Annotated in this window: 48 protein-coding genes and 1 other RNA gene (1 of these 49 only partly in view); 9 read left to right on the plus strand and 40 right to left on the minus strand. The window is 46.5% G+C overall.

What is annotated here, in order from left to right; all coding sequences use genetic code 11:
• The 13 genes from NST70_RS11940 to NST70_RS12000 all read right to left on the minus strand — a co-directional run.
• Positions 1-206, minus strand: the beginning of a protein-coding gene (locus tag NST70_RS11940; protein ID WP_026104669.1) for a bifunctional UDP-sugar hydrolase/5'-nucleotidase. Its footprint begins 1,165 nt before the window's first position; 206 of the gene's 1,371 nt are visible here — the first part of the coding sequence; its start codon is at positions 204-206; its stop codon lies off the left edge, out of view.
• Between the two features lie 264 nt (positions 207-470).
• On the minus strand, positions 471-1,868 hold the full coding sequence (sufB, locus tag NST70_RS11945; protein WP_342475165.1) for a Fe-S cluster assembly protein SufB: 1,398 nt from the start codon (positions 1,866-1,868) through the stop codon (positions 471-473).
• 6 nt (positions 1,869-1,874) lie between these two features.
• Entirely contained in the window at positions 1,875-2,318 is a 444-nt protein-coding gene (sufU, locus tag NST70_RS11950; protein WP_014097529.1) for a Fe-S cluster assembly sulfur transfer protein SufU, read from the minus strand.
• Positions 2,308-3,537 carry a cysteine desulfurase gene (locus NST70_RS11955; RefSeq protein WP_026683851.1) on the minus strand — a complete coding sequence of 410 codons (1,230 nt, stop codon included), beginning with the start codon at positions 3,535-3,537 and terminating at the stop codon, positions 2,308-2,310. Before NST70_RS11955 ends, sufU begins: the two co-directional genes overlap by 11 nt.
• Entirely contained in the window at positions 3,537-4,847 is a 1,311-nt protein-coding gene (gene sufD / locus NST70_RS11960; protein ID WP_017552017.1) for a Fe-S cluster assembly protein SufD, read from the minus strand. Before sufD ends, NST70_RS11955 begins: the two co-directional genes overlap by 1 nt.
• 16 nt (positions 4,848-4,863) lie before the next feature.
• Entirely contained in the window at positions 4,864-5,649 is a 786-nt protein-coding gene (sufC, locus tag NST70_RS11965) for a Fe-S cluster assembly ATPase SufC (RefSeq protein ID WP_014097526.1), read from the minus strand.
• A gap of 335 nt (positions 5,650-5,984) precedes the next feature.
• Positions 5,985-6,341 (minus strand): hypothetical protein, encoded by a 357-nt coding sequence (locus tag NST70_RS11970; RefSeq protein WP_026683850.1) that lies wholly within the window; start codon positions 6,339-6,341, stop codon positions 5,985-5,987.
• A gap of 248 nt (positions 6,342-6,589) precedes the next feature.
• On the minus strand, positions 6,590-6,898 hold the full coding sequence (locus NST70_RS11975; RefSeq protein WP_014097524.1) for a thioredoxin family protein: 309 nt from the start codon (positions 6,896-6,898) through the stop codon (positions 6,590-6,592).
• 58 nt (positions 6,899-6,956) lie between these two features.
• On the minus strand, positions 6,957-7,340 hold the full coding sequence (gene gcvH / locus NST70_RS11980) for a glycine cleavage system protein GcvH (RefSeq protein ID WP_014097523.1): 384 nt from the start codon (positions 7,338-7,340) through the stop codon (positions 6,957-6,959).
• A gap of 70 nt (positions 7,341-7,410) precedes the next feature.
• Positions 7,411-7,770, minus strand: coding sequence for an arsenate reductase family protein (locus NST70_RS11985; protein ID WP_014097522.1), 360 nt, complete (start codon positions 7,768-7,770; stop codon positions 7,411-7,413).
• 103 nt (positions 7,771-7,873) lie between these two features.
• Complete coding sequence (locus NST70_RS11990) at positions 7,874-9,658, minus strand: acyl-CoA dehydrogenase family protein (protein ID WP_014097521.1); 1,785 nt, start codon at positions 9,656-9,658, stop codon at positions 7,874-7,876.
• A 264-nt stretch (positions 9,659-9,922) separates the two neighbouring features.
• The gene (locus NST70_RS11995; protein WP_014097520.1) at positions 9,923-11,101 is read right to left on the minus strand and encodes an acetyl-CoA C-acetyltransferase; all 1,179 of its coding nucleotides are present in this window, start codon (positions 11,099-11,101) and stop codon (positions 9,923-9,925) included.
• Between the two features lie 178 nt (positions 11,102-11,279).
• On the minus strand, positions 11,280-13,664 hold the full coding sequence (locus NST70_RS12000; RefSeq protein ID WP_342475167.1) for a 3-hydroxyacyl-CoA dehydrogenase NAD-binding domain-containing protein: 2,385 nt from the start codon (positions 13,662-13,664) through the stop codon (positions 11,280-11,282).
• Between the two features lie 198 nt (positions 13,665-13,862).
• Here NST70_RS12000 and NST70_RS12005 point away from each other — a divergent pair, with 198 nt between their 5' ends.
• From NST70_RS12005 to NST70_RS12015, 3 genes are all read left to right on the plus strand, one after another.
• The gene (locus NST70_RS12005; RefSeq protein WP_013860151.1) at positions 13,863-13,994 is read left to right on the plus strand and encodes a YuzL family protein; all 132 of its coding nucleotides are present in this window, start codon (positions 13,863-13,865) and stop codon (positions 13,992-13,994) included.
• A gap of 70 nt (positions 13,995-14,064) precedes the next feature.
• A complete protein-coding gene (locus tag NST70_RS12010) occupies positions 14,065-14,319 on the plus strand; it encodes a hypothetical protein (RefSeq protein WP_014097518.1) in 255 nt (84 codons plus the stop codon).
• 318 nt (positions 14,320-14,637) lie between these two features.
• Positions 14,638-14,985, plus strand: coding sequence for a spore coat protein (locus NST70_RS12015; RefSeq protein ID WP_014097517.1), 348 nt, complete (start codon positions 14,638-14,640; stop codon positions 14,983-14,985).
• Between the two features lie 35 nt (positions 14,986-15,020).
• On the opposite strand, the gene NST70_RS12020 is transcribed toward NST70_RS12015, so the two are convergent.
• Positions 15,021-16,175, minus strand: a complete 1,155-nt coding sequence (locus NST70_RS12020; protein ID WP_014097516.1) for an FtsW/RodA/SpoVE family cell cycle protein — start codon at positions 16,173-16,175, stop codon at positions 15,021-15,023.
• Positions 16,176-16,411: 236 nt separating this feature from the next.
• Here NST70_RS12020 and NST70_RS12025 point away from each other — a divergent pair, with 236 nt between their 5' ends.
• A complete protein-coding gene (locus tag NST70_RS12025; RefSeq protein WP_026683849.1) occupies positions 16,412-16,732 on the plus strand; it encodes a thioredoxin family protein in 321 nt (106 codons plus the stop codon).
• 38 nt (positions 16,733-16,770) lie between these two features.
• On the opposite strand, the gene NST70_RS12030 is transcribed toward NST70_RS12025, so the two are convergent.
• On the minus strand, positions 16,771-18,210 hold the full coding sequence (locus NST70_RS12030) for a phospholipase D family protein (RefSeq protein WP_104851529.1): 1,440 nt from the start codon (positions 18,208-18,210) through the stop codon (positions 16,771-16,773).
• A gap of 124 nt (positions 18,211-18,334) precedes the next feature.
• On the opposite strand from NST70_RS12030, the gene NST70_RS12035 reads away from it, so the two are divergent.
• Together NST70_RS12035 and NST70_RS12040 are read left to right on the plus strand one after the other, a co-directional pair.
• A complete protein-coding gene (locus tag NST70_RS12035) occupies positions 18,335-18,490 on the plus strand; it encodes a lmo0937 family membrane protein (protein ID WP_014097513.1) in 156 nt (51 codons plus the stop codon).
• 382 nt (positions 18,491-18,872) lie between these two features.
• The gene (locus tag NST70_RS12040; RefSeq protein ID WP_342475169.1) at positions 18,873-22,070 is read left to right on the plus strand and encodes an efflux RND transporter permease subunit; all 3,198 of its coding nucleotides are present in this window, start codon (positions 18,873-18,875) and stop codon (positions 22,068-22,070) included.
• Between the two features lie 1,634 nt (positions 22,071-23,704).
• Here NST70_RS12040 and NST70_RS12045 read toward each other — a convergent pair.
• The gene (locus tag NST70_RS12045) at positions 23,705-24,736 is read right to left on the minus strand and encodes an EAL domain-containing protein (RefSeq protein ID WP_342475171.1); all 1,032 of its coding nucleotides are present in this window, start codon (positions 24,734-24,736) and stop codon (positions 23,705-23,707) included.
• 313 nt (positions 24,737-25,049) lie between these two features.
• On the opposite strand from NST70_RS12045, the gene NST70_RS12050 reads away from it, so the two are divergent.
• Positions 25,050-26,567: a catalase gene (locus NST70_RS12050; RefSeq protein ID WP_342475172.1), complete on the plus strand. Its 1,518-nt coding sequence runs from the start codon at positions 25,050-25,052 to the stop codon at positions 26,565-26,567.
• Positions 26,568-26,814: 247 nt separating this feature from the next.
• Here NST70_RS12050 and NST70_RS12055 read toward each other — a convergent pair whose 3' ends face one another.
• The 7 genes from NST70_RS12055 to NST70_RS12085 all read right to left on the minus strand — a co-directional run bounded on the left by NST70_RS12055 (position 26,815) and on the right by NST70_RS12085 (position 33,142).
• Positions 26,815-27,393, minus strand: a complete 579-nt coding sequence (locus NST70_RS12055; protein WP_035184119.1) for an undecaprenyl-diphosphatase — start codon at positions 27,391-27,393, stop codon at positions 26,815-26,817.
• Positions 27,390-28,133 (minus strand): polysaccharide deacetylase family protein, encoded by a 744-nt coding sequence (locus NST70_RS12060; RefSeq protein WP_014097507.1) that lies wholly within the window; start codon positions 28,131-28,133, stop codon positions 27,390-27,392. Before NST70_RS12060 ends, NST70_RS12055 begins: the two co-directional genes overlap by 4 nt.
• A complete protein-coding gene (locus tag NST70_RS12065) occupies positions 28,109-29,392 on the minus strand; it encodes a glycosyltransferase (RefSeq protein WP_035190398.1) in 1,284 nt (427 codons plus the stop codon). The genes NST70_RS12060 and NST70_RS12065 overlap by 25 nt, the downstream gene beginning before the upstream one ends.
• Positions 29,393-29,706: 314 nt before the next feature.
• Positions 29,707-30,585 carry a hypothetical protein gene (locus tag NST70_RS12070; RefSeq protein ID WP_035190395.1) on the minus strand — a complete coding sequence of 293 codons (879 nt, stop codon included), beginning with the start codon at positions 30,583-30,585 and terminating at the stop codon, positions 29,707-29,709.
• A 3-nt stretch (positions 30,586-30,588) separates the two neighbouring features.
• A complete protein-coding gene (locus NST70_RS12075) occupies positions 30,589-31,095 on the minus strand; it encodes a zf-HC2 domain-containing protein (RefSeq protein WP_035190393.1) in 507 nt (168 codons plus the stop codon).
• A 4-nt stretch (positions 31,096-31,099) separates the two neighbouring features.
• On the minus strand, positions 31,100-31,633 hold the full coding sequence (locus NST70_RS12080; protein ID WP_014097504.1) for a sigma-70 family RNA polymerase sigma factor: 534 nt from the start codon (positions 31,631-31,633) through the stop codon (positions 31,100-31,102).
• 339 nt (positions 31,634-31,972) lie between these two features.
• Positions 31,973-33,142, minus strand: coding sequence for a glycosyltransferase (locus NST70_RS12085; RefSeq protein ID WP_104851532.1), 1,170 nt, complete (start codon positions 33,140-33,142; stop codon positions 31,973-31,975).
• A gap of 656 nt (positions 33,143-33,798) precedes the next feature.
• Between NST70_RS12085 and NST70_RS12090 the strand changes: the two genes are divergently transcribed.
• The gene (locus NST70_RS12090; protein WP_179234554.1) at positions 33,799-36,030 is read left to right on the plus strand and encodes a glycosyltransferase family 39 protein; all 2,232 of its coding nucleotides are present in this window, start codon (positions 33,799-33,801) and stop codon (positions 36,028-36,030) included.
• 235 nt (positions 36,031-36,265) lie between these two features.
• Here the strand turns inward: NST70_RS12090 and NST70_RS12095 are convergent, their stop codons facing one another.
• The 13 genes from NST70_RS12095 to NST70_RS12155 form a co-directional block, all read right to left on the minus strand.
• Positions 36,266-38,026 (minus strand): glycoside hydrolase family 25 protein, encoded by a 1,761-nt coding sequence (locus NST70_RS12095; protein ID WP_342475176.1) that lies wholly within the window; start codon positions 38,024-38,026, stop codon positions 36,266-36,268.
• A gap of 444 nt (positions 38,027-38,470) precedes the next feature.
• Complete coding sequence (gene bioB, locus NST70_RS12100; RefSeq protein ID WP_342475177.1) at positions 38,471-39,487, minus strand: biotin synthase BioB; 1,017 nt, start codon at positions 39,485-39,487, stop codon at positions 38,471-38,473.
• A 197-nt stretch (positions 39,488-39,684) separates the two neighbouring features.
• Positions 39,685-40,656, minus strand: a complete 972-nt coding sequence (locus NST70_RS12105; RefSeq protein ID WP_110134126.1) for a sugar kinase — start codon at positions 40,654-40,656, stop codon at positions 39,685-39,687.
• A gap of 161 nt (positions 40,657-40,817) precedes the next feature.
• Entirely contained in the window at positions 40,818-41,648 is an 831-nt protein-coding gene (gene kduI / locus NST70_RS12110) for a 5-dehydro-4-deoxy-D-glucuronate isomerase (RefSeq protein WP_026104668.1), read from the minus strand.
• Positions 41,649-41,701: 53 nt separating this feature from the next.
• Entirely contained in the window at positions 41,702-42,478 is a 777-nt protein-coding gene (gene kduD, locus NST70_RS12115) for a 2-dehydro-3-deoxy-D-gluconate 5-dehydrogenase KduD (protein ID WP_014097497.1), read from the minus strand.
• Positions 42,479-42,892: 414 nt separating this feature from the next.
• Complete coding sequence (locus NST70_RS12120) at positions 42,893-44,317, minus strand: glycoside-pentoside-hexuronide (GPH):cation symporter (protein ID WP_014097496.1); 1,425 nt, start codon at positions 44,315-44,317, stop codon at positions 42,893-42,895.
• Positions 44,318-44,385: 68 nt separating this feature from the next.
• Positions 44,386-45,798, minus strand: coding sequence for a glucuronate isomerase (gene uxaC / locus NST70_RS12125; protein WP_342475179.1), 1,413 nt, complete (start codon positions 45,796-45,798; stop codon positions 44,386-44,388).
• A gap of 34 nt (positions 45,799-45,832) precedes the next feature.
• A complete protein-coding gene (locus tag NST70_RS12130) occupies positions 45,833-47,323 on the minus strand; it encodes an altronate dehydratase family protein (RefSeq protein ID WP_061565092.1) in 1,491 nt (496 codons plus the stop codon).
• A complete protein-coding gene (locus tag NST70_RS12135) occupies positions 47,313-48,749 on the minus strand; it encodes a tagaturonate reductase (protein WP_342475180.1) in 1,437 nt (478 codons plus the stop codon). The genes NST70_RS12130 and NST70_RS12135 overlap by 11 nt, the downstream gene beginning before the upstream one ends.
• Positions 48,750-48,867: 118 nt before the next feature.
• Positions 48,868-49,872: a sugar kinase gene (locus NST70_RS12140; protein WP_014097492.1), complete on the minus strand. Its 1,005-nt coding sequence runs from the start codon at positions 49,870-49,872 to the stop codon at positions 48,868-48,870.
• Entirely contained in the window at positions 49,865-50,542 is a 678-nt protein-coding gene (locus NST70_RS12145) for a bifunctional 2-keto-4-hydroxyglutarate aldolase/2-keto-3-deoxy-6-phosphogluconate aldolase (RefSeq protein WP_168985496.1), read from the minus strand. The genes NST70_RS12140 and NST70_RS12145 overlap by 8 nt, the downstream gene beginning before the upstream one ends.
• A gap of 150 nt (positions 50,543-50,692) precedes the next feature.
• Positions 50,693-51,463, minus strand: coding sequence for an IclR family transcriptional regulator (locus NST70_RS12150; protein ID WP_061565096.1), 771 nt, complete (start codon positions 51,461-51,463; stop codon positions 50,693-50,695).
• A gap of 467 nt (positions 51,464-51,930) precedes the next feature.
• Positions 51,931-53,166 carry an IS256 family transposase gene (locus NST70_RS12155; RefSeq protein ID WP_026684065.1) on the minus strand — a complete coding sequence of 412 codons (1,236 nt, stop codon included), beginning with the start codon at positions 53,164-53,166 and terminating at the stop codon, positions 51,931-51,933.
• A 1,207-nt stretch (positions 53,167-54,373) separates the two neighbouring features.
• Between NST70_RS12155 and NST70_RS12160 the strand changes: the two genes are divergently transcribed.
• Complete coding sequence (locus tag NST70_RS12160; RefSeq protein ID WP_342475183.1) at positions 54,374-55,573, plus strand: S53 family peptidase; 1,200 nt, start codon at positions 54,374-54,376, stop codon at positions 55,571-55,573.
• Positions 55,574-55,663: 90 nt separating this feature from the next.
• Here the strand turns inward: NST70_RS12160 and NST70_RS12165 are convergent, their stop codons facing one another.
• The 4 genes from NST70_RS12165 to NST70_RS12180 all read right to left on the minus strand — a co-directional run bounded on the left by NST70_RS12165 (position 55,664) and on the right by NST70_RS12180 (position 57,412).
• On the minus strand, positions 55,664-55,885 hold the full coding sequence (locus tag NST70_RS12165; RefSeq protein WP_014097487.1) for a YdbC family protein: 222 nt from the start codon (positions 55,883-55,885) through the stop codon (positions 55,664-55,666).
• A gap of 110 nt (positions 55,886-55,995) precedes the next feature.
• On the minus strand, positions 55,996-56,283 hold the full coding sequence (locus tag NST70_RS12170) for a hypothetical protein (RefSeq protein ID WP_035184093.1): 288 nt from the start codon (positions 56,281-56,283) through the stop codon (positions 55,996-55,998).
• Between the two features lie 70 nt (positions 56,284-56,353).
• Positions 56,354-56,716, minus strand: a transfer-messenger RNA (tmRNA) gene (gene ssrA, locus NST70_RS12175).
• A 345-nt stretch (positions 56,717-57,061) separates the two neighbouring features.
• Positions 57,062-57,412: a hypothetical protein gene (locus tag NST70_RS12180; protein WP_014097486.1), complete on the minus strand. Its 351-nt coding sequence runs from the start codon at positions 57,410-57,412 to the stop codon at positions 57,062-57,064.
• Positions 57,413-57,671: the final 259 nt, after the last annotated feature.

The following is a 57,671-nucleotide window of genomic DNA, read 5'->3' on the forward strand; positions in this document are numbered from 1 at the left end:
AAAAGCCGGACATTTGCCTTGCCCATGGTCCCTTCTGTATACGGATGCCATCTGTCGACGTGGTCGCCGAGGTCAAACAGCAGCATCTCTTCATTTTGCCGGGCATGCTGCGCCTGTTTCCGCTCAAGAAAATGCCGGATTTTCGGCCAGTTTTCAAAATGGCTGTGGATATCATTTGTATGGTATATATGTAAAATTTCGTTCATATTTGGTCCCCTTATCATCATGAGGGTAATCTCGTCATGCCGTTTCATACGGCCGCTTTTTATCCTTTATGCTTATGCAGTTTATTTTACCACGATTTTCAAATTGGCGCCCCATGAAAAAACAGCCGTGCGGAATCCGCAAGCGGCTGTTTTTTCTGCCATCACCGTCTAAAACTAGGCTTTACAGCAATATATGAGGGGTGATTTGTGGGTAAATCGCACCCCTACGTTCAAAAACTCTCTATAACCGTTGATATATCAAGGTTATCCAATCGAACCTTCCATTTCAAACTTAATCAAACGGTTCATTTCGACGGCGTATTCCATCGGGAGTTCTTTTGTGAACGGTTCGATGAAGCCCATAACGATCATTTCCGTTGCTTCCTGTTCGGAAATGCCGCGGCTCATCAAGTAAAAGAGCTGTTCTTCCGACACTTTTGATACTTTTGCTTCGTGTTCCAAAGAAATATTGTTGTTTAAAATTTCGTTATAAGGCACGGTATCTGATGTGGACAGGTGATCCATAATCAGCGTGTCGCATTCGACATTGGAACGCGCGCCGTCCGCTTTCCGGCTGAAATGCACCATGCCGCGGTATGTGACTTTTCCGCCGTGTTTTGAAATCGATTTGGATACGATCGTGGACGACGTATTCGGCGCAAGATGGTACATTTTCGCGCCGGCATCCTGGTGCTGGCCTTTTCCGGCGATCGCGATCGACAGCGTCATACCGCGCGCCCCTTCGCCTTTCAGCAGCACGGAAGGATACTTCATCGTCAGTTTTGAACCGATGTTGCCGTCAATCCATTCCATTGTCGCATTCTCTTCACATACGGCGCGTTTCGTTACAAGATTATAAACGTTGTTCGCCCAGTTTTGGATCGTCGTATAACGGCAATACGCATTTTTCTTAACGATGATTTCAACGACTGCGCTGTGGAGCGAGTTTGTCGAGTAAACCGGCGCCGTGCAACCTTCGACATAGTGGACGGAGGCACCTTCGTCAACGATGATAAGGGTCCGTTCAAACTGCCCCATATTTTCCGAATTGATCCGGAAATAAGCTTGCAGCGGGGTATCCACTTTTACACCCGGCGGAACGTAAATGAAAGATCCTCCCGACCAGACAGCCGAGTTTAAAGCCGCAAATTTATTGTCCGTCGGCGGAATGACGGTTGCCCAGTATTTGCGGAAAATATCTTCATTTTCTTTTAAAGCGGAGTCCGTGTCTTTGAACACAATCCCGAGTTTTTCGAGATCCTGCTTCATGTTATGATAAACGACTTCCGATTCATACTGTGCGGAAACGCCGGCCAGGTATTTTTGTTCCGCTTCCGGAATGCCAAGTTTATCAAATGTATTTTTGATTTCCTGTGGTACTTCATCCCACGAACGGCCGGCATGTTCCGTCGGTTTGACGTAATACGTAATGTCGTCGAAATTTAACGCGGAGAGATCGCCGCCCCATTGCGGCATCGGTTTATTGTAAAAGTGTTCAAGAGACTTCAGACGAAAATCAAGCATCCATTGCGGTTCTTCTTTCATTTTTGAAATTTCTTCCACAATTTCTTTCGTCAATCCGCGTTTTGCACGGAAAATGGAAACATCTTTATCATGAAAGCCGTACTTGTAATCACCGATTTCCGGCATTTTTTTAGCCATCAGCCATCATTCCTCCAATCCTTTTTCGCTTCTTACCCCTTTTTCCATTGCTTTCCATGCCAAAGTTGCACATTTGATCCGGGCAGGGAATTTGGATACGCCGTGTAACGCTTCAATATCGCCAAGATCTTCAGCCTCTTCATAGTCTTTTCCCTGCACCATTTCCGAGAAAATGTGGGAAAGTTTCAGCGCTTCGTCTACTGTTTTTCCCTTTACGGCCTGCGTCATCATGGAGGCCGATGCCATCGAGATGGAACAACCTTCACCAGTAAATTTCGCATCTTGGATGAGGCCGCCCTCCACTTTCAATGTCAAATGAATCCGGTCGCCGCAAGTTGGGTTATTCATATCGACTGTCAGGCTTCCATCTTCCAAACTGCCCCTATTCCGCGGATTTTTATAATGGTCCATAATCACACTGCGGTAAAGCGCATCAAGATTAGAAGACATTTGTAAAATACTCCTTTGCTTTCACGATACCGGCAACAAGTTTGTCAATATCTTCTTTCGTATTGTATAAATAAAAGCTTGCACGTGCGGTCGCTGTCACGTCCAGCCATTTCATCAACGGCTGTGCGCAATGGTGGCCCGCGCGGATCGCAATGCCTTCCGCATCGAGGATGGTCGCGGCATCATGCGGATGCACGTTTTCTAAATTAAACGTCACAAGGCCGGCGCGTTCGTCTGCGCTTTCCGGGCCGTACACCGTAATCCCTTCTATTTCAGAAAACTGACTGAGGCAATAGGCACTTAAATCCTGTTCATGCGCCGTAATTTCATCAAGCCCGATTTCTTCGAGAAAATCGATGGCTTCCCCGAGCCCGATTGCACCGGCAATCACCGGAGTGCCGCCTTCAAACTTCCACGGAAGTTCTTTCCAGGTGGAATCGTACAGGCCGACAAAATCAATCATTTCGCCGCCGTATTCGAGCGGTTCCATCTCTTCAAGCAGCGCCTTTTTGCCGTACAGGACGCCGATGCCGGTCGGACCGCACATTTTGTGACCGGAGAAAGCAAGAAAGTCGCAGTCAAGATCCCTTACGTCCACTTGCATATGCGGCGCACCTTGGGCGGCATCGACGACCATGTAAGCACCATGGCTGTGTGCGATTTTCGCTATGTCTTTTACCGGGTTAATGGTGCCAAGCACGTTTGAGACAAGCGCTGCAGCCACGATTTTCGTCCGCTCCGTAACCGTTTTTTCCACATCTTCAAGTCGCAGCGTACCGTTTTTTTGCATCGGCACATATTTCAAAACGGCGCCTTTTCTTTTGGCGAGCTGCTGCCACGGGATGAGGTTGCTGTGATGCTCCATGTAGGTAATGACGATCTCATCGCCTTCCTGCACTTGTGCATCGCCGAAACTGTGGGCAACAAGGTTCAGCCCGGCTGTCGTCCCTTTTGTAAAAATGATTTCTTCCGTTGATTCGGCACCGATAAATTTGCGGACTTTTTCGCGCGCGCCTTCGTAATGGTCAGTCGCTTTTGTCCCAAGCGTATGGACGCCGCGGTGAACGTTCGAATTATATTCACGGTAGTATTGGTTGACGGCTTCAATGACACGGAGCGGCTTTTGTGAAGTCGCAGCACTGTCTAAATAAACAAGCGGGTGGCCGTTTACTTCCTGGTCCAATATGGGAAACTGCCGGCGAACTTCATTGATATCCATTATCTGACTTTCCTTTCAATGACTTCCGTCAATTGTTTTTTTACACTTTCGATCGGGAGCTGTGTGACAACCGGTGCAAGAAAGCCGTGGATGATCAGCCTTTCCGCTTCATTTTTCGAAATCCCGCGGCTCATCAAATAGTAAAGCTGAACCGGATCGACACGGCCGACAGATGCGGCGTGACCGGCCATCACATCATCTTCATCAATGAGCAACATCGGGTTTGCATCGCCGCGCGCTTTTTCGCTTAGCATGAGCACGCGCGATTCCTGCTCAGCGTCCGATTTGCTCGCGCCGTGCTCGATTTTGCCGATCCCGTTAAAAATCATCGTCGACGCGTCTTTGACAACGCCGTGTTTTAAAATAAAGCTTTCTGTATTTTTCCCGAAGTGGGTAATGCGCGTCGTAAAGTTTTGCGTCTGCTTGCCGCGGCTGACCACAACCGTTTTGGAATGGGAAACGGATCCGTCGCCCACAAGGTTGGTCGTATTATCTGAAATCGTATTGCCGTCGTTCATCATGCCGAGCGCCCATTCAATTTGGGCATCGCGCCCGGTGTAACCGCGGCGGTTCACATATGTGGTGACCCCTTTTGCAAGCGTATCAACCGCGCCGTATTCGATCTTTGCATTGGCGCCGGCAATGACTTCCGTTATGATGTTCACAATGCCTTTCGCGCCATCGTTTGCCGAAATATAGTTCTCCACATAGGTGACGGCACTGTTTTCTTCGGCAACCACCAGCACATGGTTGAAAAGCGGTGCCGTTTCATGGTCGTGCACATAAATGGCCTGAACCGGTTCTTCAAGCACAACATTTTTTGGCACATATAAGAATGTCCCGCCGTTCATGAGTGCAGCATGTAGTGCCGTCAAACGGTGTTCATCGACTTTAACCGCCTCTGTCATGAAAAATTTTTGGACAAGCTCCGGATGTACTTTGACCGCTGTCAATATATCGGTCAAAATGACGCCTTGTGCTTTTGCGCTTTCCGACAAGGACAGATAAGCCGGTGTCTGGTTATGCTGGATATACAAATTTTGCTTCGCGTTTTCGAGATCCACGAGCGCCTTCACTTTTTCCGGCAATTCGTTCAAAGCGCTGTAGGTTGTGCTTTCCACGCTAAAATCGGTAAATTGCGTAAAGTTCCACTTGTTCAGTTTTGTCTTGTCCACTTCCGGAAGCGGCAGGACCTGGGCCCGGGCGAATGCCTGGAGGCGGAACTCCTTCAGCCATTCCGGTTCACCGTTTTGTTCGGAAAAGGTGCGGACATCTTGCTCGTTCATTGCTAATTTCGTTTCTGTCATCAAGTCTCTCGCCCCCTGCTTAAGCTTCCTGGCCGACCGTTTCGTCTTCGATGCCAAGTTCCTGTTTAATCCATTCGTAGCCTTCCGCTTCAAGGCGGTTTGCCAGTTCAGGACCGCCCGATTTGACGATGCGCCCCTGCATCATGATGTGGACAGCATCCGGTGTAATATAGTCTAACAAACGTTGATAGTGGGTAATGATGATGCATCCGAAATCTTCGCTGCGCATCGAGTTGATCCCTTTTGCGACAACCTTCAATGCATCGATGTCAAGGCCGGAGTCGATTTCATCGAGAATCGCAATTTTCGGTTCGATCATCATGAGCTGTAAAATTTCGTTCCGTTTTTTCTCACCGCCGGAAAAGCCTTCATTCAAATAGCGTTGCGCCATGTTCGTATCCATTTCAAGATATTCCATTTTTTTGTCGAGTTCGCGGATAAATTTCATCAGTGGAATTTCATTGCCTTCGCCGCGGCGCACGTTAACCGCCGAGCGTAAAAATTCCGCATTCGTCACGCCGCTGATTTCGCTTGGGTATTGCATGGCGAGAAACAGGCCGGCTTTCGCACGTTCATCCACTTCCATTTCCAGCACATTTTTTCCGTCAAGCGTGATGGTCCCCTGGGTGACGATGTATTTCGGATGCCCCATAATGGCAGAAGACAGCGTCGATTTCCCTGTTCCGTTCGGGCCCATGATCGCATGGAATTCACCGCTGTTTACTTCAAGATTGACCCCTTTTAGAATTTCTTTTCCCTCTACTTCGACGTGAAGATCTTTTATTACGAGTTTTGATCCTGCCATAAAAAATTCCTCCGTTATTTGTATATTCAGTTCCAATTTATTCTCAATTTATTCTCATTATTATTTTATAACAAATGAAAACTATGCGCAACTAGTAAAAACCTGTGGATAACCATGGCATGCCATCTTTTTTCCGCGGTTTTCCGGCCTTGCTTATTCATTAATCATAGCACAAAATGTACCCGGCATAAAATTCCTGATACAGATTTCTTGAATTTCCCTGTATTGCACATTGGAAATCCGGCAAGCTGCCTGAAACAGCATAAAAAAAGCCGGGATTTGTTTTGCAATCCCGGTTATGCTGTGATTCTCATTTTCAGCCTGTTATTTGATAATCAGGCGGATTTGGCCTTACTTTTTGGTGCAGGTTGCGGGGTTCCTGCAAGCCAAAACAAAGATTCCAGCAGCAAAAAATGGCGGTACGTGCCCCTGTACCGGAGTTCGCCCATTTTCAGAAATGTGCCGAGGCGCGCGCGGCGGGAAAGGAGCTGTTCGAATTGCCGGAGCGCCATTTCCAGTTCAAAATCGGCATTACCGGTTTCAAGCTGCACGCATCGCTCCTTGGAAAAAGCAACGAGGCAGCATTCGTCCCCATCACGGAATAATACGGTAACAGGCACCGCCGGCAGCAGCATCCGCAATTGTTTTTTCCGTGCCAGGCTATTCAGGAAAAATTGGATGGTCTGTTTCATGACAACACGCTCCAATCATTATTTCCTTTCCCTATTCTGCACAGACGCTGCTGATCCTGCTGAAATCGTTCAACAAATCGTGCACTTTCCCGGCTGATTTTGGCGGCCATGCTCGAACGGTGTCTGAAAAAAGTTTTTTCTGCGGTTGAACGGCGTTTCCGCGCAAAAGCCCTGCCATTTTTTTCGCCATTCAAGCGGGGTTTCCGTTTATGAATGCCCACACCGGATTGGTTTGCGCTGTTGTCTCATTAAAAAGAAGACAATTTTTCAAATAGTGACGGGACGGATTGAAAAGCGTACACTTTGTCTATTACTTTCCCGTTTTTGAGCAGGAGCAGGCACGGCACGCTTTCGATCTGGTATTTTTCCGCCATTTGCGGCACGTAATTCAGATTGGCTTTGGCATAAGGAAATCGGGGGACAGCCTGTTCTGCAATCTCCAGCATCCTCCCCGCCAGCTGGCATGTACCGCATAATGGCGTGTAAAAGTACAGGGCAAGTTTTTCTTCCTGCAAAATCCGTTCCTCCAGTTGTTTTTCCTTTGTCCAGTCTTGCATCGTAATCCATCCTTTACACAAAAAGGCACCGCAGCTTGGTGTGCAGTGCCTGTTATTTTTATGCTTCGTTGATCATTTCCTCGTACTGTTCCGCCGTCAGCAAATCATCCAATTCAGCCGGGTCGGACGGTTCAACGACAATCATCCACGCTTTTTCGTACGGGGATTCATTAACGAATTCCGGGCTATCGCTTAAATCTGCGTTGACCGCAACGACTTTGCCGCTGACCGGCGCATACAGTTCCGATACCGTTTTCACGGATTCGACACTGCCAAACGGTTCTTTTGCCGTGACTTCATCGCCTTCTTCCGGCAGCTCAACAAATACGATATCGCCGAGTTCGGCCTGGGCAAAATCGGTGATGCCGATCCGGACATGGCCGTCTTCTTCTTTCACCCACTCATGATCTTCCGTATACCGCAGTTCCTCAGGTACCGCCATCTCAATCCCTCCGTTATGTATCCGTAATAGCCTTCAGTTTTAAATTACCGAAAAACAGCGCTTAAATCAATCACTTTTTCAGCAATTTTTCATACGCATCCTCTTTAAATCCGAACACGGCAAAGGCATCGCCTGCAAGAATCGGCCGTTTGATCAGCATGCCGTCGGAAGCCAGCAGTTCAAGCGCTTCTTCTTCGCTCATTTCCGGGATCTTGTCTTTCAAACCGAGTTCGCGGTACTTCTGCCCGCTCGTGTTGAACAGCCTTTTGATCGGCAGCCCGCTTTTTTCATAAAAGTCCTTAAGAAGTGCTTTTGAAGGGGGATTTTCGACAATGTGCACCGCTTCATAGGCAACGTCATGTTCGTCCAACCATTTTTTCGCTTTCCGGCAAGTCCCGCATTTCGGATACCAATAGAAAGTAAGGGCCATTTTTGTCCACTCCTGTCATCTTGTCTTATCTGTATGTTAGCTGATTTTTCCCGGCGATGCAAAAGAAAAGGGACTCCGGCCGGGCCGGAAATCCCTTCTTTTATTACAGCACATAGCGTTCTGCATCGATCAATTTATCCGCGGCTTCGCGTTTTTTCGCAATGACATTGGTTGGCGTATGGCGCGTCAGCTTGCGGAGGGCGGAAAGCGTCATTTGCAGCTGGTCGCCTTCAAGGCAGGCTGCGAGCGATTCTTTTGCAATTTGTTCGCATTGATTGAACGCTTCCTGTGTGAAAATTTGGGTATACAGCAGTTTTTGGTTCTGTTTTTCGGCACCATCTTTGTTGATTGCTTTTTCCGTCCGAAGCACGCACGATTCTGCCGCATATATATTCGAAACGAGATCTGCCACGTTGGCAAGCAGTTCCTGTTCGTTTTCGAATTTTTTGCCGTACGTTTGCAACGCAGTGCCTGCGACGAGCAGGGCGATCTTCTTCATGTTGCGGACGAGGTATTTTTCCTGTTCAAGCGGCGCGTCGCCGACTTGTTCCGGCATCATCATCATGAGTTCTTCCTGCAGGCTTTGCGCTTTTTGTAACAGCGGCAGTTCCCCGCTGAACGCTTTTTTCACGTATGTGCCCGGTACGATCAGGCGGTTGATTTCGTTTGTTCCTTCAAAAATGCGGTTAATCCGGGAATCGCGATAGGCACGCGAGACTTCGTATTCGTCCATAAAGCCGTAACCACCGTGGATTTGCACCGCTTCATCAACAACATAATCGAGCACTTCAGAAGCGAAGAATTTGTTCAGCGAGCATTCAATCGCATATTCGGCGATCGCATTGGCCACTGCCCGCCCGTCTTTTTCTTCTTCCGGTGTAAAGTGGCTCATTCTTTCATCGAACAATCCGACTGTCCGGTAGACGGAGCTTTCGGCTGCATACAGTTTCGATGCCATCGTGCCGAATTTTTCTTTTGTCAGGTTAAACTGCGAGATCGGTGTTTTGAACTGCTGGCGGCCGTTCGCATATTTTAAGGCGATTTCAAGCACGTGTTTGCTGGAGCCGACCGCGCCGACGCCTAATTTATAACGACCGATGTTTAAAATGTTAAACGCGATTTTATGCCCTTTGCCGATTTCCCCAAGCACGTTTTCAACCGGAACCGGTACGTCTTCCAGGATAAGCGTTCTTGTGGAAGAAGATTTGATCCCCATTTTCTTTTCTTCCGCTCCCGTTGAAACGCCCGGGAATGTGCGTTCCACGATAAAGGCCGTGAACTTGTCGCCGTCAACCTGCGCATACACGGTGAAAACATCAGCAAATCCGGCGTTCGTGATCCACTGTTTTTCTCCGTTTAAAATATAATGCGTGCCGGCTTCGTTTAATCTTGCAACCGTTTTGGCGCTCCGTGCGTCCGAGCCCGAGCTTGGTTCCGTTAAGGCATAAGCCGCAAGCCATTCGCCGGTTGCGAGTTTCGGCAAATATTTTTTCTTTTGTTCCTCGTTGCCGAACAAAACGATCGGAAGCGAACCGATGCCGACGTGCGCGCCGTGGGAAATGGCAAAACCGCCGACTTTTGCGAGCTTTTCGGAAATCAGGGCGGAGCTTACTTTATCAAGGGCGAGACCGCCGTATTCTTCCGGGACATCGGCGCTCAAAAGCCCGAGTTCGCCTGCTTTTTTCAACAATTTGACAGAGCGGTCAAATTCATGGTTTTCCAGATATTCAATTTGCGGGACCACTTCATTGTTCGTATAGTCTTCCGCCGTTTTGGCGATCATTTTTTGTTCTTCTGTCAGCTCTTCCAGCGTAAACACTTGGTCCGGTGTGATGTCCTCAATTAAAAAACTGCCGCCTTTTACAAATGCATCCGTTTTGTTTGCCATTTACAATTCCTCTCCTTTTTATCTATAATGATCGGCCGCAGATGTGCTCCGCGGCTCTTATTTCCATTAATAACGATTCAACAGGCGGATCCGGCTCCGGCGTTTTGCCTTTAGAAACAGCTGATCCGCTTTTTACCATGGTCCGGTGTTTTGCCGTTCGGAACCGGCTGCTCTGCTTTTGGCCCCGGCATCTATCCATTTCATGATCCGGTATCTGACGTTGCTATTTGAAACCGGCTAGCCGCCTGGTTCGGCTCACTGCAATCAGGACACGAGCTCAAACACACCTGCTGCACCCATGCCGCCGCCGATACACATCGTGACGACGCCGAACTGCACGTTTCTGCGCTTCATTTCATGGGCAAGCGTCAAAGTCAGCTTGGCGCCTGTGCAGCCGAGCGGATGGCCGAGGGCAATTGCGCCGCCGTTAACATTGACGATGTCTTCATTAAGGCCGAGCTGGCGGATAACCTGGATGGACTGGGAAGCAAAAGCTTCATTCAGTTCGAACAACCCGATATCCTCAAGGCTCAACCCTGCCAGTTTCAAAGCTTTCGGCACGGCTTCCACCGGGCCGATCCCCATGATTTCAGGCGGCACCCCGGCAACGGCGAACGAGCGGAATTTCAACAGCGGCTTAAGCCCGAGTGATTCAGCCTTTTCTTTATCCATGAGCATTACTGCAGCCGCGCCGTCGCTTGTTTGCGACGAGTTCCCGGCCGTTACGGTTCCGGTTACCGAGAATGCCGGGCGCAGTTTTCCGAGCGTTTCTACATTTGTATCCGGCCGGACCCCTTCATCCTGCGAAAAGACGACTTTCTTTTCAACAAGTTTGTTGTCTTCGCCGACCGAACGTAATGTGACCTCAACCGGCACAATTTCGTCTTTGAATTTGCCTTCTGCAATCGCTTTTGCCGCTTTTTGGTGGCTGCGCACGCTGAAGGCATCCTGGTCTTCGCGGCTGACGCCGAATTTTTTGGCGACTTCTTCGGCCGTATGCCCCATGCCCATATAATATTCCGGCGCAGTTTCTGCAAGTCGTACATTCGGGCGGACGACATGCCCCATCATCGGGACAAGGCTCATCGATTCCGCACCGCCGGCAATGATCGTGTCAGCGTGGCCGAGCATGATCCTTTCGGCGCCGTAAGCAATCGCCTGCAGCCCGGATGAGCAGTAGCGGTTGATCGTAATCGCCGGCACCGTATCCGGCAATCCTGCTAGGGCCCCGATATTGCGTGCCATATTGAGCCCCTGTTCCGCTTCCGGCATGGCGCAGCCGATAATCAAATCATCAATATTTCCTTCATAGTTGCCGGCGCGTTTTAACGTTTCTTTTACGACAAGTGCACCTAAATCATCCGGCCGTGTTTGTGCGAGCGTCCCTTTTTTTGCTTTGCCGACCGGTGTTCTCGCCCCTGCAACAATGACAGCTTCCCTCATCACATTCCCCTCTTTCCGTGTTTTTGTAAAAGGCCCCTTCATCACCGCATGGGGTGATGAATCGGGGTTTTCCCATATACAGCCGCTTTCCTTGGGAGAACCCCTTTATGTTGTATGCGAAAAATTTGGACGGAATCTTTTCCTGCCAGAGGATCGGCATTCGCCAATCCGTGTGGCTTTAATTCCGTAACGGTTTTCCTTTTAACAGCATGTGTTGCATCCGCTGCTGTGTTTTCGGCTGTGCAATCAGGCTCAGGAACGCTTCCCTTTCCAAATCGAGCAAGTATTGTTCATCCACTTTTGTCCCGAACGGCACTTTCCCGCCTGAAAGCACAAAGGCGATCTTTTTCGCGATTTCAAGGTCATAGTCGGAAATATAGCCCGACAGATGCATTTGCTGTGCCCCGAGCAACAGCGCCGCATAACCGGATTCACCTGTGACCGGCACTTTTTCGCGGACAGACGGTTTGTACCCTGCGTCAGCAAGGCGTAGCACAGCCTGTTTTGCATCATAAATCAGATGGTCCTGGTTAAAGCTGACGCCGTCCGTCCGGTCAAGGAAGCCGGACTCGCGCGCTTCTTCAGCAGAAGTGGACACTTTCGCCATTGCAATCGTTTCAAATACCTTGTTCACGACATTTTGCAAGTCAAACTGTACGCCTTCCGGAATGTTTTTCAAATGCTTGATGTACAGCTCTTTGTTACCGCCGCCGCCCGGAAGCAGGCCGACACCGGTTTCGACAAGGCCCATATACGTTTCGCTTGCCGCCTGGATATGCGCCGTATGCAGGCACACCTCCGCGCCGCCGCCCAAAGTCATCGCAAACGGTGCCGCGACAACCGGTTTTTGGCTGTATTTGATCTTCATCATCGTGTTCTGGAACTGGCGGACGACCATGTCAAGTTCAAAAATATTGTCATCCTGCGCTTCCATCAGCATCAAAGCAAGGTTTGCGCCGACACAGAAGTTTTTGCCCTGGTTGCCGATCACAATTCCTTTGTAATGCTTTTCTGCTTCGTCCACGGCATAATTGATCATTTGCAAAATGTCGAGCCCGATTGTGTTACTCTTTGAGTGGAATTCAAGCAGCAGCACCCCGTCGCCGATGTCGATTAAGCTTGCGCCGGCATTTTCTTTCAGCACTTTGCCCTGCGTTTTCAAAGCTTTGAGATTGATTTCTTTCGGATTGGCTGGAAGCGGCTTGTATGCTCCGTTGTCATAGTACGAGACAACGCCGTTTTCTTCTTTGTAAAAAGACGTGAAGCCTTTTTCCAGCATGCCTTTCACCCAGCCGGGCACTTGAAGGCCGTCCTCTTCCATTTTTTGCACGGATTTTTCAACGCCGATTGCATCCCATGTTTCAAACGGGCCGAATTTCCAGCCGAAGCCCCATTTCATCGCCTGGTCGATGGCGAGAATATCATCGGCAATCACGCCTGAAAGTTCTGCCGAATACACAAGGCAAGGCGCGAGAATATTCCAGAGCAGCCGTCCGGCACGGTCATCCGCATACACAATCGTTTTGATTTTATTGGCAGTTCCTTTTGCCTGCCGGGCCGCTTCCAAAGAAGCCGCTTTCATTTTCGTGCGTTCGCCGTATTCCAGCGTTTCCGGATTTAATTCATAGATTTCTTTTCCCTTTTTTTCATAAAAGCCTTTGCCGGTTTTGCTGCCAAGCCAGCCGTTTTCAACGAGCTTGTGCATGAATGCCGGCACTTTAAAAACTTCTTTTTCTTCGCCTTCCGTTTTTTCATACACGTTATTCGCAACATGGACGAACGTATCGATCCCGACCACATCGAGCGTCCGGAACGTTGCGCTTTTTGGCCGGCCGATCACCGGGCCTGTCACGGAATCGACTTCGCCGACCGTGTAGCCGCCTTTCATCATCTCCCGCACGGTGACAAGCAGGCCGTATGTACCGATGCGGTTGCCAATAAAGTTTGGCGTATCTTTTGCAAGCACGACACCTTTTCCGAGCACATCTTCGCCGAACTGTTTCATAAATGAAGTGACGTCCGGGTCGGTGTCAGCGGTCGGAATCACTTCGAGCAATTTCAAATAGCGCGGCGGGTTAAAAAAGTGGGTCCCGAGAAAATGCTTTCTGAAATCTTCGCTCCGCCCTTCCGCCATCGCTTCGATCGAAATGCCGGACGTGTTTGAGCTTACAATGGTTCCCGGCCGGCGGAAGCGTTCCACTTTTTCGAATACTGATTTTTTAATATCCAAACGTTCTGTTACCACTTCAATAATCCAGTCGGCTTCTTTCAGCCGTTCAAGATCGTCTTCCAGGTTGCCCGCTTCAATGAGCGCCAGGCTCTTTTTCGATGTGAGCGGGGCCGGTTTCTGTTTTAAAAGCTTCTGCAGTGCAGACTGGCTGAAGCGGTTTCGGACGGCTTTGTCCTCCAATGTGTACCCCTTTGCTTTCTCTGCTTCCGTGAGTGCATTCGGGACAATGTCGAGCAAAAGTACCGGAATCCCGATGTTTGCCAGATGTGCGGCGATGCCCGATCCCATTACACCGGAACCGATGACAGCCGCTTTTTGAATGGTATACCGCATAGTGCATCCCCTTTCTTTTTGAATGAATGCTCATTCATTAAGCGCTTAAAAAAATAACGCTTTCATCTTTAATAATAATATATACGAATTTTTTCATTCTATCAATCACTTCATCTCAAAAAATCGCCATTTTTTAAAATTTTTTATATGTCTAGCCGTTTTGGGCAAGCTAAACGAAAAGCGTGGGGAGGTGAACCAATGGCAAAGCTAAAGAAAAATCCGTCAAAAGCGGGTGTGAGCGCGGCAAGCGTAAAAGGCAATGCCGGCCCGACAGTGGAGCGTGACGGCGGCGGAAAAGTAAACAGCCAAAACAACCAGTACAAAAAATAAGCAGGCGGCTGCATAGGATCCGCAGCTCATTCAAACAATAAAGGAAGACTTGGATAAAGGAGGAAATGGAATGCAACAACAGCCTTTTTCACAACAGCAAAACGGGCAAACGGTTTACAACGCCCCGCCCGATGTCATGTCAACAAAAGATTTGGCCTATGTGGATGATATGCTGGCCTGGAATCTGCTGGCGATGAAAAAAGCGCATGATGCGGCAACGCGCTGCCAGGACAATGAATTGAAAGCTGTTTTTGAAGCATGCGGGCAAATGCACCAGCGCCACTACAACCAGATTTTGGGTCATTTGAAAAGCCACTTGCAATAACAAAAACGAATGCCAGCCCGCCACAAAAAGCGAACCCTGCTTTTCCCGTTCATAAAGGGCATGCGTTCGCAGCCGGAAAGGGGCAGGTACCCCGCTCCGGAATGCGCGCACAGCTCGGGCCAAAGAAAAAAGCAGGCTGTCCGTCCGGGGCAACCGCACTTCCCGGCCTGAATTAGCCGCCCCGGCAACCGTGATTAACGGAAAACGGGCGCTGCCCCGTCCGAGCCCTGGCAGGCGAATCTGCACGTGTCTCGCGGCAGAGATACCTAAATGCGGAACGCGCATAATACGACCATTTTAAAAAAGGAGGTACAACATTTGGATTCCCAACAACAGCAGCAGCAAAAAATTCAAAACCCGAAGACACAATTTCCTGAAACACCAGAAATGAACGACCGCGATCTTGCCAATGACCTGCTTTCGATGGAAAAATATATGACCGCTTCTTATAATACTGCTATGAACGAAGCGAGCCACGAAAAACTGTATCGCGATCTTCTGACCATTTTTACGGAAACGCAGAATGAGCAGCGCAAATTGTATGAGACGATGTTCCAAAAAGGCTGGTACAGTATGGAAGCGGCAGAACAGCAAAAACTGCAACAGTCTTTCCAGCAGCACCAAGGCTACGCTTCGCAATTCCCGTACGGCGGGCAGGTGCAATAGCCGCAAAAAACAGGCGGCACGATGCCGCCTGTTTTTTATTTTTCGTTAGAAAACATATATTTTCTGTAATGGTAACGGATTGAAAAAATAAATCCGACCGCAAGCATATTCCCCATCAGCGAACTCCCCCCGTAGCTGATAAACGGCAGCGGGATCCCGGTAATCGGCAGCACCTGGATCGTCATGCCGATATTTTCAAACACATGGAACGTAATCATCGCAATGACGCCTGCGCAAATGTAGGAATAAAAATCATTTTTCGTCTCAAGCCCTGCTTTTATAATATGGTAAATAAGCATAAAAAACAGGCCAATAACAATGCTCCCGCCGATAAAGCCGAACTGCTCGCCGATCACGCTGAAAATAAAGTCCGTCTGGTTTTCCGGAAGGCTCACTTCAGTTGTGCCAAGCCCCTTTCCAAACGTCTGGCCGGAACCAATGGCCAAAAGGGACTGAATCAGGTGGTAGCCGTCTGTATTGGAATAGTTATAAGGATCAATCCAGGCATAGATCCGGCCAAACTGGTACGAACGGACGCCAAGATATTTTTCGAGAAGTGCCGGCTGCCAGAGGACGAGATAAAAAATCAATCCTGCCAGTGCCGCGCCGCTGCTAAAAATCGGAAGCAATAGTTTCCATGTGATGCCTGACACAAATACAAGCCCGAAAAATATCGCAATAAACACAAGTGACGTTCCCAAATCCTGCCCAATGGTCAACATGAGCGGCACAAACAAGCAGATGCCGAGTTTCACAAACAGCCAGAAATCCGATTTTACTGACCGGTTCAGCACTTTTTCATTATGATCGGAAATAAGGCGCGCCATTGCTAAAATTAAAAATGGCTTCATGATTTCAGAAGGCTGGAATGTCCCAATTACCGGAAACACAAACCAGTTTTTCGCCCCATTACGCTCCGGGGCAATGCTGGCTGGTGCCAGGATCAGCAAAATCAACAGCAAAATCCCGAACCCGTAACCGTACCACGATATTTTTTTCAGCTGGTCGGAGTCAAGGCGGATCACCAATGCGATAATGATCGCGCCGACCACATAGTTGATGACTTGTTTTATCAGAAAGCTGCTGTCAGCCGTATAAATGGCAACAAGGCTGACAATGCAGAACAACATCAGCGTTAAAACCAGCCCGTAATCAATTTTAGAACCTTCATCCCGCGAAGACAATTCCATCACCTGACTTCTCAATGCCGGAACCGCCGGCCGTAAAATAAAATAAATGATACGGATCCTTCAAAACAACTGACCCCCATCATTTTTTCATACAAGCTTTATTATACATCATACGTGAAGAAGCACAATCCTTTTCGTTTTGGAAATATTTCTTTGGCAGGTTGAAAAATGTTGAAATTCCTCTGCTGCTCTATATACAATAAGAAAGAATGATGAAAGGATGGAGATGGTCTGGAGTGGAAGCGATTAAAAGTGCGGAAGAATTTAAAACGGTAACGGGAGGAGAAGCACCGGTTATCGTGAAATTTTATGCAGATTGGTGTCCGGATTGCAAAGTGATGAATATGTTTATTGGTGATGTGATCAAGGACTATCCGCAATATAAATGGTATGAAATCAACAGCGACGCGTTCCGAGCGATTGCGGATGAAAACCAGGTGATGGGGATTCCGAGCCTGCTCGTTTTCCAAAACGGCGAGAAAAAAGCGCATCTGCACAGTGCAAATGCAAAGTCGCCGGAAGAGGTACGCGAATTTTTAAATCATGTCGTATTGTAAAAAAGGCCCGGAGCCGGGGAAGGCGTTCCGGGCTTTTTTTAATACGTTGTCAGTTTCAATACTTCCTGGAGGCGATAAAGGACTTTTAACAAATAAGTGGAGAAGCCTTCGTGTTTTTTGTACGGGACGGTAAAAGCGCCGTCTTCATTGTTCCACAGCCGCCCGAAGTACCGGCGGATCTCTTTTGTGATGGCCGCATCATTCCGTGCCTTCACAAATAAATCGGTCTCCAAATTATAATCGTCCAGGTTGCGAAGCGTTAAATTGGTCGACCCGCCGAAAAAGAGCGAGCGGCCGGGCTTTTCAATCCAGACCAGCTTCGGATGGAATTGCTCGAGCCCGGTATTATACCAGCGGATTTTGATCTTTCCATCCGTTTTCTTTACGAGTTCCTGTGCAACAGGCTGGTTGGGAAGCCCGATTTTTTTATGCCCGAACGCGTTTAAATTCGGGTCGAGGATAAGCCGGATGCGGACGCCGCGGGAAGATGCCTTCTCAAGCGCACGGACCACTTTCCGGTCACCCAAATAAAACATCGCCATCGAAATCGAATCGCCTTTTTTTGTCGCCTTGATTTCTTTCATCATCCGGTCGTAAACTTTCCCCTCCGTTAACAGCTGGACGGCAATCCTGCCTTTTCCCCTTTCTTTCCCTTTGTATTGCGGCAGCTCCGGGCCGTCCGACATATCGGAAGCCGCCTGCTCCGATTCCAGAACATCCCGAATGACCGGCCCTTTTACAAGAAAAGCGATATTGGAATGCCAGCCGCTTGCGTCATGCGGGTTGCCGGATGCAATGACCGTGCCGTTTTCAGTCGTAAACGTTTTGCGGTGGTTCGCTTTAATATTAAAAAGTTCAAGATACGAGCGGAGCGTCATCTTCGGCGCATTGTCCCCGAAAGCATTTGGCAGCCAGCCGGTCCCCCCCTGGCCGAACCACTGGAAAAACATATGCCAAATGCCGGAATAAAGCGGTGTCGGGTCACGCAGCGAGTCCAAATGCGTAAAGACCACACGGATGCCATGTTCCTTTAGCCGTTTTAAAATGCCAGCTTCATGGGACCCGTAAGAAGTATTGATCGGATCGGTGATGACGATGATGCGGATACCAGGTTCTTTTTCTTTTTTGGCAATCAGCCTGTCCACGAGCCTCTCAGCAAGCGGCGGCACTTTCATCTTTTGATCATGGTAGCCGTTAAAAAGGAAGAGATCGGCGACGATATATTGATGGGCTTGGTCAATCATCCGGTAAATTTCAGGATAGACGGTCTGCTCCACCTTTCTTTTTCCTGTCCCCTTTTCCCGGTATGTTAAATCCGAAAGAAAACGGATGTCTTGATCGTGAACGTTATATGTTCTGCCTTCATAGGAAATCCCTTTTGGCAGCGGCTTATATGTATGGTACAGCATGACAGCCGCATAAATGGCAATTAAGACAAGCAACCCATAAGACAGCCATTTCTTTCTGCTTTTTTTCATTACAACCCCCCCGTTTTCCTGTATCTTTCCCTTACACCACGCCTGGCAAACATGCAGGCAAGCGTTTGAAAAGCAACGGAACGGGTAACATAAAAGTACTTTAATTTAGAAAGGAAAAGGCTATATGATCTGGACAATTATTGGGATTTTGCTCGTACTTTGGATTTTAGGCATTGTTTTTCACATCGCCGGCGCTTTTGTGCACCTTCTGCTTGTCATCGCCGCCATTGTGCTGCTGTTTAAAATTTTTTCAGGCATGCGCGGAAATAACAGCCGATAGAGGCTGAGGGTATAGATATATAAAATAAACATAAGTTTTTACATCAAGCCCGAGCACCAATTTGCATCATGACTACTTTTTACAGTAGGCAACAGAGCTAAAGAAATTTTGTTCATTTTATTATATAGAAGGTTGAGCCGCACCAAAGGCTTTAACCTTCTTTTTTTAGGCAACCCTTTCTTTATCCAATATTCCTTCCTTCCGAAAGCTCCGCTCTTTTTCCAAGCGATGCATCAAGTACTGCAATTCTATCCTGTATCTATAGAAGATGCCGGAAAATACTGGCGCATTTCCGGGTTTAAAGGTATAACTATAATGGAGATAGGCTAGCCCATTTCTATCCGGCTCTAGAACGAAAAGACAAAGGAGTGTTGTAAACACTGTGAAGAAGATCATCCAGTTTTGCCTAAACAACAAATTTGCCATTTGGCTGATGACCCTCATTGTGGCGGGTGCTGGGATTTATGCCGGCATGAATATGAAAATGGAAACCATTCCGAATATCGACGCGCCATACATGCTGGTGACAGCCTCTGATCCGGGTGCCACACCGGAAGAAGTCGAAAATAAAATTACGCAACCGATCGAACAACGGCTGAAAAACCTCACCGGCGTCAATACGGTCTCCACTTCCTCGACGGAAAGCAATTCCCAGATCCAGCTTGAGTATAAATATGGCACGGATATGGATCAAGCGAAAAAAGACATCCAGGATGCGCTCGAAAAAGTGGACCTGCCGGATAATATTGACAAGCCGTCCGTAACAAGGATCAGCGTCAATGATTTTCCGATCCTGTCTTTAAGTGTGTCGGATAAAAGCCGGTCTTTTCAGCACTTAACGAAAATTGTCGAAGAGGATCTTGTTCCAAAACTGCAGAGCATTGACGGCGTGTCCGATGTGCAGGCTTCCGGCCAGTACGTGCAGGAAGTCCAGCTGACCTTTAAACAGGACAAGTTGAATGCACTGGGGCTCGATGAGGACACTGTCAAAAAAGCGATCCAGGGCGCAAACGTTTCGGTACCGCTCGGCCTCATCAACTTCGGAAAAGAAAACAAATCGGTAGAAATCGATGGAAACGTGAAATCGCTGAAGCATTTTGAGAATCTGAAAATCCCGTACACCCCGAAAACGGGTGCAGCTTCCGCTTCGTCCGCAGCCGCGCAGGCTTCAGGGGCACAATCCCCAAATGCGGCGCAGACTTCAGGAACGCAGGCCTCGGGTGCGCACGCTTCAGGGGCGCAGCAACCGGCGAATGCAGGAACGCAAGCGACGCAAGCCAACGTCGGTATGCCAACCGTTGCGTTAAAAGAGATTGCCGATATCAAAGTTGTCGGCAAGCATGAATCGATTTCTAAAACGAACGGGAAAGATTCAATCGGCATCCAAATTACAAAAGCTCCGGATGCAAACACGGTGGATGTTGCCGATGCAGTAAATAAAAAAGCCGCACAGTTTAAAGCGGACTATAAAGGCACACAAATTTCCACCATTCTGGACCAGGCAACACCTATCAAAGACTCCGTCAAAACGATGTTCGAAAAAGCAATCATCGGGGCCGTATTTGCGATTGTGGTCATCCTGCTGTCTTTGCGGAATGTGCGTTCCACCATTATCGCGGTCATCTCGATCCCGCTCTCGGTGCTGATTGCTTTTATTATTTTGCACCAGCTTGACATCACATTAAACGTGATGACACTCGGAGCCATGACGGTAGCAATCGGGCGCGTTATTGATGACTCGATTGTCGTCATTGAAAATATCTACAGACGCCTGACGTTGCGGGAAGAAAAACTGCGCGGAAAAGCGCTGATTCGTGAAGCGACGGTTGAAGTTTTTAAACCGGTTATGTCTTCCACGATCGTAACCGTCATCGTCTTTGTCCCGCTTGCACTTGTGAGAGGGATGGTCGGGGAACTGTTCATGCCGTTTGCCCTGACGCTAATTTTTGCCTTGCTAGCATCGCTTCTTGTGGCGATCACGGTGGTGCCGATGTTTGCCCATTCGTTATTTAAGAACGGGTTGAAGAAAAACACGCGGACTACGAACGAAGGGCACGGCCGGATCGCTTTATTTTACAAAAAGATTCTGAACTGGTCGCTCAACCATAAGCTGGTCACGTTCGGCATCGCATGCCTGCTTCTTATCGGTAGTTTGTTTTTAATCCCGCTTATCGGCGTCAGCTTTATTGAAAACGAAGGCCAGAAAGTCGTGTATGCCACCTATGCGCCGGAACCAGGGGAAACCCTTTCCGATGTGAAGAAGATAGCAGGAAAAGCGGAGGATTACTTAATCCACCGTAAAAATGTAAAAAATGTGCAATATTCCATTGGGGAGTCGGCTTTCAGCACCAACAGCAACTCCGCCATCTTTGTTGTCGAATATGACCAGGATACCAAAAATTTCGACCGCGAACCGGAAAAAGTCATTAAAGCCCTGCAACAAAGGACGGACCAGGGTACATGGAAATCACAGGACTTCGCATCTATGTCGAATGATGATTTAACGATGTATGTCTATGGCAACAATCTGGATGAAATCAAACCGGTCATCCATAAAATTGAAAAAGTCATGAAAAACAACGACAACTTGAAAAATGTTGAAACCAGCCTTTCCGAAACTTATCAGCAATACACGCTTGTCGCCAACCAGAACAAACTGGCTGCTCTCGGGTTAACAGCCGGCCAGCTCGGAACCGGCCTTGCGCAAACCGGCAACCGGACCGTGCTTACAACCGTTGAAAAAGGCGGAGAAGAATTAAATGTTTACGAACAGAACAAAACCGGGCATTACGACAATATTGGCGATCTGACCAATCAAAAAGTCACGTCGCCCCTCGGCACAAAAGTAGCGCTAAAAGATGTCGTGGACGTGAAAAAAGGCGAAACACCGGATGCAGTCTCGAAACGGGACGGCAAAATCTATGCCAGTGTAACCGGCAAGATCAAGACAGCTGACGTTGCGAAAGTGACACAACAAGTTCAAAACAAAGTGGATAAACTCGATATTCCAAAATACATCCATGTCGAAACCGGCGGCGTAACGGAAGACATCAATGACTCGTTTACAAAGCTCGGTTATGCGATGCTGGCTGCTGTTGCGATCGTTTATCTTGTGCTCGTGATTACATTCGGCGGGGCCCTCGCGCCGTTTACCATTCTTTTCTCACTGCCATTTGCCGTAATTGGTGCACTGGTCGCCCTGTACCTGGCGCATGAAACGATCAGCGTCACCGCCATGATCGGCGCCCTGATGCTGATCGGCATCGTGGTGACGAATGCCATTGTGCTAATCGACCGGGTGGTGCATAAAGAAAAGGCGGGGCTGTCCACACGCGAAGCATTGCTTGAAGCAGGCGCGACAAGGCTGCGTCCGATTTTAATGACCGCTTTTGCAACAATCTTTGCACTGATCCCGCTTGCTCTGGGCTACGGCGGCGGCGGGCTCATTTCGAAAGGGGTCGGCATCACAGTAATCGGCGGCTTGACCAGCTCCACTTTACTGACACTTATCATCGTTCCGGTTGTTTACGAATTTTTAATGAAGTTTAGGAAAAAAGAAAAACATCCGGAAGAAGTATGAAAAAAGAGGTTGCCCAGGGGCAACCTCTTTTTTCTGCATGTGGAAGCATCACCAGCGCTTGCGTCGGAGAGGTAAAACTTGGGAAAGCCGGGATTTACCTGCAAACCCCAGTTCCTGTTCGATTTAGCTTCTTTCAAGTAGGGATGAATAAGCAAAATTCTTAAATTTGGTAAGAATGCTGGAGGCCGGTTTTTTTCGTGCTTCTTTAACGTAGACGCGCTCTATGTGAAGGAAGACCCTCGTTTTTGCTTGCTTCCTTAACGTAGACGGGGTCTATGTTAAGGAAGGGCTTCGTTTTTCCATGCTTCCTTAACGTAGACGGGGTCTATGTTGAGGAAGGACTTCGTTTTTCCACGCTTCCTTAACGTAGACGCGCTCTATGTGAAGGAAGGTCTTCGTTTTTCCACGCTTCCTTAACGTAGACGCGCTCTATGTGAAGGAACGCCTTCTTTTTTCCATGCTTCCTTAACGTAGACGTGCCCTATGTTAAGGAAGACCCTCGTTTTTGCTTGCTTCCTTAACGTAGACGCGCTCTATGTGAAGGAAGGTCTTCTTTTTTCCACGCTTCCTTAACGTAGACGTGCTCTATGTGAAGGAAGGTCTTCGTTTTTCCACGCTTCCTTAACATAGGGCTTGCTGAATCACCAAACTTCCTAGATTTGGAAAAACTTAATACAATGTGCAAGGGTTAAAGATGGATTCTTCTATATTTTGAAAAAGAGCTTGCTGACAAATTGGGTACAAATTCAGAATCGGATTCGTTCACCAAGCCCCAAGTAGGACATTTCGAGCCAGGATGCAGCTCCTTTTGTCCTTTTGGCAGATTCAAAAGGACATTTCGGGCTCGGATGCAACGTGTTTTGTCCTTTTGACGGCTACAAAGGGACATTTCGAGCCCAGATGCTGCTCCTTTTGTCCCTTTGACAGCTTCAAAAGGACATTTCAGACCCGGATTCAGCTCCTTTTGTCTTTTTGACAGCTTCAAAAAGACATTTTGGGCCCGGGTGGAGGTCAATTTGTCCTTTTGACGGCTTCAAAAGGACATTTCGGGCTCGGATGCAACGTGTTTTGTCCTTTTGACGGCTTCAAAGGGACATTTCGAGCCCGGATGCTGCTCCTTTTGTCCTTTTGATAGCTTCAAAAAGACATTTCAGACCCGGATGCTGCTCCTTTTGTCCTTTTGATAGCTTCAAAAGGACATTTCGAACCCGGCTGAAGCTCCTTTTGTCCTTTTGGCAGTTTCAAAAGGACATTTCGGGTCTGGATGCAACGTGTTTTGTCCTTTTGACAGCTTCAAAAAGACATTTTGGGCCCGGGTGGAGGTCAATTTGTCCTTTTGACGGCTTCAAAAGGACATTTCAGACCCGGATGCAACGTGTTTTGTCCTTTTGACAGCTTCAAAAAGACATTTCGGACCCAAACGCGACTCCTTTTGGTCCTTTTACATCACGCAAAAGAACAATTTGACCTCACTGTACGGCTAGTTTCTCTTTTTTTCCAGGTCCGCTGATTCGCATCCTTGCTGAAGAAATTAAAAAAGCCGACCTATCTTTCAGGTCCAGCCTCGTAAACGCAATGAAGATTCATTTTTTAGCAAACGCTACAAAAACGGCCATTGCAAAACCCGAAAGCCCCTAATTTCCCCCAAGAATGATCGCAGCGGGTTCGGGAGCGGGTTTTCCAATATAGTACCCTTGCGCCAAATGCATGCCGATCGATTTGCAATAGAGCAGTTCTTCTTCGCGTTCAATTCCTTCCGCTAGCACATAAATACCGGTTTCTCCCGCAATTTTCATGACTTCCTGCAAAAAGCGCTGTTTGACCTTATTCTCGTCGCAATGGGAAATAAAAAAACGGTCGATTTTCACATAGTTCGGATTTAAGATTTTCAAAGTTTCAAGCGTTGCGTACCCCGAACCGAGATCATCAAGCGCCACGCTGACGCCAAGATCACGGTAAATCCCGAGTATCTTTTTTAAAAAGTGGACATCGTTGATCTTCTCGGTTTCCACGACTTCAAAGACAAGGTCCTCGGGGGAAATATCGTACTGTTCAATCAAAGTGAACGTATGCCGCAAGCAAAACTTGTAATCATAAATCGAAGCGGGCAAAAAATTGATAAAGCTCTTCACGCCGCGGGGCAGTTTCTCAGCACGGGCTTTCAGTGCCGCTTCCCTGGCGCGCAAATCCAATAACGAATGCAGCCCGGTTTTATGGGCGGCATCAAATAACAGGCCTGGGGGAATGTTCCGGTTCGGCAAACGGGTGCGCAGCAAAGATTCATAGCCGTATATTTGGTTGTCCTGAATGCGGATGATCGGCTGAAAATAACTTGTCAGGCTGCCGGAAATAATCACTTTCACAAGCATCTCATAGCGGATGCGCTCTTTCAATTGAGAAAGCGGCAGGGAGAGCGTCGAAAATCCGGATCCGGACGGATGGACACTGGTGAAAAGATCAACCGTTTCGGGCATATCTTTTATGATATCAAATAAAGTATCCTTTGCTTCAAACGGAATCATTAAATACTCGGAAAGAACTTCGTATACACAGGATTTCTGCGTCATATATTCAATGACAGCCTGCGTTTTTTGTATGTATAATAAACCGCTTTCCGGAATATGAAAAGATGCATCGTTCTCCAGGTTTGGCTTCTCATTCAGCATGTGATTCATCCTCATCCAGTCGTTTAACTTATTTATACCAAAAAATGCCCGGAAAAGCTACTATGAAAAGCAGGCTGCAGGCGGCATCATCCCGGCCGAAAAAACGATCAAAGACGCTTTTCTCCCTCCTTCCCTATTCTACAATTGATAATCAAACGCTGCAAATGAAAATAGCACATTTCCCTCACACTTCTATTAGTCCTCCTTTCCATTGATATGATAATCTTTACTTTAAATTCATTATAAATAAATATTGATTTTTATAATGAACCAGTTATAATATAGATATCAAATAGCAAAAGGTGGGAACATGATGAGCAATCAAAAAGACAACAAAAAAATGACAACTGCATTCGGTGCCCCGGTTCCGAATGACACAGATTCAAAAACCGCCGGCAAAAGAGGCCCGTTATTGATGGAAGATGTCTGGTTTATTGAAAAGCTGGCCCATTTCGACCGGGAAGTGATCCCGGAGCGGCGGATGCATGCAAAAGGTTCCGGCGCGTACGGGACGTTCACAGTGACAAACGATATAACGCAATATACGAAGGCAAAACTCTTCTCAGAAGTCGGCAAAAAAACCGATATGTTCATCCGCTTCTCAATCGTTGCCGGTGAACGCGGCGCGGCGGATGCCGAACGCGATATCCGCGGGACAGCGATGAAATTTTACACAGAAGAAGGCAATTGGGACCTTGTCGGGAACAACACGCCTGTATTTTTCCTCAGAGACCCGAAACGTTTCCCGGATTTGAACCATGTCGTCAAACGCAACCCGCGCACCAATATGCACAGCGCGCAGGCAAACTGGGATTTTTGGACGCTGCTGCCTGAAGCGCTCCACCAGGTGACGATTACGATGAGCGACCGCGGCATCCCGGCAAGCTACCGGAATATGCATATGTTCGGAAGCCATACGTACAGCATGTTCAACGCCAACAACGAACGTGTCTGGGTCAAATTCCATTTTAAAACACAGCAGGGCATCAAAAACCTCACGGACGAAGAAGCGCAGGAAATTATCGGCCGCGACCGTGACAGCCATCAGCGCGATTTGTACGAAGCGATTGAAAACGGCGACTATCCGCGCTGGACGATGTACATCCAGGTGATGACGGAAGAAGAGGCAAGAAACCTGCCGTATAATCCGTTTGACTTGACAAAAGTGTGGTACCATAAAGACTTTCCGCTCATTGAAGTGGGTGTCGTCGAACTGAACCGCAACCCGGAAAACTATTTTGCGGAAGTCGAACAGGCCGCATTCGCCCCGGCCAATATTGTACCAGGCATTGGGTTCTCGCCGGATAAAATGCTGCAGGGCCGCCTTTTCTCTTACGGCGATGCGCAACGTTACCGGTTAGGCGTCAACCACTGGCAAATCCCTGTCAACTATCCGAAAAAAGCGGAACACTTCCATCCGTACCACCGCGATGGCGCAATGCGGGTTTTCAATCCGGCTGAAGGCGGCTCCGTCTCCTACAGCCCGAATAGTTATGGCGAATGGGAAGACAGCAAGGAACACGCAGAATCGGCACTCGATATTTTAGGTACAGCTGACTATCACAATTTCCATGAAGATGATGACAAATATTACGAACAGCCCGGCAAATTGTTCAGGCTGATGACGGCGGAAGAACAGCACAGGCTGTTTGCAAACACGGCACGTAGCATGCAGGGAACGACAAAAGAAGTCCAGCTCCGCCATATTGCGAACTGTTATTATGCAGATCCGGCATACGGCGAGGGCGTCGCGCGCGCACTCGGTATTCCGATGAGCGAAGTCGAGGCGGCTGTTTCAAGAAAATTGCCGGCAGATAAAGGTTTGCGGTGACGCTAAAATGCACATGATATAAAATGATCTTAAGTTTTTGCAAAGCCCGGGCACCAATTTGCCGAATGATGACTTTTTGCGGCAGGCAAAAGAGCGGCAATATTTCGTTCACTTTATATAGATATAAAACACAAAAGACGTTGAGGCACCATTTCGATTTGTGCCTCAACGTCTTTTAAATTGATTTAGAGTGACAGGGCACAGTGCTAGATGGTGTCCCGCCCTCTTTTCGATTGATTTTGCTCGTTCATTTATATCCTTTTTTTGTAATTTTCGCCCATATGTCATGATACCAGCCGATCAGCATGCTAAAAGCCGGGTCAAACAACCCTTTCATTTTTTGGATGGTCCATACTGTGAACAAGGCAACAATAATGCTTGCCGCAATATCCCCCGGATAATGGTGCCCGACCCATACACGGGAAATGCCGGTCAAAACGGCACAGAGCATCATCGCTAATCCGAGTTTCCGGTTCCGCACCCATAAGGCGAAAGCCATGGCAAACGTGCCTGTCGCATGGTCGCTCGGAAATGAGTCGTCGGCCGCATGCGGAATTAAAATGCTGGTATGATACGTGACAAATGGCCGCGGTTCATAATAAACAAGCGTAATCACATAATTGACCAGCAAAGCGGCAACACCGGCAATGCCGGCATAAAGCACCATGTTTTTCATTTTATCATTGCCTAAAAACCACACAATCAATAAAACAGCGGCAAAAAGCGGCAAGGCATCCTGTGTAAAAAAAATCATGATGTCATCCAGTAATTTTTCATGCCCTGACAAGTTGTGGACCATAAAAAACAATCTGGCGTTCTCATTCATGGCTCTATTTCCTTTCTTCTATGGCTGGTTTTGATAGAAAAATGTTTGTCAAACATCTCGTCCATCCGCACGAACCGGAAGCCGCGCGCTTTTAATGCCGGAATCGCAACCCGCAAACCTTCAATTGTATACTGCGGGGCATCCTCATCTGCGCCCGGCGTGACGCCGCAATCATGCAGCAAAATCACATCGCCGCTTTCCACCCGGGTGATCAGGCCGTTTGAAACCTTTTTCGAACCGCCTTTTCTCTTCCAATCGCGGAACATTTTCGACCAGTGCACCATGCGGAACTGCTTGTGCAGAAAAAAGTCCAGCAGATGCATCATTCCCCACGGCGGGCGGTAAAAAACCGGTCTCTCGCCGGTGATGTTTTCAATAATCCGTGCCGACTGCTCAAGCGTGCGCGCATTTTTCCAAGGGCTGATCAGCCAGTTGCACTGGTGCTTATAATTATGAAGGCCGATACAATGCCCTTCACGCGACATGCGCAAAACGAGTTCCGGATACCGGGCCGCCCTTTCCCCGACGAGAAAGAAAGTGGCCTTAATTCTTTCCCGCTTTAAAAGATCAAGCAGTACCGGCGTATAGACCGGGTCCGGCCCGTCATCAAAGGTGAGCGCAATCTCCGCATCTTTTTTTCCTTTCCAACATACCCAAAAACCGAGTTTGGCCGCTAAAACATATGGAATAATAGCATATATGAGAATGAATAAAATCAATACCCAGATGATGACTTCCAAACCGTGCCGCTCCTTTCATCCAAAGATTCATGCGGGTGATGCACAAGCAAAGCCTTTTTTCGCATCCTTGCATACTTTCCGTGCGCGGTATCCGGCATTTCCGGATCAGACGCATGAATGAGCCGTGCATATTTCGCCTGGTCAATAACGGAAAGCACCCGAAAAGCGGCCTCTCTGTTTTGAATCGATAGCGTGTTTCTTTTCATCTTCGCAAGCTGTGCCCTGTTTTCATTCAGGCGGGCTAAACACCGGATTAACGTGCCTTCATCTGCTGCCTCAACTGCTGCGCCCGCTTGTGTTAAAAAGGCTGCGTTATCTTCTTCCTGGCCCGGCAGCGCTTTGTATAAAATCATCGGCAGTTCCATGGCCAATGCTTCCGCTGTTGTCACGCCGCCCGGTTTCGTAATCATCACGTCCGAGACAGCCATTAAATCACGCACATAATCAATATAGCCGAGCACGAAAACCTTATGCTTCGTCCCTTTCAGATCATCCATCAGGCGGGCGCGTAGTTTTTCATTATGCCCGCACACGATCAACAGCTGCATGCGGAAAGGTACCGCGTCCAGTTTTTCAGCCGTGAACAGCCCGTCCCCGAACAGGCCTTCCCCGCCGCCCATGACAAGCACGGCCGGTAACGCCGGATCGAGGCCGTATTTTTTGTACAAAGCCTGCTTGTTCACCGGTTTCAGGAAACTCGGTTTAATCGGGATCCCTGTACAGGAAATTTTTCGGCCGGGAATGCCGAGCCTGATCAACTGCCGGCGCAACATATGCGAACCAACGACATAGTGATCTGTGTACGGGTGCAGCCATGAACTGTGGTGCGTATGGTCGGTAATGACGGTAACGAGCGGAATATCCGTAAGCCCGTATTCCTTTAATTTTGAAATCATAGAAGACGCAAAAGGATAGGTGCTGACAATAACGGATGGGCGTATCGTTTCGAGCATCCGCAGCGTCTTTCTCATCCCCGTTGAAAATAAGCCGGTCAATGTTTTTGACAGGGCATTCCTTCCATACGTTTTACGGTACAAATACCCGTAAAGATTCGGGAACTTTTCAATACCTTTCATATAAACATAGTGGCTGACCGGGAATAAGGTGGGATGGACCCATTCCATGAAATCGACGACAACCGGGTCTGCTTTTGGGGAACGAATTTTCATCGCCTGTTCAATTGCCCGGGCGGCCTGCAAATGCCCTTCCCCAAAAGCGCCTGTTAATATCAACACTTTGTCTTTTTTCTTGTTGGCCATTCTCTTTTCCCCCCTGCTTTTCGGTCTGTTTACAGAAAACGCGCCGCTTCTCCTTCTCATGCGGCCTCTTTCGATACAATACAATAGACTTTGAGGGTAAAAGAAAAGTTCATTTATAGGCGATAAAAATTTGCGGTCATTGTTTTCCTACTCTTCCATTTAAACGAATTATGGAAAACACTGTAAAAATTTGCTTCGAAAAAAAGAAACAGGCAAGGCTTTTTTCGGAAACAAAAACCCCGTTTGGAATTTTTTTTCAACAAGGACAGGCAAAAAAAACGCAACAGGGTACTCACAAAAAAACATGCGGCTCCTTATTTTGCGGCCGCATGTTTTTTCCTGTTTCTCCATTTTTGAAATAGCCATGTGACCGAAAGCCCGAGCGAGTACCAGAACAAAATCAGGAAAATGACTTCCCCGACGAGCGGGATGCTGCAAAGGGCAATCAGGATCGTCACACCCGTTAACAGTTTCAGCCATTCCTGCCTGCCGTTTAAAACGGCAAAGGTGCTACCGATTTCCCGGCCAAGAAACACGAGTCCTGCCAGGAGGGATACAAAAACAGCAAGGCATAACAGAAGGACAACCGGTATTAATACCACTGTAATCGTCAAAAACAGGCTGAGCGCAAGGACGACAAGCGACAGCAGGCAGCCGGTAATGATCATCCTTCCGGGCCGCGTGTAGAAGGACCGAATCCCAGAAAAAAACGGTTTTTTCGCGACTAAGCCGAACAAAACAGTGCACACAATCAACAGTAGGCTTGCGGAAAGCCGGAAAAACCAGAGGGCAAGAAGCATGACAGCGGCAAAAATCATACTGTCAAGCGTTTTATTGTTCATATTGATAGATACGACATGTTCCGTTACACGGGCACCCGGCTGCTGTTTGATATTTCCACCGAGCACAAATACAGAGCCGCGGATATCCGCTGACTTACGAATATTCAAATTCCCATTGATCACAATGACGGCTGTTTTGACATATCCGCTGACGGTCGCGTTATTCCCGATCACAACGACATTTTCGACTTTTTCATTTTTCGGGATGACCGTATGCCGGTCGTGGATGATGATTCTCATTCTTTTTTCCTTTGCAAACGCAGGGTGGAAACCCGCCCCTGCGCTCAGAAAAAGCAGGAGCAAGGACAATAAGCAAATCAATATTTTTGCGGCTTTCATCTTTTTCTCCATCCCCTACTCCTTCACCGGCTTCATGGTGAGAAGGCCAAACAAAATCCAGATACAAACGGCCAAAATCACCGCTATCACCACCATAATCCCCGCAGACAAAGCCGGGAGCGCGGAAAGAATGGAAAGCGCAATATGAAAGCCGCTTGAAAGAATATTGCAGAGGGCCTGAAAAATATTCATGCCGACATAAAACGGTTTTCTCATCACCGGGTAGGCGCAAAGCACAGAAGCGGCACAGCAAACCGCAAAGAACCAGACAAAAACGCGGTAATGCATCGCCATTTTTTCCTGCGGCATAATTTTAGCCAGAACCGCCTTTTCAAACTGGATTCCCGGCACATCAACCGAATGGTAAAAACGGCTGATTTCCGCCTTCACCGTCTCCAGTTCTTCCAGTTCACGGCGGCAATCCGGGCAAAGGGCAAGATGGGCTTCAACCATTTTTCGGTCCGTTTCACTTAACGCATCATCCATGAAGGCCGGCAATAAATCCCGGACGTGTGTTTCCATGTGATCACCCTCTTGAAAGTTCTTTTTTCAAAATATTTCTCGCTGTGTTGATGCGCGACTTGACGGTACCAAGCGGGATGTTCAAGATGTCTGCGATCTCTTCATAGGAATAGCCCTGGATATCGCGCAATACGATCGCTGCCCGGTGTTCCGGCGACAATTTTTCCATCGCGCTGCGGATGTCAAATCTCAAATTGGCGTTGTCGATATTGGAAGTTGGCCTCCTAAGCGGCTCCTCTTCTATTTCCGCCTGAAGATCCACTTTTTTTCGCATTTTTTTCAGCCGGTCATAGCATAAATGAGAGACGATCTTCGACATCCAGGAGGCAAAAGCATAGGCATGTTCCAGTTTATCTAGGGCGTACCAGGCTTTCACAAATGCTTCCTGGGCGATATCTTCCGCTTCCATCCGGTCGCCTGTCATGGCATATGCATGCCGGAACACCTCCCCTTTAAACCGGGCCACCAGCACGGCAAACGCATCTGTATCTCCTGCTTTTGCCTGCCGGATCAACTGTGTTAAATCCTGCTCCACCATTTTCAACTCCCTGCTTAAGCAACGCGATCTTTTGTCGTTGCCCGGGCATGTGCAAAAGCGGCCGGGAAATTGCAGGTGCACTTGCCCATTTCATTCCATGTTCATTATGGCATATTTTCCTTTCCGCCATCAGGAAGTTTTTTTCATCCGCTTAGCGCCTCATTTGGATAGGAGTACCCCATACCGGCCGGAAAACGGGCGGCAAAAAGCCGATGCAAGCGTTGGGCCGGCCTGAAACATGCGCCCGAATTCCACGGCAGGAAGATGGTAAAAGTACCCGGAAACAAAAACGACAAGTCCTTTCCAGCAATACGGCCCCATAGACGCCCCGCAAAAAAATCAATAAGAGGTTGAAACATAGTACTGGTCCTTCAGCACTTTATCCGGCGTTTGGTTTGCTTTGCGGCCGAGCAGACCGCGGATCAATACATCAAATTCTTTCCCCCTGAGTTCGATTTCGCTCCCATATTGGCGCAGCCGTCGGTAAAACCGGGCCAGTTGCTTCCCGTCTTCCAAAATTTCCATCACCTGTTCCTCCACCGGTTTGGTGAAGTCCAGTTCAAAGACAAGACCGTGTTGTTTCAAAAAAGCAAGATTGATTTCTTCCTGACCGGGGAGGACGGAGTGGATAAAAATCGGCAGCTTTTTTTGAATCACTTCGCTGATCGTGACACCGCCCGGCTTTGTAATGATCGCATCCGCTTCATCGTACAGCCGGCTCATTTCCTTTCTGGACTGGATATAGGGAACCGGGATGATATGTTTCATCCCCCATCCATTCAGCTTGTTATACAGTTTTTCGTTTTTTCCGCATAACACATAATAATCGGCCCTGCCCGGCTGTTCCCGTTTCAATGCTTTCAGAAGGCGGTACAGATCGCCGAGGCCGCTGCTGCCACCGGATATTAAGATTTTTTTTCGTGACGTATGGCGCAAAACCGTTCTTTCTTTAAACGCTTCATGAATCGGAATGCCGGTGACAAAAATGTTTTGTTCGGGAACGCCGTTACAGATGAGCGTCGTTTTGATCGTTTGGTTCGGCACAAAATGGATGTCAATTTCTTTCTTTCCCCACAAGCCGTTGACGAAAAAATCAGTGTATGCATTGATAACCGGGACATCAATTTTTCCTTTTGACTTCAGCCGGCTGAGCAGCATCGACGGAAAACTGTGCGTGCAAATGACAAGATCCGGATTTTCCTCGGCAATCAGTTTTTCCATTTGCTTAATAAAAGAGAGTTCATAGAATTTCATTAATGCGGTCTGGTCGGCATCCGCATAAATAAAATGTTTGTACACCCATTGGTATGTCCGCGGTGCTTTCTGGATCCATTTCAAATACATTTTCGTGACGATTTTCTCCAGCGTCCCGCTCGTATAGGAAATCACATCAACTTTTTTCATTTCAATGGTACTGTCCATACATTTCAATTTATGCATTAACGCCTCTGCGACCTGATGATGGCCGGACGGCATTTTTAAAAGCGGTAAAATGAGCACTTTAGCCAAGCTGTCTTCCTCCTTTTCCGGAAGCCTGTTCTTTTTACAATAAATAGACTTCCGCAATTGCCGGGAAGTTCATTCTGTTTTTTACCAAAAAAGCAGATTTTAAACAATTGAATTGTATACCGGATGGATGTCTTACAACAAGTATTTTGCCAATATTGGCCGTATTTTGAGCAGCAGCCGCCTGCACGGCTTTTAAGGGCGTTTTGGACCAACATTTCACCTCCTTAAAACGACCATGCAAAAGGATGGAAATCAACCGACAATTTTTTCTGAATATATCGCAGTTCTGTTGCCTGCTGTAAAAAACAGTCATCGTGCAATTTGGTGCTCAGGCTTGATGTAAAAACTTATATAGAACCGTGCTGCGCGGTATTTCGCTCGGAAAACCTTTCACGTAAATCACCGGCCGGCTTGTCGCCAGTTTCCCGCGTGCCACATTGGTCGCTGAAAAACTGCGGGTTTTTTCATGGAATTCTCACGGTTTATTCAGAATAAGCCGCTATACTGGTCCCTTGAGAAACCTGGAAAATTATGCAAGAATACGAAGTGCAGGCGGCGGGGCATGATAAAAAAGACTGTTTTCATGCACCACTAACCCATTACACGCCAGAGAATGGATTCTATGCGTAAAGAACATTACATGAGGTGAGTCCTCCATGTTCGTGAAGAAGATAACCATTAGTCTTTTCAGTATCATATTTACGGTGTCATGCGCTCTTATCACAATCGGCAGTTTCTTTATCGCACCGCTGTGGGCCAAAAAAGATGACCCGCATTTCGTGCTGCTTGATGGAAAATGGAATATTTCAACGGGGCAGATGGCAGCGCTGTTCCTCTTTTCCGTAGTGGCCATCCTGTTTTATCTTGGCTGTTGCCGCATTTTTGCAAGGCTTTCAGACAAAGGGCTGAAAAGAATGGCAGCCTTTTTGTTTGCCATTATTTTGTCTATTGAAACGGCGATTCTTATCCTGTTTCACGGGGTGCAGCCGCCCAAGGTGGATGGTGGCCATATTTATCTGGAAGCTTTGTATTTATTAAAGCACGGGACATTGCTCGGAAATGAGTACTATTTGCAGCTGTACCCGAACAATGTACCGATTACCATTGCCCGTTACCTGCTTTACCGTTATGCTGCGTTTGGAAATCCGGACTGGTTTTTGATTGTTGATAAGCTGGCAGCGGCTTTGTTCCTGAATATTGGGATCTTTTTTCTCTGGCTGCTAGCGGTGAAAACATCCGGCCGCAAAACGGGAAATTTACTGCTTGTTTTCACAATCACATGGCTGCCGCTCTTTCTTTATATCCCGTATTTTTATACAGAAAGCCTTGCGATCGCCTTTCCGTCCATGGCGGTGTATTTTTGGTACTGCCACAGCCGTACGGGGCGCCCGGTATACCTTTTTCTGCTTGGTGCAGTGCTTGCTGTTGGATGCCAATTAAGGGAAAATATGGTATTGCTTTTGCCTGCCCTTTTGATCTACATGCTCTACACGCTCCGGCTGAAACAAACCGTGCTGCGAATAGCGTTCATTATGCTTGTTTTTTTGCCTGTCACTTTTGGGGCAGAGGCGTATTACCATCATCTCGGCTACCGGGAAAACGCGACCATCAAGGCACCGGTAACCCACTGGCTGGCGCTTGGCCTTTCAAATGAAGGCCGATACAATGTCGCGGATACGAGATTGTCAGAAAGTCTTCCCACCCAACAGGCAAAAAAACAGGCGGATTATGCACTGATCAAACAGCGGATCGAAACGAGGGGTACATCCGGTCTGCTCAAGCTTTGGGCGGTAAAAGCCTTCCGCACATTTTCACAAGGCGATCAGGCCTACGCCAAGTACAATCAGCGGATGGACCATTACAACGCCGCATACCGTTATGTTTACGGAGACCAGAATCAAGTGCTGTTGTTTATCATCCAGGTATTTCATATCGCAACGCTCTTTTTGCTGGCCGTTTCGGGCTTAACGTTCTTCCGTAAAATAAGATTTGATGTTCAATTACTCATGCAAATTTGCTTATTTGGCAGCTACTTGTTTTTCATTTTTATTTGGGAAGCAGAACCGCGCTACTCCCTCCTGTTCACGCCATTGATGATTTTTTGCGCTGCACGGGGTCTTGAAAAGATGCATCAGTTCTTGGAAGCAAAAAAATGGCTGCCGGCACAAAAAAGATGGAAACTGCAAACAGCAGGAAACTGGCTGCTCGTTTTAAGCCTTATTGTCCTGCTCGCCGTTTGCGCCAAATGGAATGAAAAAGCATTCACAGGGACAACCGAAAAATACGAGGATTATATCGTCAACCAGCAGGCGGCCAGAGGAAAACCTGTTGCGCTTGTTGACCGGCATCATACCGTTACCCAAACGTTTATCGCAGACAAAGCTTTCGACCGGGTCGCTTTTATGCCTGCCCGATTCCACGGTAAAGCCGCATACCGCGTTTCTTTATGGCATAAAAGCGGCGGGCGGCAAAAAATGGTGTTTGAACGAAAATTTACAAACCATAAGCGAAAAACAAACGGCTATGCGGCATTTCTTTTGAAAAAATCCTTGCCCGGCGAAAACAGGCATTATGCACTCCGGGTCGAACAACTCTACGGACCGGCGCATGCCCGGATGTTCCTTCATGCGAACGGCCCAAGCGGACATTTTGAGCAGATGGATTTGTACGAGGGCGGCCAATTTTACCAAAACGGCAAACCGATGGCAAAAACAGACCTTACGTTTACCGTATCAAAACAGATTACCGGTCCCCATATAAACCGGCACCTGTACAGATGGCTGTTTGGATGTGCTTTCTTTATGCTTTTACTCTATGGGCTTACTGTCCTGCCGGGAGGGGCAAGCAGAAAAGCAGCTAAAAAAATCCGCGAATTTGCGGATGCCTGATCAAAATCTCCCCGTCTGAGCCGTTTGGCAGCCCGGCGCTTGACCAATAGAAAAGTTGGCAGATGCGAAAGACCTTACCCGGCAACAAACGGGAAGCTTGTTGAGGCCTGGACCAGCGGGCGGGGAAAATTTCTGCGATCATACCGCGCTTGCCCGGATGTTCCGGTGCTGATGGAAGCCAAAAACGGCGAGAGCAGTTTCTCGCCGTTTTTTTTTTTTTTTTTGAAAACATCTTTTAAAAATCAGGATCATAGCTGATATCAAGATCAAAATGACCGGTGATGCCATCGATCGTTCCGGTTTCGGTGTACTGCCAAACGTCTGCATTCGTACCGAGCGTGATGTTATATCGTGCCAGCCAGATTTTGGTATTGCCAGGCCAAGAATCTGTATGGCCCTCAAGATAGCTTTTCCAATTAAAGTAGCCGGCATAAATGCCCACTTTCGCCTGCCCGAGCGTCTGCATTTCATTTAAGAAATAGCCAGCACAAGCCGGGGCCGCATTTGCCCACCAAGTCGTTGTAATGCTATTTGTCCCAGTAGGTTCTATATCTTCGAAAGCGTAGCCCGTAAAAGCATAGCCGGTTTTCGCCTTTGTTTGGGCCAGCACTTGATAAAAATACTTGGCTTCTGCAATATGCTGTGCAGAAGTCGTAGTGGAATTGCCGATCATATGATAAGCATGGACCGACAAGCCGGCGTTTCTGGCATACTTATAATAGGTATAAAACTTCGAATCCGTATATCCGCTTCCTTCTGTTGCTTTCAGAATGACAAAATTGTAGCCCTGGCTCTTCATAAGGTTAAAACTTTCTTGTGTCAGAGTTTGATAATGGCTGACATCCAGTCCCTTTGTCGTCGTGGCGGATGCAGTGGCTGATCCGGTACTGCCCGCTGTGGTCGTTCCGGACGTAGAACCCGATCCAGTGTTGCCCGTTGTGGTCGTTCCGGACGCAGAACCCGATCCAGTGTTGCCCGCTGTGGTCGGTCCGGACATAGAACCCGATCCGGTGTTGCCCGTTGTGGTTGTGTCACTTGTTGCTGTGGCAGACCCTGTTGTGCCGGACGCAGATCCGGACGTGCTGCCGGTTGCCGTTCCTGTCGTTTTCCCGCCCGCTGTGGAAGACCCCGTTTGGCTTGTTCCCGTCGTTGTGCTTGTTGTTCCGCCCGCTGCCGGTGCAGGTTTTGTGAAGTGGCTCGTATAAATCCAACCGCTTTGGGCCGTCCCAACGACGCAGATATGGGACATATTTTGGCTACTTTCTTTCACATACACCTGCTGATTCGGTCTAATAACAGCCGTGTACTTTGTATGGGATGAAGACGTATACAGTTTGGAAGAAGCATAGACCGTTTTTTTCGCGAGCAAGCCGGTTAAGTTGTTCGCATAAATATACCCGGAGCTATTGCCTGCTTTCACTTGGTAACGGCCGTGCGACCCGTTAAAAACCGACACCTTTTGCCCATCTTTAATCGTCTTTTTATACGAATTTCCGGTTGCGGATGTGTATAATTTAGACGGCATCCACGTATATTTTACAACCGGCTTGATAAAATGGGTTTTGTCAACATAGCCGCTGTACCCGGTTCCGATCACGTGGGCCAGATACATGCCGTTTTTCGTTGCTTCCATTTTGATATACATCATCTTCCCCGCCGGTACGGAAGCAACATACGGGCCGCCTGCCGCCTGCTTATAAATTTTCGAACCAAAATAGTCCTCTTTTTTCACTTTGCTCCTTGTCAGGTTATCAGCATAAATGTAACCTGTTTTCCCACCTGCTTTCACCTTATAGCGCTTGCCTGACTTGCTGTAGACGGTTACCGCTGTCCCGCTGTTCACATTTCTGGAGTAAGCCGCGCCGGACGCCGTTTTATAAAGCTTCGACGGTGTCCACGTATACATGGTAGACGAGGCGGCTGAAGCAGGCTTCACAAAACTTAGCGCAAACAGCAATAAAAAACCCGCACCCCCCAAAAAAATCAATCTTCGCAATCTGTCTCCTCCTTTTGTTCTATGTATCAAACACCATTATAATCAATAAATCTCGTAAATTTTATCCCGAATTTGAAAAAAATAGTGAACAATCATTCTAAATGAGTCTATATACCTATACAGGGTTACATTTTGCCTATTTGAAAGGGGATCGATCAAAAAAATTGCAAAAACCACTCCAAAACGGAGAATTGCCTGGATTGAGAGAAGAAATTTATCCGCAGCAACTGAGATTTAAACCATTTAGACTGAAATATTTCCGCGAGATCACGAGAGAATGATAAAAAGAATGGTTTGGGGGGCGCCACAGTTTTTACCATTCCATAGCTAAAAAGCATTCCTTTCCTTTGGCAAGTGGATCAGTACCAAAAAAAGAATGCTTTTCATTTGCTATGAAAAAAGGTCGCCAAGCGTGAATTAGGGGTGTTTAAGAGTGAAGCGTATCTACGAATGATACAAAGTGAACTGCTGGCCTTCTGTTTCGAACGGATTTTCTTCTATTTCAAATCCGAGATCTTCAATTAACTGGTAATCTTCTTTTGCGTCCTGGCCCTCTGTCGTTAAATAATTACCAATAAAAATGGAGTTGGCAATAAATAGCCCTAAATTCTGCAAAGAGCGCAAATGATATTCCCGCCCGCCAGCAATCCGAATTTCCTTTGTGGGATTGATAAACCGGAACAAGGACAAAATCTTTAAACAACGAATCGGTGTCAATTCGTCCATATTTTCAAGTTTTGTTCCCTTAACAGGATGCAGAAAGTTGACCGGAATGGAATCAGCGTCCAAATCCTTGAGCGCGAATGCCATATCAATTATGTCCTGATCCGTTTCCCCCATGCCACAAATCACACCGGAACACGGGGAGATTCCTGCTTTTTTTACGTTTTCAATGGTGTTGACCCTATCTTCATAACAATGTGTGGTTGTAATATTCGGATGGTGATTTGCACTCGTATTAATATTGTGATTAAATCGGTCCACACCCGCTGCCTTCAGCTTAAACGCCTGCTCTTCAGTAACGAGTCCCAAACAGGCACAAATTTTTAATGGTTCCACATCACGTTTAATTTCCTCAACTGCCGCAATCACTGCATCCACTTCACGGTTGGTTGGTCTGCGCCCACTCATCACAATGCAATATGTACCAATTTTATTCTTTTTCGCTTCCTTTGCCCCTTCCACAATCGTTTGTTTGTTGACCAAAGGATACCGGTCGATTTTTGTTGCTGCCTTAATCGATTGTGCACAGTAGCCGCAATCCTCAGGGCAAAGTCCGCTTTTGGCGTTAATAATCAAATTCAACTTTACCTTTTTTCCATAAAAATGCCGGCGAATCTGATAGGCTCCATGGACAAGTGCCAATACTTCATGATCACGAACCATTAAAATTTCCTTGGCCTCTTCTTCCCTTATCACATATCCTTCAATCACCTTTTCTGCCAATTTCGACCAATCCACTACCGTCACCCCTTTTTATATGTCAACCTAAAATAATTTATGGTTTACATTAAAAATTATAAGACACTTTCATTTTTGGTCAAGTACTTTTTTTATTTTTCACACAAAAGGTTAAAAAAGTCCGGCACTCTAGGAAAAAACAAGAATGCCGGACGATTTCTATTCTATGAGGCTTCGGAAACAGGAATGCCAGGCTTTTACCTCGCCGCTATCAAGGCGGCCGATTTCATAAACGCATCCAATGCTGCCCGCGTCGGCAGGCCGTCATTGTCCCCGAGTCTTTGCATCTGGATGGAGCAAATCGCATTGCCCTGCATTAAAAGCGCCTGATCGTCAAGATGCTCCAGCATGCCGGCCAGAATGCCGGATACAAAACCATCACCTGCCCCAATGCGGTCAACCAAATGTTTCACTTCATATTTTGGCACTGCCGCTTCAGCAAATGAACCATCTTCCAATTTTTTCTTTGAATACGAACCTTTTTCCACTAAATTGATGATCACTTGCCGCACACCTCTGGATAAGTAAAAATCCGCCATCTTTTCTTTTTCATGCTCGCCGGTTAAAATCTGTGCTTCTTTTGCATTTGGCATGACGACATCACAAAGGCAAGCGATTTCATTTGTCCGTTCCATCATCTTTTCTTCCGATTCCCAAATTACCGGACGCAAATTCGGATCAAACGTAATCGTAAGGCCGTATTTCCGTGCTTTTTCAATCAGCGCCAAAGTTGTCTCGTAACCACTATCGCTTAATCCCGCCAAAATACCGCCAAGATGGAGGATCTTTGCTTCTGAAAAATCAACCTGGCGAACGGCTTCTTTTGTTAGTTTAGAAGCAGCACTGTTCTTCCTGAAATAAACGGTTTCCGGATCGCCAATCTCCGACAGCCCTTTTAACATGAAACCCGTTGGATATGTTGGTGTTGAAAAAACATAGGTGGTATCAATGTTCTCATTGTTTAAGAAATTTTTCACATATACGCCGAAAGGGTCTTCCCCAATCTGCGTCAAAAACGAAACCGTGTGCCCGAGCCTGGAAACCCCGACAGATACATTCACATCCGCACCGGCCATATAACGGGTATAATGCCGGACAGCATGGAGCGGCCCCTTTTCATCCGCAATAAACAACACAAGCGGCTCACCGGCAGTGATGATCTCGCTCATTTGATTCGCCTCCATATAATTTCTAAATAAGAAATTAAGTTTACTATTTGTATTACAATTTCATTATAGAGGATTATGGCGATTGGTCAAGAAATTCCGGTATTGTTTTTGTAAAAAAAGAAAGCTCCTCTTTGGAGAAGAGAAGCTTATTGCTATACATTCTATTTCAACTCTTCCATTGGGACAAAATCCATATCATCATAGGTGATATTTTCCCCGCACATTGCCCAGATGAACGTGTAATTGCTCGTCGCTACCCCGCAATGGATCGACCAACTCGGGGAAATCACCGCCTGTTCTGAAGATAGGATAAGGTGCTTGGTTTCATCCGGTTTGCCCATAAAATGGAATACCCGTGTATCCGGTTCCATGTCAAAGTACAAATACGTTTCCATACGCCGATCATGCGTATGGCTTGGCATGGTGTTCCAGGCATTGCCCGGTTCAAGCACAGTGTAACCCATTTGCAGCTGGCAGGACTCGCAAATATTCGGATGAATATATTGATAGATTTTCCGCTTGTTCATAGACAGATCTTCGCCTGTTTCACGCGGCGTAATCTGGTCAATGCTGATCTTCACATTTGGATATTTGTGATGCGCGGGCACTGAAACAACATAAAACTTCGCCGGGTTAGTGGGGTCGTCCGATTCAAACACGACGTCTTTTGTCCCTTTTCCTATGTAATAGCCGTCCTGTTTTTTCATCGGGTCTTTTTTGTCTTCTATCGTGATACTGCCGGGCCCTCCGATATTGATGACGCCCAGTTCCCTTCTTTCCAGAAAGTAGTCTACACCAAGTTCTTTTGAAAGCCGGATCTCTAGCGGCTCATTTGTCGGTGTAACCCCACCGAAAATCTGCCGATCATTATGGGTATAAGTCAGCATGATTTCGCCGGGAACAAAAATCTTTTCCACTAAAAACTCTTTCCGTAGCTGTTCTGTAGTGTAATGCCGGATGTCTTCCGGGCTGTGGGTATATCTTGTTTCCATGGTTTGGGACATTTCAATCACTCCTTGTGAATTTTTTATAAATCAAAGTTGATTTACCGCACGAGCCAGCCACCGTCTACTGCAAGAATATGGCCGGTCACATAGTCAGATGCAGGGCTTGCTAAAAAAATGATGGCGCCCATTAAATCGAAAGGTTGTCCCCATCTGCCCGCCGGTATTCTGCTTAAAATTTCTTCATTCCGGTTTTCGTCCGCACGAATCGGGGCAGTATTAGCAGTCTCAATATATCCTGGGGCAATCGCATTGACCTGGATATTGAACGTGCTTAATTCATTGGCAAACGCTTTCGTAAGGCCTGCAACACCATGCTTGCTGGCCGTGTAGGACGGAACGAACTTCCCGCCCTGAAAAGAAAGCATAGAAGCAACATTGATGATTTTCCCGCTTTTTTGTTTCGCCATTTCTTTTGCGGCTGCCTGGCTTAAGTAGTAGACGCCATTTAAATTCACATCAAGAACGTTCTCCCAGTCTTCATCTTTATACTCCAACAGCGGCGCCCGTTTAATAATGCCAGCGTTGTTCACAAGAATATCAATCTTGCCGTACGTTTCAATGCAGCCATCAATCACTTTCTTTGCTGCTTCTTTCCCGCTCAAATCTGCCTTTACGAGCACGGCTTTCCTGCCCTGTTTTTCAATGAGAGACTTCGTCTCCTCGCCGCTCGACCGGTGCACCGGCAAATACAAATCGGCCCCCGCTTTCGCCAGCGCAACGGCATATGCCTGCCCAAGCCCTGTCGCCGACCCGGTTACCACCGCCACTTTGCCTTTTAAACTGAAAAAGTCAAGGGTGAAATCGTCTAGATCCATGTGAAAGCCTCCTAATAATTGAAATTATAAAAAAAACTGAATGCCGACAGTACAATCTGCCCCGCGAATTCACGATCATCTGTCATTTCCCGCGCTATGCTGGACGCAACAATAACTTAGAGCAATATAGAAAGATAAATCATGACAGCCGTTCCTTATCCCGATCTCCCGTTCCTAAAAGGAAGCCCTGTAAAACGACATGCGGCAGAGTATGACAGAATAGTACACTTGCATTCACAGCTTATTCGTCGAAACACAGCGAAAAATGATCTAAATGGAACCAATAAATACACCTATAAAACCTCATTACTAAATGAACAGAGCTGCCTTCTTGAATTTTAAGAAAGCAGCCGCTTATCAAAATTTTATGATTATACCAAGTAAACTGCTGTGTTTTCTATCCCCTGTTTCTTTTTATCCTTGAATAAATGTACCCTTTTCCCAACGACCGTTTTCCAAATCATTTGCAATTTGTTTAAATTTATCATCAGGCAAATTATATAAAAGGGTGATAATAATTGCAGCAAGTAGTAAAGCGACAGCCGGATAAATCGTCATTGCCCCTTTAATTCCAAGCAATGTTGTTGATGATTGATGGGCATTCGCAATATATCCCGTTGCAGCAAGAATACCTGCTGAAACCAATGCTGCAATAGATTGGGCAATTTTTCTCGAGAAGTTAAAGGCAGCATAGGTAATCCCTTCTTTACGTACACCTGTATGCCAGTGGCCGTAGTCAATCGTATCAGATACAAAAGCCCAGGTAACACCGTTCGGAATGGCTAAAGCCACATACCCGATCGTAACTAAAATAATGAATGTTACAATGTTTGTTGGAATGACAAAATTCAATGCGTCCGCAACGACTCCAATGATAAGCCCGCCAATTGCTGTTTTTTTCTTGCCAAACTTTTTTACCAAAAATGGGATGAGTGTAATCCCTGCAACAGAGCAGCCCATCATGATAAAATTAATAATTGGTTGCAAACCGATGTTATTCAGATTGTATTTACAGAAATAAATCATCATTTGGTTGTTTGTATTCATAGCAGAAATTGTAAATAATGTCATTAAAATCAGGCTCCACAGCGGCCTGTTCGTAAATACGACCCGAAGATAATCTTTCATCGTTTCGCGTTCTTTGCTTCGTGAATTTTCAGCATGAATATGTTCTTTTGTATTGATATAGCATATAAAGAAACCGCATATACCAATGAAAGCCATAATAGCTGCAGTAACGGCATAACCTACTTTTGTATTTGAGAACAACAGCATAATTGGAACAAAAGCAACACCAGTTACCAATTGGGCGCCAATTGAGCCGGCCTGCCGTGTAGAAGCCATGAAGGATCGGTCATCTACATTTCTTGTCATGACAGAAGCCAAAGACCCGTATGGCACATTTGTAAACGAATACAAAACACCCCAAGCCATATATGTTGCATATGCGTAAACGATCTTCATCGTTGGTGATAAACCGGACGGCATTATAAAGATAATGACTGTCATAATCGCTAGCAATACAGAAGAAACCATCATAACTGGACGAAACTTACCGCGCTTTCCGGGGGTTCTCGAATCAATGATGGATCCGGCTAATGGGTCCATAAATGCATCAAAGATTTTTGTAATCGAAAAAACACCGGCGGCTGCCGCAGCGCTAATGCCTGCGACATCCGTATAGAAATTGGTCAAATAAGATTGCCCCAAATCAAACATAAAACCATTCCCAAAATCACCAAAACCGTAACTCACTTTTTCTTTTAACGAAATACGCTTGGATGCATGCTGCGGATCAATTATCTTTTCCGCGGTCGTTTTTACAACGCTTTCAGCCATGTTTCTGCACCACCTATTTTTATTAAAAAGTGCGAAATCCTCCAATTCCGGAACATACAAAAGCCTTATTACTCAAAAAAACCAAAATATCGATAAGCATTATGGTAAGCAATATCTTCAATGATTTTCCCGATCTGTTCTTCATCCTCGGGGATTTGTCCCCGTTCTGCCCATTCGCCAAATAGCTCGCATAGTACCCTGCGGAAATATTCGTGGCGCGGGTATGACAGGAAACTGCGTGAATCGGTTAACATGCCGACAAAATTTGGCAGGAGGCTTTCTTCTGCAAACATTTCCAATTGCCTGCGCATCCCGCTTCTTGTATCGTTAAACCACCAGGCGCATCCCAGCTGCAATTTCTGAACCGTATCTTTTTGGAAACAGCCCATCATTGTGACAAGCGGGAGCCAGTCGTTCGGGTTTAAAGAATAAAGAATCGTTTTTGGAATGATATCTTCATTTTCTGCACGGGCAAATAATTTCCCGTAAGATTCTGCAATACATCGATCATTCAATGCATCATACCCCGTATCAGGCCCCAGTTTTTCAAACATGGGCCCATTTAAGTTCCTGTAAGCATGGATGTGATATTGCATGACCCAGCCTTTTTCGTGATAAATGCGCATAAGTTCTATTAACAGCGCTGTACGATATTGATTGATTTCGTTTAGATTCAAGTCTTCCTTTGATAACGCTTTCTTTATAATCATATCCAATTGTTGCGGCGCCGTCTCTGCATACGTAAAAGTATCCAGGGCATGGTCGGATAACCGACCGCCTCTTTCATGAAAATATTCAATTCGGTTTCGAACAGCCGAAACGAGATCCGAGAAGTTTTGGATTGAAACGCCTGAAACAGTTGCTAATTTGTGGACATAATCAGCGTATTCTTTATTCTGGATGTTCAGCACCTTATCGGGCCGGAAAGCCGGCAGCACCTTAAAACCATTTTCCATCTCGGATTCCTGTAACAATTTATGGTATTGAAGGTCATCCACCGGGTCATCTGTTGTGCAAACCACTTTCACATTGCTGTTTTTAATTAAATTCCGTGGTTTAAAATCATCTGTCGCCAGCAATTGATTTGCCTGTTCCCAAATGGCCGGTGCCGTTTTGCGGTTTAAAATCGTATCAATTTCAAAGAAACGCCGCAACTCCAAATGCGTCCATTCATAAAGTGGATTGCCCACTGATTTTTCAATCGTTTCCGCCCATTTTAAAAACTTTTCGTAAGGGTCAGCATCACCCGTAATATATTTTTCCGGGACACCGTTTGCGCGCATTAAACGCCATTTATAATGGTCACCGTAATGCCCTTCATTGATCCACACTTGTGCCAAATCTCTGAATTTTTTATTTTCGTAGATTTCCTTCGGGTTCAGGTGGCAATGGTAATCAATAATCGGCATTTTTTCGGCATGGTTGTGAAATAATTTCTTGGCAAAATCTGTTGTTAAAAGAAAATCTTGATTTAAGAACATGTTCTATACCTTCTTTTTGGAATGGAATAATGGTTTATTCAGTAACGCCGTTCTTAAATATCGCAATCTCATGCAGATGGCGGATCTCATTTTTCGTCTTCTTCCCGCTCGCGACTTCAAGAATAAAAGAAATAAATTGTTCTACTACTTCGTCCATTTCTTCATCAAGCAGCCGTCCCGCGTTGAAATCAATCCACTGCTTTTTCTTTTCATAAAGTTCGGTGTTCGTCGATACTTTCACAGTTGGCACAAAGGTTCCAAACGGTGTGCCCCTGCCGGTTGTGAACAGGACCATCTGGCAATCCGCCGCTGCAAGCGCTGTTGAGGAAACAAGATCATTTCCGGGTGCCTGAAGTAGGGATAACCCTTTTTCCTTTAGTTTTTCTCCGTATTCCAGCACATCGACCACTGCGGATGTCCCCGCTTTTTGCGTGCAGCCGAGCGATTTGTCTTCCAAAGTGGTGATCCCGCCGGCCTTATTGCCCGGAGAAGGATTTTCATAGATTGGCTGCCCGTAAGAAGCAAAATAATCTTTAAATTGATTAATGAGCTTCACAATTTTATTGAATACGATTTCATCTTTTGCTCGTGCCATTAACATTTTTTCGGCACCGAACATTTCCGGGACTTCCGTTAAAACAGTGGAGCCGCCTTGAGAAATGACAAAATCTGAAAATCTTCCAAGCAGTGGATTGCCGGTAATGCCCGAAAATCCGTCTGAGCCGCCGCATTTTAATCCAATTTTCAATTCTGATAGAGGCAGATCGATCCGCTTGTCTTCTTTTGCAGCCTCATTCAATTCTTCCAGTAGTTGGAAGCCTGTTTCCACTTCATCTTCAACATCCTGGCAAATCATAAACTTTACGCGCTTTTCATCAAACTCTCCCATTTGTGCCTTCATTTCATCTAGCTGGTTGTTTTCACAGCCAAGCCCGAAGATGAGCACACCGCCGGCATTTGGATGGGCGGCCGCATCCATTAAAATCTTGCGGGTGTTCTGCAAATCATCCCCCAGCTGGGAACAGCCGTATGGATGTTTAAACAATATAATTTCATCAAATGCGCCGTTATCAGGGTGATTCGCCTTAAATTGGTCAACGAGGAGATCACCGATCATATTGATGCACCCAACAGTCGGAATGATGTATAAATCATTGCGTATCCCGGCTTTTCCGTTTTTCCGCAAATAACCTTTAAAAGTGCGGCTGTCTTTCGGAAAGATGCGGGGATGCAGTTCCGGCTTGTACTCGTATTCCACTTTTCCGGAAAGATTGGTGCTCACGTTATGGGTATGGACCCAGCTGCCTTGTTCAATCTTTTTTGTCGCATGCCCAATGGGTGACCCGTATTTTATAATGTCCGCGTTCTCCTCGATATCTTCTAAAGCAATTTTGTGTCCTCTTTTTATTGCCTCATTTACGGTGATCGCCCTCTCCCCTGATGTAAGGACATCACCCGGCTCTAAATCCTGAAGAGCAACGAGTACATTATCCCGGGGGTTTAGCTGAATGGTTTTATTTTTCAACCGGTAATGCCTCCTCGTTGGCCTGCTGCACTGCCCTGCGAACGCCCTCTTTTTCTATCAACTGTAAGCCTTTTTCAACTTGAGCGGGCAGGCCGTCAATTTTTGTCAAATCCATTCCCCATAAGGTTTCGTTGCTTAAAATGTCCCAAACATAGCGATCGGAGTGATACGCCATTGAAAACTCTTTCAAAACATCCGGCAAATCAATTGCTTTAGCAGAGGCAGGATCCTGCTCTCCATAAATTTTCAACAGCCCGGATAAAGCTAACGCAATTCTTGACGGGATTTTGTGGAACCTTTTTACATGCTCCGCCAATATGGGAAGGAGGCGTGCCTTAAATTTTGAAACGCTGTTTAAAGCAATCGCGTCCAGCTGGTGTTCCATATACGGGTTTCTGAAACGTTCCTGAATTTCCGCCGCGTAACTTGTCAACTCTTCTTTTGGCAAATCCAATGACGGGATGATTTCCGCAAACATTTCGCGGTCAATCAACCGGTAAAAATCGGGATCTTCCATTACCCCGCCGACAGTTTTAATGCCGACAAGTCGCGCCAGGCAGGCCATTGTTGTATGGGGGGCGTTTAGTAAGTATACTTTCCTGTCGCGGTACGGTTTTAAATGATCGGTGACCACGACATTCAGCCCCGCTTTTTTGAGCGGCAGTTCTTCTTCCAGCTCCTTGGGCCCTTCAATCACCCAAATGAGAAATGGTTCTGCTTTTGCAATTAACGTATCTTCATAGCCCCATTCTTCCCAAAGTTTTTCTGCGCGGTCTTTCGGGTAGCCCGGGACAATCCGGTCGACCAGGCTGGAGCAGAAAGTATTTTCTGATTCAAGCCAGCTGCTGAAATCTTCGCCAAGCTTCCACTCATCCGCATAGCGGTGCACAATTTCTTTCAGTGCCTTGCCGTTATTTTCAATGAGCTCGCAAGGAATGATGTAAAACCCCTTTTTTCCGGCCTTATATCTTTCATAGAGCAGTGCCGTAAGTTTTGCCGGGAAACTGACAGGAGGCCGGTCGGTTAATGCATCTCCTTCACGATAGACGATGCCGGCTTCCGTCGTATTGGAAAAAATAAACCGGATGTTGTCATCATGGGCCAGTTGTAAATAGACGTCATAATCTTCATAAGGATTGATCCCGTTATTTACAGATGAAATAATCTCATGGGACTGGACTGCTTTTCCATTTTGCATTCCTTCCAGCATGACTGTGAATAAAAAGTCCTGTCCAGCAAGTTGCCCTACTCTACCGCGTGGCAATGATTGTACAATTGTCACCCCACCTTGAAAAAGTCCGCGTTTGTTCATTTGCTCAATCTGCCAGTCGACAAAAGCCCGAAGAAAATTTCCTTCTCCAAACTGGATGGCTTTGGTTGGATACCGTTGCAGGTCTTTCACGTACGAGTAGGATAATTTTTTCAAATTCGCCCCTCCTTTATTTCCTATTTGGAAATCAAGTTTCTTATTTGTTCTTACACTCCTTATTATAATCCGCTTTCAAATTTATTCAATAGTTTTTTTGGTTTTTTTGAGCACTTGTTTACCGAACGACTTCCCGGCCGGAAGCGCCTTCCCATGATCGGACTTCGTCTGCTGAAAGCGGCAGCGCATCCCCGTTCACAGAATGTTTCAACACAGAGGTGGCAGTCGCAAATTGTACGGTTTCTTCCGGATCCATCCCGGTTAAGAAGCCGTGGAGCATCCCCGCCGCATAGGCATCCCCGCCGCCGATCCGGTCTACGATCTGCTCCATACGGTAACGCCTGGATTGTATAAAAACACCGCCAGTCCAGAGCATGCCCTGCAATTCATGGCAGGTCGGGGAGATGACGTTCCGGTCTGTCGCATAGAGTGCGCGGAGATTCGGGTACTTGCGGCTGATTTCCCGGTAACATGCTTCCATATTGCCGGGCACAGCCACCGATGCATCAATGCCAAAAAAGTTTCGGGCATCAAGATAGTTGGCACAGCAGTAAGTGAGCATCGGCAAGATCGGGATAATGGCTGCCCTCGCCTCTTCCATCGTCCACATTGCCGGCCGGTAATTGATGTCGTAGCTGACCGGAATGCCGCGATCAAAAGCCGCTTTAACGAGAATTTGCCCATAATATTTCCATGATTCGGACACAGCAAAGGTAATGCCGGTTAGGTGGAAAAGGGCCACATCAGCAAAAAGGCGGTCAAAATCCCACTCGCCAATATCCATCTGTGAAAAGCTGGAACTTTCCCTGTCATAGATCACTTTGGAATTGCGCAATGTGCCCCCCTGTTCCAAAAAATAGATGCCGAGCCGGTTGCCGCCCATTAGAAGACGGGAAGTATCAATACCGCTTGCCCGAAGGCTTCTTACTGCAGCCGCTCCCAAAGGGGAATCCGGTACTTTGCTCGCAAACGCAACGTCATGCCCGAAACTGGCAAGCGTTGTGGCAACATTCGCCTCCGCCCCGCCGTAATTTACATTGAAAGAATGGCTGCAGGATAAAAGATCTCCCGGGGAGGTGGAAAGTCGCAGCAAAATCTCTCCAAGTGTTAAAATTTTAGGCATATTGACCCCTCGATTGCTGATGCACGGCTTCTGTTAGTTGCTGATATTTGTCCACAAACGCTCTTGCTGTCTCGGTCACTTTCGCAAAATCATTGGTTTCGGCAGGTTTCAATAAACTTCCGCCCACGCCAAGGATTTTACAGCCTGCTTTGATCCAATTTTCCATATTGTCCAGACTGATTCCGCCTGAAGGCATGATTTCAAGTTGCGGCAGCGGGGCTTTAACGTCTTTTACAAATGCCGGCCCGACAATATTGCTTGGGAACAGTTTAATTACTTCCGCCCCCGCCTGCATGGCCGCTTTCATTTCATTCACCGTCATACAGCCCGGGATATAAGGGATTTGATAAAGGTTACAAAAAGCAGCCGTTTCCGGATCAAATGTCGGCGCGACGATGAATTTTGCCCCGGCCATTTGCGCGGTCTGGGCGGTCTGGGCATCCAGTACAGTGCCGGCTCCAACGAGGACATCATCACGGTCTTGGTACAGTTCCGTCAATTTTTTGATGGCAACATCCGCATTCGGAACGGTAAAAGTCAATTCGATGCTGTTGATCCCGCCGGCAATCAGTGCATCCGTAATACGTAAAGCTTTTTCCACGGAGTCTGCACGCAGCACGGCAACGATTCCATTTTTTTCTAACGCCTGCAAAGTCTGCATTTTTTTCATGGTGGACGCTCCTTTTAATTTCTATATAATAAACTTTATTTATGAATAGTAAATTCAATTTCATTTTACAACACACTCTCTCCTATGTAAACCATTTCATGAAAGAGAAAATAAAAAAAACTTGCCCCGTGTCGGAACAAGTTTTTTCCATTAGCCATTCACTTTGCTTTCAATTTTTTGTCGTGCCTCTAAGATGCTTGTAATCATTTTTTGCTTCTTTTCTTCTGTGATCCGGAACCGCGGGGCACTAACGCTCATCATGCCTTCGATCTTTCCGTTCCGCTTGATAACCACCGCAATACAGTAAATATCTTTTTCATTTTCTTGGTTGTCAATTGCATACCCACGCTGTTTGACTTCCTGGAGATCTTGAATCAGTTTTTCCGGGTCCGTAATCGTGTTTTCCGTTCTTTTTTCAATCGTAATCCGGGACAAATAATCACGCACATCTTTCTCGCTCTGTTCAGCCAAGTACGCTTTTCCCATCGCAGAACAATACAGCGGCAGCGTATGCCCGACCTGCGAGCTTAAAATGATTTGCCCTTTTCCGTTCAGCTTTTTCACGTACACCACATGATCCTGTTCATAAATACCAAGGTGGACGGTTTCGCCAATGGTGTCATTCAGTTCTTCGAGCACCGCTTCCGCCACGTTTACAATATTAAAAGATTTGCGGGCGGTTTCCCCGTAACGGATAAGCGCGGTACCGAGCGTATATTTTTTTGTCTCTTCATCCCGTTTCACAAAATCAATCGAGCAAAGGGTATTTAAAATTTTTAAGACCGTGGATTTGCTCGTATTTAAAGCCGTGCAAATTTCCTGCAAGCTCACCGGGTCCACCCGGTATTCCAGATAGTCCAGTATATCTTTCGCACGGATCAGCACCGTGCCGTACGGTTTTTTTTCCGTTGTCGTCTCCATCTTTTTATGCTCCCGTCTTTTTGAAGTAGCCAAATAAGAAACTTTGAATACCCTCTTTATAACATAATTTAAAAAGGTTGTAAAACGGGACGTGATGGATTTCCAGAAGAGAAAATGATGGATAAGAATCGTGAAGTTGTCCGAAGTATTGGACAAACGTATGATGCGCATCATATCATTGAGAATAACTTTGATGGCCCTCATGCGTGGTGGAATATGGAATATTCATCTTGCAAAATATCCGAATGAAACCAAGCGGCATACATGGAAAGGGAGCGACGTCAGAAAAACTGTTTTCAAGGAGGTAAAAGATCAAATTGGCTAATTTTGAATTTATGAATAGGTACAAGCATAAAATTTATAATGTAACGGAAAATGATATTTTAATCGCTGAGCAGAGAATGAACATAAGTTTTCCGGTCAAGTCTTTTTTTGTGTGTAAATTCCTCTCAGTCGGGATAGAGTAATTAACCCGAATAAATGTCTGTCGCTTTGTTGGATTGGTCAGACGATTTCGGTTGTTTGGCTTTCCATTCAAAATAGTCTTCCATCTTCAAATAGCGGCGTCCTTCTGCCCATTTTTCATCCTTTTCCATGAGAACAGAACCCATTAGCCGGATTACGGAATCCCGGTTAGGAAAAATACGGATAACCTGTTCCCGACGGCGAAATTCTTCATTGAGTCGTTCCATGCCGTTTGTCGTTCTCAGGCGACGACGATACGGCTCCGGAAGTGAGAGTGCTGCAGTGACATCGTCAAAGGCTTCCTCTACCATTTCAGTCACTTTAGGCGCTTTATCCTGATAAGTATTCAGAAAGGACTGAAGTAGTGTGTGTGCTGTTTCAATGTCTGGAGCGTGGAGAATGGCTTTCACTTGTTCAGTTCCTTCGCTCTCTAAATGTTTTGGAAGCCGATCGTGTACGTTACGCAGAAAATGAGCTTGACATCTTTGCCACGTTGCTCCCTGAAACGCTTTTTGAACAGCGCTGACTAAACCGCCATGATCATCGCTAACGATTACATCTACGCCCTTTAGTCCACGAGATTTTAGCCAATCAAAATAATTCTTCCAAGCCTCTGTGCTTTCACTGTCATCGACTTTTAGGCCAAGAATCGATCGATAGCCTTTCTCGTTGACACCATAGCTAATCAATACACCCCGGGAACGGACACGGCCATTTTCACGCACCTTTGTATAAATTGCATCCACAAACAGAAACGGATAGCTGCCCTCTAGGGGACGGTTATTCCAGCCCGTAACCACGGGATCCAGCTGCCCACAAAGATTCGACACGGTCGACTTCGAGAAGTCTGAACCACAGAGCTCTTCGGTGATTTGACTGACACGGCGCGTAGAAACACCATTAATCACCATTTCCATCAAAGACAGGACCAGTGCTTGTTCACTACGCTGATAACGCTGAAAGAGATCAGTTGAAAAATGACCGTTGCGCAGCCTGGGAACGTACAAAGAGAGCTTTCCCACGCGGGTTTTTAGTTGGCGGGGGTAGGAGCCGTTTCGGTAATCAATTCTAGCTTCATTACGTTCATATTTTTCGGCTTTCAGCTGTTCGCTGGCCTGTGCCTCCAGAACTTGATTCAAAATCGCCTCCAAAAGGGCATTTATACCCGATTCTTTTGAATCGCCAAGAAATAATTGATGCAAAAGTTGTTCATCTAGAGTAATCTGTAATTGAGCCATCCCTGAATCTCTCCTTTAGAAATTTAGTTTTTTGGTTAACTCTATTCTAACTGAGATGATGGGCTCTGGCTCATTTTCTATAAAAAAATGATAGAGACGGCAAGAGAAATGAAATCCCGCTGTTTTTCTGGAGGGGGCTGGCCAGCCCCCTCCAGAAAAACAGCCCCTATACTCCATATTCCCTCATATTCAGATAACCCTTTTTACACAATTATACGGACTTAACTTGCAAGATATTGAATTACTGCTAGACGATGATCTTCTGAATGATTAAAAGCACTAACAGTAATCTAATTATAATGTATGAATTGAGGAATTGAAAACAAAAGCATGTCTGTAGTTGCATGACTTCGCCGTTCAATTGTCAGCACATCCCCGTCTTGGATTTCATCTTTTGTCACCATCCAAGCCCTAGTGCCCCTGTCCTTTCAAAGTTTTTACCTGATCCCCGTTGGAAAGTGTGTTATTGCCAGTCACGAACCGAGCCGTTATTGTAATTAGGATAACCTGCAATATATTCAAAAGCTTTTTCTTCAGGAGTTCTTCTTCCCTTCTTGCCTATTACAACTGCAATTTCAACTTCATAATCGAGCTTTATTTGATTAGCCGGCCTCTCACACCACTTATCCAGACTTCTGGATAACCCCGCCGTGCGTACGGTTCGGTACACGGAGTCTAAAGTTTACGATGGTACAGACAGATAATAATCCAGAAATTCTCTGCTTTTTCATCAACGCAGTGTCCTTTAGATCTTTCTATAAGACACTTCTCTGTTTTTTTCTTCACCCATTTGTTCTTTAAGTAAGCATGGTGTTAACCATAATATATTGATAAAATACGCTTCAATTCCTTGCCGGCAGATTTTAAAAGTTCAATAGCTGTAAGCATTAGGATTCGGTATAGATTTTTACAGATTCGTTGAATGGGAAAAAAGCGCTATCATCAGGCTAATAGACTAGTTACATTTTACTATTTTTTTATTTTTTATGTAAATTCACCATATTTCGTCAATAATTTTATATTTCGCATGCTAAGATTGATTTTACTATTGATGTTGAAACAAGAAAAAAACCGCCGCAACAGGATACGTGGTATTCCCCGCAATCTATGATTCTTCCATCCTTCAACAAAAATAGCAGGTTCAAGCAAGGAGGTGAGGATTTTTTTCTTTTTTGCTGCCATTCTTACAAAATCAGGAGGGATCAAGTTGAAAAAACTGGTAAAAAAACGGGAAATTTGCTTTATTGCCGCATCGATTACGCTATTTGCGGGAACAGCTGCCACAGCCACGACTGCCAGTGCAAAAACAATAGCAGCAGCCGATAGGGTAAAAGGCTGGGTTGCACATCATCCGCTTCATTACAAACACAACTCAAACGGGATTCATCCAAATGCTGTCTCAACTGTTTACTCACCAGCACAAATCAAAAAGGCTTACGGCATTGATCAATTAAGCAAGACAGGTGCCGGCCAGACCATCGCGCTGATCGAAGCGTATGGCAGCCCGACCATTACCAGCGACCTCAACACGTTCGACCAGCAGTTCGGACTTCCAAGCGCCAACATTGAAGTCGCTTATCCAGGCGGCAAACCTAAAAAAGACGAGGGTTGGGCGCTCGAAATAGCCCTTGATGTTGAATGGGCACACGCGCTTGCCCCGAGTGCAAAAATTATGGTAGTTGCTGCTAAATCCGCTTCAATCACTAATTTACTGGCAGCAGAAGATTACGCAACAAGTCATGGAGCAACCGTTGTCTCTAACAGCTGGGGAGGGTCAGAATTTTCAACCGAATCTTCCTATAACAGTCATTTTAATCATACCGGCATTACTTACCTCGCTTCTTCCGGAGATAACGGGAGTGGCAGTTCGTGGCCTGCATCCTCACCGAATGTTGTTGCGGTGGGCGGCACAACTTTAAATTTGACCAGCGCTGGCCAGTACGGTAGTGAATCTGCATGGTCAGGTTCTGGAGGGGCTACCAGCACTTACGAAAGCCGGCCTTCCTATCAATCCGGTTGGACAAGTATCGTCGGCGCAAAACGCGGTATCCCGGATGTATCTTTTGATGCGGATCCGAACACAGGTGTCTATGTCTACTCCAGCACAAAAGACAATGGCCAATCCGGCTGGTTCCAAGTTGGCGGAACAAGCTTTAGTGCACCTGCCTGGGGAGCGCTCATCGCACTGGCAAATGAAGGACGCACGCAATCCTTATCAAGTGCACAAGTCCTTAGCACTGTTTATAATACCGCCGGCACAACCGGAAGCAGCGGCTATACTGCGAATTACCATGATATTCAAACCGGAAGCAACGGTTATGCCGCAGCAGCCGGTTATGATCTCGTCACCGGCATCGGTAGCCCGATTGCAGATAAAATTGTGCCAGCACTTTCATTAACAAAATAAAAATCCTGAGGCTGTCCCGAAAGCAGGATCGGGACAGCCGTACTGAAAAGAAGCCGCCCAAATGACGTTTCAGACTTTTAAGAGCATCCTTTATAATTCCATCTGATTCAGTAAGTCCTTCAGCGCCTTCAGTTCATCCGTATTCAGCGTAATCCCTTTCCCCATTTTCTCATGTTCCGGCGCCCAGTCACGCAGATCAAATTTCGGCGCCTTTCCGTTCCAGCTGACTAAGTTTAGTTCTTTTGTCCATCCTTTTGGAGATTCAGAAATTGTTCCGATTGTTTCTTTGATTTCATATTTAAAATCTGCCATGTCAATGACCACCTTTTCCCATCATAAAAATTTGGAACCTTACTTTAATAGTGCAGGATTCCGGTCTGGAAATCAATACGGTTCTCATCACATTTTTATGTTCAAAAGTATTAATATTGACTTTCAATCCTGCTGACTTGGCTGCCTGGCTGTTTTAACTGCATTGCCGAGCGTTGGGTTCCACCGTATGATTTGCCTGCGTCATTTGCAGGAATTACTGCAATCTTAAGATTAACGTAATTGGCGCCGGAATTTTTTAATAGATTCATAAAACTGGAGAAAGTTTGCTTGTGCAAAACATTGTTGACAACATCTTGCACAAGCGTACCGCCCATTCCCGTACATAAAATGAATGCAAAAAGTTTTCCAAAACGCCTGTTTTCTTCCCTATTCTCCACAAAAAAAAGCCCGCAAACCCAGTCATATCAAGGGTTCACGGACTTTTTATCCCGTTCTTTATTTTTCTTAAAATGGAGACGGTGGGAGTCGAACCCACGTCCAGAAATATCGCCACTCAAGCGTCTACGAGCGTAGCCGATATATTCGCATTTCGCGCAGCCATCTGCCTATCGGCGGGCGTCCGGTGCGCTAGCCTGATTGGTCTCTTCCTTCGTCCCCAGGCGGAGGACAGCCGGCGTATCCCACTGAAGTTGAGACCCTTACCCTACCACGTGGGCGATGGAGGGAGGATCCGCTTAGCGCTTATTAGGCAGCTAAAGCGAGTTTAGTGTTAGATTTGCCAGTTATTTTTAGGCGTTGCGTTGTTACGGGGACGACCCCCCGGCTCGCAACTTGAGCTCGATCTATCCCTGTCGAATCCGTAACGTCCCCGATATAAAAGGGCGCTTCAGATTTTACTTATTACTGGTCTTGCATATCCTATTATAACATGAATTCCGCAAGATGCAATTGATCAATTTTCCCGTACGTGTAAAGTTTTTCTAGTTTTCAAATGAGCTGAATAAGAGATGAAGATTTGTTACGTCATGATCCATTGCAATCTTATATCCCACACCTTTTCTTTCGTTGTCGGTAATCCGCTAGTTAAAAATTCATTCTCGGAGGCTTTTTCAGAAGGTCTTTCTCAATCATTAAAAATCTCGATCGTACGGAAAGAATGGTAGCGGGTCAACAGGCGCACATAAAAACATCCGGCAAATGCGGAGTGCATGTCCTTTAATCTCTCAGCATATTCAAAATATGATTAATTTTAGTATCATGCCTGCCGGTTTTTCCACTTAGAAATTCGATATCGCCTTTTACGCCTTTCAGTTCATTTGAAACAACAGTAAAAACTTTTTTGTGCTCTTCCAGTTTATCATTTGTAAATTTAAAATTGCTTCGTAATTCTAACGTAAGATTGTCAACTTTGGTTTCGATGCGTTCCTGGCCTGCTTTTAAGCCGGAGACATCACTTTCCAATCGATCCTGGCCTGCTTTTAAGCTGGAGACGTCGTTCTTTAAACCGGAGACATCACTTTTTAAATCCTTTAGTTCACTAAGAATTTGCTTCAAAATTTCATCCATCGTCTTTCCCCCTTTGTTGCGGATAGGATAAGTATAACATAGAGGCTATTTTCTTTACTATACCCTATATTTACACTTCACTGATCTATCTTTCGTGTCTTTGGCAAGCGGGATGATTATTTTCTTAAAAAGGAAGAAGCCAAGTGGCAACCAACCTGGCCGTTATGGTCCTGTAGCTTAATTCCGCCGTTTGACGAGGATTAAACCGCTGATGCCACCAATGAAGGGAAATATCATTATAGGAAAAAACTGTGTTGGT

Source organism: Weizmannia sp. FSL K6-0777 (assembly GCF_038593185.1).
Taxonomy (GTDB): domain Bacteria; phylum Bacillota; class Bacilli; order Bacillales; family Bacillaceae_C; genus Weizmannia; species Weizmannia faecalis.

Coding starts and splice junctions, on each gene's coding strand:
- NST70_RS12120 (WP_014097496.1), bottom strand. CDS start 44,317: ATGGCTGAAAGCGTTGTAAAAACGACCGCGGAAAAGATAATTGATCCG.
- NST70_RS12065 (WP_035190398.1), bottom strand. CDS start 29,392: ATGGCCAACAAGAAAAAAGACAAAGTGTTGATATTAACAGGCGCTTTT.
- NST70_RS11970 (WP_026683850.1), bottom strand. CDS start 6,341: ATGAAACAGACCATCCAATTTTTCCTGAATAGCCTGGCACGGAAAAAA.
- NST70_RS12070 (WP_035190395.1), bottom strand. CDS start 30,585: ATGGAGAAAAAGATGAAAGCCGCAAAAATATTGATTTGCTTATTGTCC.
- NST70_RS11955 (WP_026683851.1), bottom strand. CDS start 3,537: ATGGATATCAATGAAGTTCGCCGGCAGTTTCCCATATTGGACCAGGAA.
- NST70_RS12145 (WP_168985496.1), bottom strand. CDS start 50,542: ATGAAAAAAATGCAGACTTTGCAGGCGTTAGAAAAAAATGGAATCGTT.
- NST70_RS12080 (WP_014097504.1), bottom strand. CDS start 31,633: ATGGTGGAGCAGGATTTAACACAGTTGATCCGGCAGGCAAAAGCAGGA.
- NST70_RS12030 (WP_104851529.1), bottom strand. CDS start 18,210: ATGAAAAAAAGCAGAAAGAAATGGCTGTCTTATGGGTTGCTTGTCTTA.
- NST70_RS12140 (WP_014097492.1), bottom strand. CDS start 49,872: ATGCCTAAAATTTTAACACTTGGAGAGATTTTGCTGCGACTTTCCACC.
- NST70_RS12010 (WP_014097518.1), top strand. CDS start 14,065: ATGCAACAACAGCCTTTTTCACAACAGCAAAACGGGCAAACGGTTTAC.
- gcvH (WP_014097523.1), bottom strand. CDS start 7,340: ATGGCGGTACCTGAGGAACTGCGGTATACGGAAGATCATGAGTGGGTG.
- NST70_RS11975 (WP_014097524.1), bottom strand. CDS start 6,898: ATGCAAGACTGGACAAAGGAAAAACAACTGGAGGAACGGATTTTGCAG.
- NST70_RS12045 (WP_342475171.1), bottom strand. CDS start 24,736: ATGCTGAATGAGAAGCCAAACCTGGAGAACGATGCATCTTTTCATATT.
- kduI (WP_026104668.1), bottom strand. CDS start 41,648: ATGGAAACAAGATATACCCACAGCCCGGAAGACATCCGGCATTACACT.
- kduD (WP_014097497.1), bottom strand. CDS start 42,478: ATGGATCTAGACGATTTCACCCTTGACTTTTTCAGTTTAAAAGGCAAA.
- NST70_RS12075 (WP_035190393.1), bottom strand. CDS start 31,095: ATGGAAACACACGTCCGGGATTTATTGCCGGCCTTCATGGATGATGCG.
- NST70_RS12035 (WP_014097513.1), top strand. CDS start 18,335: ATGATCTGGACAATTATTGGGATTTTGCTCGTACTTTGGATTTTAGGC.
- NST70_RS11995 (WP_014097520.1), bottom strand. CDS start 11,101: ATGAGGGAAGCTGTCATTGTTGCAGGGGCGAGAACACCGGTCGGCAAA.
- NST70_RS12020 (WP_014097516.1), bottom strand. CDS start 16,175: ATGGAATTGTCTTCGCGGGATGAAGGTTCTAAAATTGATTACGGGCTG.
- NST70_RS12180 (WP_014097486.1), bottom strand. CDS start 57,412: ATGGATGAAATTTTGAAGCAAATTCTTAGTGAACTAAAGGATTTAAAA.
- sufU (WP_014097529.1), bottom strand. CDS start 2,318: ATGTCTTCTAATCTTGATGCGCTTTACCGCAGTGTGATTATGGACCAT.
- NST70_RS12005 (WP_013860151.1), top strand. CDS start 13,863: ATGGCAAAGCTAAAGAAAAATCCGTCAAAAGCGGGTGTGAGCGCGGCA.
- NST70_RS12155 (WP_026684065.1), bottom strand. CDS start 53,166: ATGGCTCAATTACAGATTACTCTAGATGAACAACTTTTGCATCAATTA.
- sufB (WP_342475165.1), bottom strand. CDS start 1,868: ATGGCTAAAAAAATGCCGGAAATCGGTGATTACAAGTACGGCTTTCAT.
- uxaC (WP_342475179.1), bottom strand. CDS start 45,798: ATGTTCTTAAATCAAGATTTTCTTTTAACAACAGATTTTGCCAAGAAA.
- NST70_RS11990 (WP_014097521.1), bottom strand. CDS start 9,658: ATGGCAAACAAAACGGATGCATTTGTAAAAGGCGGCAGTTTTTTAATT.
- NST70_RS12165 (WP_014097487.1), bottom strand. CDS start 55,885: ATGGCAGATTTTAAATATGAAATCAAAGAAACAATCGGAACAATTTCT.
- NST70_RS12050 (WP_342475172.1), top strand. CDS start 25,050: ATGAGCAATCAAAAAGACAACAAAAAAATGACAACTGCATTCGGTGCC.
- sufC (WP_014097526.1), bottom strand. CDS start 5,649: ATGGCAGGATCAAAACTCGTAATAAAAGATCTTCACGTCGAAGTAGAG.
- NST70_RS12150 (WP_061565096.1), bottom strand. CDS start 51,463: ATGGAGACGACAACGGAAAAAAAACCGTACGGCACGGTGCTGATCCGT.
- NST70_RS12000 (WP_342475167.1), bottom strand. CDS start 13,664: ATGCGGTATACCATTCAAAAAGCGGCTGTCATCGGTTCCGGTGTAATG.
- NST70_RS12055 (WP_035184119.1), bottom strand. CDS start 27,393: ATGAATGAGAACGCCAGATTGTTTTTTATGGTCCACAACTTGTCAGGG.
- NST70_RS12090 (WP_179234554.1), top strand. CDS start 33,799: ATGTTCGTGAAGAAGATAACCATTAGTCTTTTCAGTATCATATTTACG.
- NST70_RS11985 (WP_014097522.1), bottom strand. CDS start 7,770: ATGGCCCTTACTTTCTATTGGTATCCGAAATGCGGGACTTGCCGGAAA.
- NST70_RS12105 (WP_110134126.1), bottom strand. CDS start 40,656: ATGAGCGAGATCATCACTGCCGGTGAGCCGCTTGTGTTGTTTATTGCG.